This window comes from Actinoplanes derwentensis (assembly GCF_900104725.1).
Taxonomy (GTDB): Bacteria; Actinomycetota; Actinomycetes; order Mycobacteriales; family Micromonosporaceae; genus Actinoplanes; species Actinoplanes derwentensis.
Window position 1 is genome coordinate 2278747 of record NZ_LT629758.1, and the last position, 53762, is coordinate 2332508.

Consider the following 53762-nt stretch of genomic DNA (forward strand, 5'->3'; position numbering starts at 1 on the left):
CCCGGATAGCTCGCCATCGTCGGCAGGATCGTTGCCCGCCAACGGATTCTCCTCATGATCGACCATGGTCGATCAAACTACGCAACCCCAGCCATGATCACGCATCGCAGTCAAGATCATCGCTAGCGCCGTTTTCGTGGATCTTGTTAGTCACGGGCCTGATGCGCTGGACGGCTTCTTGAGTCCATTCGGCTTCCAGGTCGCGGATTTGGCCGAGGAGTTCGGCATAGGCGGCTTGAGGGCTTGTTCGGCGTTGAGGGCCCGTTCGCGCCAGGTCGCCTCGCGGGCGTCGTCCTGCTCGGCGATTCGCTGGTGTTGACAGGTGCGGGCCACAATGATCGCTGCGTTGATCATCTCTCGGGTGGCGGCGTCGCCTGCGAGGAGTTCGCCGGGATGGGCGGTGCCGGGGCCGGCGACCCAGACGTGCTGGGGCACGTCTTCCAGGTCGGATTGGGTGAGTGGACGTAATGGTCGGCCATGCGCTCTGAAACCTGGCCCAGGTATCGGCGGATGTGGGTCAGGCTCGCCCCGGCTCGTAGCACACGGGTGTCCAGCGAGTGCCGCGCCCGGTGGGGCACCCATCGGCCGATGTCGAGATTGTCGATCCATGCTTTGAAGCGCCGGTGAAACCACTGGTAGGACAGGGGCCGACGGCTGTCGCTGTCGCGCTGGTTGCTGGGGAACACGGCAGATGAGCGCCGTTCCTCCGGGTGCGGCGAAGTGGTCCCAGGCCAGGTCGCGCAGCCATCGCTGGGAGCATGCGATCTGCTCCGGCCGCCAGCCGACCAGAAGAGCCAGAACGGTTGCGGAGCAAACGCGTGACCGTGGCGTCGAAGTCCAGGGCCATCGCCTCGTCACGTCCAACCACGACTCGACACCGGTGTGACCTTCGCAGGTCGGCGAACAGCCGGCGTACTTCCCGTCGTCAGGATCGATGTAGCCGACCTCGAACGCCAAGGGATCCGAGCGCTGACCGCCCGTGACTGGATCGAAGTGCCGCGACCACCGTGGCCTCCATCGGGGCTGTCAGGGGTGCAGCGGCGTACGGCGGGGAATCACCTTGCGATACGCGATGCGCCAGCCAGCCGATTCGCGGCGTACGACGTCCTCGTAGACGACGCTGCCAACGCTGCCGGTGGCGGAGATCCCGATCCCCTTCGAGCGCACCCGCACCGTGCCGTCCGGATCCTCGGTCACGCATATGTTCGTGACGTGATGGCCGACGGGGTTCGCCTCGCCCACCGCCAGGCTGGCTTCGCTGATCGCCTCGTACCCGCGTAGCTCGCCGAGTCCGAACGCGGAGACGTCGTAGATGACGTCGGCGCAGAACAGCTCGTTCATCCGAGCGAACTCGCCGCCGTCCATCAGGTGACCGTGCAGCGAGACCAACTCATGCACCGCAAGCCTGTCTTCGACCGACAACACCACGAGCGGCTCCCCTCAACCCGAAAGACGGACAACTTCGGGGGCACATCGCCAACCCACCGACGTCGATCTTTTTATCAGGTTGGTGGGGCCGCTTATCCGACAGGTGGTCCGCGTGCCAGCTACAGCGGGACCGGGCACAGGCCCTGCCCGGACGATCTCCGATGAGTAAACAGAAATACAACAGAACTGACATTATGATGTACGTCTGATTTGTCCGCTTCAAGCCTCGTGAGGTAATTAATGGATTGCCAGTAACAGTAATACGATAATTGCGGCAAGGTTGGCTCGGGGTGGATGACTGCGAGCGGGTCGGCACGACTTTAAGCAAGAAACCTTACATATCTTTACATGTCGATGTGTGACGGTGTTGCATATGAGGTAGCGCGCGCGGCCTCTGGCAGACTTTCGACAAGGACGGACTTCCTTGTATGAGCTCCCCTGATCTTCGTAGAACCCTGCTCGCTGTTCTCCTCAGCGTGACCACCGCCGTCGGCCTGCTCGGCCTCACCGGCACGGCAGCGCACGCCGCTACCGGAACGATCACCGGGCTGGCCGGTAAGTGCATCGGCGCGGCCGGTGGCAGCACCGGTAACGGCACCGCGGTCGACCTGTACGCGTGTGTCGGCGACGCCACCCAGCAGTGGTCGCGCCCCGGTGACGGCACGATTCGTACCGCCGGTAGATGTCTGGATGTCTCCAACGCCGGCACCGCCGACGGCACGAAGGTGCAGCTCTGGGACTGCAACGGCTCGGTGGCTCAGCAGTGGGTGTTCAGCAGCGCCCGTGACCTGGTGAATCCGAACGCCAACAAGTGCCTGGATCTGACCGGCGGCTCGTCGGCCGACTTCACCGTCGTGCAGTTGTGGACCTGCAACGGTACCGGCGCCCAGAAGTGGAACGCGCCGGCCAGCGGCGGCAGCACGGGCGGGTTCGTGGTCACCGAGGCTCAGTTCAATCAGATGTTCCCGGGCCGTAACGGCTTCTACTCCTACAGTGGCCTGGTCACGGCGATCAGCGCGTACCCGGCGTTCGCCGGTGCCGGCAGTGACACGGTCCGCAAGCAGGAGGCCGCGGCGTTCCTCGCCAACGTCAACCACGAGACCGGCGGACTGGTTCACATCGTCGAGCAGAACACCGCGAACTATCCGCACTACTGTGACTGGAACCAGTCGTTCGGATGCCCGGCCGGGCAGTCCGCCTACTACGGTCGCGGCCCGATCCAGCTGTCCTGGAACTACAACTACAAGGCAGCCGGCGACGCGCTCGGCATCGATCTGCTGAACAACCCGTGGCTGGTGCAGAACGACGCCGCGGTGTCCTGGAAGACCGGCCTCTGGTTCTGGATGACCTCGACCGGGGCGGGCACGATGACCGGCCACAACGCGATGGTCAACAGTGCCGGGTTCGGGCAGACCATCCGGACCATCAACGGCAGCCTCGAATGCAACGGGGCGAATCCGGGCCAGGTGCAGAGCCGGGTCGACGCGTACCTGCGGTTCACCCAGATCCTGGGTGTCGCGGCCGGCAGCAACCTCTACTGCTGATGCGGGCCCGGATCCTGCTCGCCGTGGCGGTGCTGTTCGCGGTGCTCCTGCCGTCGGCTCCGGCGGCCGCTGTCCCGATCGGCCAGACCCAGACCGGCAAGACGACCTTCTACAACGATGCCGGGTACGGTGCGTGCGGTACCCCGATCAACGCCGCCACCGAGATGCTCGTCGCGGTGTCCTACACCTGGTGGACCACGGCGAACCCGAACCTCGACCCGATCTGCCAGGGCGTCAGTGTCGAGGTCACCTACAACGGCCGGACGATCACCGTGCCGGTGAAGGACAAATGCCCGTCCTGCGCCGCCAGCCACATCGACCTCAGTCAGGCGGCGTTCGCCCAGTTCGCCTCCACCGATCCGGCGAACACTCCGGGCGTACTCAATGTGACCTGGAAGTTCGTGAATTCCAACGGTGGTGGATCACGCACCGGGCCGATCACCGGTCTGGCCGGTAAGTGTATCGGTGCGGCCGGTGGCAACACCGCCAGCGGTACGGCGATCGACCTGTACTCGTGCGTCGGCGACACCACCCAGCAGTGGACGCTGCCGGGTGACGGGACGATCCGTACTGCGGGCAGGTGTCTTGATGTCTCCAATGCCGGGACTGTGGACGGTACGAAGGTGCAGCTCTGGGACTGCAACGGCTCGGTGGCTCAGCAGTGGGTGTTCAGCAGCGCCCGTGACCTGGTGAATCCGAACGCGAACAAGTGCCTGGATCTGAAGGGCGGCTCCTCTGCGGACTTCACGCTCGCACAGCTGTGGACCTGCACCGGCGGCCCCAACCAGAAGTGGACCATCCCCTAGCAACAGGCCGGCGGGTTCTGAGAGAAGGATTCTCCTGGGATTTGGTCAGCGGCCAAAACTAGGAATTGTGGTCTTGGTGCCCGGTATGGCGGGGCGAACAGGAGGGCGACGTTGTGGCCTCCGAAGCCGAGGGAGTTGCAGATCGTCGAGGTCAGCGCCTGTTTGCGGGGCTGCTGGTCACCACGTACAGCAGCCCCGAGGAGTCTTTGGTCTCCAGGTTTCGGGGGCCTTGTTCCGATCGTCTGAGCGCACCGTGCCGTGCCGGATGGGTCGGATCAGGCGGCGAGCCCCGAGTAAGGATGTGGCCTGCTGTCCGGTGGGTCACGCCGCGAGTCGTGTCGGCGGGGACCCGGGGAAGACGCGATGTCGGAACCGGAGCCGCCGGTGATCAGGGGGTGTCGGGCTTGCTCGATGCAGGCGTCGATCTGGTCGGCCTGAGCGATCGTGTTGAGGCGGGTGGTGTCATCGAGCAGGCCGAGGGTGTGCAGGTCACCGGCGAGGCGGTGTTGCAGGTCGGCGAGCCGTTCGCAGGCGTCGAGCAGGTCGAGCAGGTCGAGCATCTCGGTACGGCCGGGGCCGTCGATGGTGGGCATCGGGTGGGCTCCCCCGTGTCAGTAGCGGAATCGGCCGACGGCGGTCTTCAGGTTGGTGACGACGCCGGCGACGGCGTGGGTCGTCTGGGCTGCTTGTCCGGCGGCGCTGGAGATCTCGTCGGCGCTGCGGGCGACGCCGGTGATGTTCGCGGCGATCTGGTTGGCGCTGGTGGCGGCGTCATTGACGCTGCGGGCCATCTCGCTGGTGGTGGCGGTCTGTTCCTCGACGGCGGAGGCGATGGTGGTGGAGAAGTCGCTGATCCTGCCGACGATGTCGCCGATGGTAGCGATCGCGTCGACGGCGGCGATGGTGCCGGTCTGGATGGCGGCGACCCGGCCGGTGATGTCCTCGGTGGCCTTGGCCGTCTCCTGGGCCAGATCCTTGACCTCGGAGGCGACCACGGCAAACCCCTTGCCGAGTTCCCCGGCGCGGGCGGCCTCGATGGTGGCGTTCAGAGCCAGCAGGTTGGTCTGCTCGGCGATCGCGGTGATCAGCTTGACCACGTTGTCGATCTCCGCGCTCGCGGCGGAAAGTTCGTTTACTGTCTGCCGGGCGGTGGCGGCGATCCCGACGGCGGTGCCGGCCACCGAAGCGGCCTCGGAGGCGTTGACCGAGATCTCCCGGATCGAGGCGCCCATCTGTTCGCTGCCCGCCGACAGCGTCGAAACGTTACGCGACACGTCGTCAGCAGCGGTCGACACGTCAGCAGCCTGCTCACTGGTACCGGTGGCGCTGGCCGCCATCTGGGTGGTCATCGAGGTCAATGACTGCACCGAACCGTCCAGGGTCGCGGCCGCGCTCGCCATCTGCATGACGAGGTCCTGGACTCGGACGATGAACCGGTTCGCGGCCTGGGCCACATCACCGGTCTCGTCCGCGACGCTCTCGTCGAGGCGGGCGGTCAGGTCACCGTCGCCGTCGGCGATTTCACTCATCCGGTCCCGCAGCCCGAACAACGACCGGCGGATCCCCCGCACCAGAACAGCGCCGACCGCACCCAGGACAGCGACCGCCACCACCAGCACGACGATCACAATGGTCGTCACCGAGGCGGCCTTGTCGGCCGTGTCCGTGCTGGCCTGCTCGGCTTCAGCGTTCACGACCACACGGGTGTCGGCGATCTGCTGCATGATGGCCGCAGCCCGTTCGTCGTCGGCGGCGATGATCTTCTTACCGTCCGGACCCGCCGGGTCGGCCGCCTTCGCGCCGGTCATCGCCTCCTGCTCGGCACTCAGGTACTGCTCGTAGGACCCGAACAGAGCGGTCAGGGCACTGCCGACCTCCACCGGCAGGTTCAGGGCGGTGATGGCGGCGATGTCCGCGCGGGCCTTGTCCGCCGCGTCGGTGAACAACCCGTCGGCGTGCACCCGTTCCGGGTCGGTGGTCGCCAGCAGCGCCCGGTTCACCGCGATCATCGCGTTCGACTGCTGCATGTCCATGTCCGTCAGCGTGGTGTTAGCCGCCCCCAGTGCCGACTGCCGGTCAGCCAGATCCTGTAACTGCGACGCCGCGGTCATGGCGAACACTCCGAGCACCGCCAGTAACACCAGCGACACCACCACCAGCACGACGACCTTCACCGTGATCGTCAGACGAAACCCCGAAACCCGGCCCAGCGGCGAACTCTTCACCCCACCCACAACCTCTCCCTCGGTGTTGGACGTAGTCGTCCGACAAGCTCTGCACCCACACCATCGGTCCCCACCGGGCCAGACTGAGCCCATCCGGTCGCAACCTGTCGAGCACGGAAAGCCGACAGGCTGCGGGGGTGTGCGGGCTAGGCTCCAGCGGGGTGGCCGGCGACGGCGGGCTGCCAGCCGGCTCTCCAGCCGGGTCAGCACCACGCCGACGGGAGAATCCATCGATGATCTTCTTGCACCGAGAACGATCGACTCCGGCGTCACCTCCAGAATGTGGAACCGGCGGCGTCTACTTGCCGCGGTTCGCCTTGCCGTCCAGGCGCAGTTCGTTGGTGGGGTCACTGTGGGTGGTGCCGCTGTTGACGTGCTTGTCGTCGATCTTCGTCCCGTTCTTGATCACGTGGACGAGGGCCATGGCGTGACCACGGCCGAGCGCGTAGTCGTCCTTGAGCCACTGGATGATCTCGCCCGCTTTGGTGTCGGCGTGGTAGCCGCGCTCGTGAGCTTCGGCGACGAGTGCGGCGGGGATCTTGCCGGTTTTGACTTCGATCGTGTCGAGGTATGCCTGGAAGGACATGGGACGCTCCTGACGGTGAGATGAGTACGGGTTACCATGGCCCGAACACGTGTCTACACGAGACCGGCCCGGTAGGCGACGATCACCAGCTGGACACGGTCGCGGGCGGCGAGTTTGGTCATCAGCCGGCTCACGTAGCTCTTCACGGTGGGTGTGGTGATGTGCAGCTGTTCGGCGATCTCGGCATTGGTCGCGCCCTGCCCGATCAGGGTCAGCACCTCACGTTCACGGCCGGTGACGGTGCTCAGGGAAACCGCGCCGGACGGTGCCGGATTCTTGACCACCATCTCGATGAGGCGCCGGGTCACGCTCGGGGCGATCAGTGCGTCTCCGGTCGCGACCACCCGGATCGCGGTGACGATCTCTTCGAGTGCCATGTCCTTGACCAGGAATCCGGATGCTCCGGCACGCAACGCCCCGTACACGTATTCCTCGTCGTCGAAGGTGGTGAGCACCACGACACGGGGCGCGCCGGGTTCGGCGGTGATGCGACGGGTGGCTTCGATGCCGTCGAGGTCGGGCATCCGGATGTCCATCAGCACCACGTCGGGTCGCAGTTGCCCGGCCAGCCGGACGGCGGCGGCGCCGGTCTCCGCCTCACCGGCCACCTCGATGTCGTCGGCTCCGGCGAGCACCATCTGCAGGGCACTGCGGATCAGCGCATGGTCGTCGGCGAGCAACACCCGGACGGCCGTCATGCCGTCCCGTCCGGTAGCCACGCTGTCACCCGGAAGCCGCCGCCGCGCCGGGCGCCCGCGGTGATGGTGCCGTTGAGCAGGGCGACCCGCTCGCGCAGGCCGGCCAGGCCGAAACCTCCGGTGACCGGGTCGCCGCCGCGCCCGTCGTCGACCACTTCGATGGCCAGTTCGCCGGGACCGTAGTCGACCGAGATCCGGCAGGTCTCGGCTTGCGCGTGGCGTAACACGTTGGTGAGTGACTCCTGGATGATCCGGTACGCGGAGAGTTCGACGTCGGACGCGAGGATCCGCCGTTCGCCCGTGACGGTCAGGGCGACCGCCACGCCCGCGGCTGTCGCGGCGCCGACCAGCCGGTCGACGTCGGCCAGGCCGGGTGCCGGCCGTAGCGGCGCCTCCCCCACCTGCCGGAGACCGCCGAGCATCCGGCGCAGCCCGGACAGCGTGTCGCGGCTGGTGGCCTCGATCGCCCGCAGTGCCTCGCGGGCCCGCTCCGGCTGGCTGTCCATCACCCGGACCGCGGCACCGGCCTGCAACGCGATGACGCCGACACTGTGCGCGACGTGGTCGTGCAAATCCCGGAGATCCGCAGTCGCTCGGCCACCACGGCCTGCTCGGCGGCCTGTTCGCTGAGCCGCCGGGCATATTCCCTGGCCTGCCGGATCGAGAAGCCGAGCAGGCCGGCGACCAGGACCGGCAGCACCGCGAACGCCAGCCAGACGGTCCCGTTGACCTGCAGGCCGGGCTGCTGGAAGAACGCCATCAGCGCCACGCTGACCGGCAGGACCGCGAGAACCGGGATCAGTGCGACACCCCACGCCCACGGCGGCCGGGTCACGACGATGTGGGCGAGCAGCACGTCGGCGGCGAGCATGAACAGGGACAACACCTGGTCCGGAGAGTTCGCGATCCCCTCGGTGCCGACCGCGAGGACCAGCACCACCGCGGAGACGACCATCAGATGCAGGGCGATCAACGGCCGGCGGCTCGCCTGGGTGCTCGCGCCGAGACCGGTCGCGACCGCTACCGCGGCGAGGGCCCAGCGCCAGGCCGGCGGGGACGGCATCCCGGACGGCATGCCGGGCACACCGGAGAAGGCGCGCAGGGTGCTGAACGCCGCGATCGACCAGATCAGCGCCGTCCAGGCACCCAGCGGAAGGCGGCGCGGCGCGGTGGACATGCGGCGAGCCTAACCGTGGGGTCCGACAAGGACATCCGACCACGGTAGTACGACCACGGTAGGCATCCGTGACAGCCCGTGGTCGGATGACAGACCGGTCTGCGGGGCGCGACAGTGATCGGCATGATTGATGTCGACCAGTTGGTCAAACGGTACGGGTCCACCACCGCGGTGGCCGGACTGTCGTTCACCGCCCGGCCCGGCCGGGTCACCGGGTTTCTCGGCCCGAACGGCGCCGGTAAGACGACCACTTTGCGGGTGCTCCTCGGCCTCGACTCGCCGACCAGCGGTACCGCCACCATCAGTGGCGTGCCCTTTCGTTCGCGCCGGCGCGGTCTGCGGCACGCCGGTGCTCTTCTGGACGCTCAGCAGGCACATCCCGGGCTGACTGCGACCGCGCATCTGGCAGCGCTGGCGCGCAGCAACGACCTGCCGCGACGGCGGGTCGACGAGGTGCTCGCCGAGGTCGGTCTCACCGCGGTGGCGCACCGGCGGGCCGGCACCTACTCCCTGGGTATGCGGCAGCGGCTGGGCGTGGCCACCGCTCTGCTCGGCGACCCGCCGGTGCTCATCTTCGACGAGCCGGTGAACGGGATGGACCCGGAAGGGGTCCGCTGGGCGCGCGGGCTGTTCCGGCGGCTGGCGGCTGAGGGCCGCACGGTGTTCCTGTCCAGTCATCTGATCGGTGAGATGGCGGCGACCGCCGACGACATCGTCGTGATCGGGCAGGGCCGGCTGCTCGCGGCCGGCCCGGTCGGTGAGCTGACCGGTGCGGGTGGTTCGCTGGAGGACGTGTTCCTGCAGCTGACCGCGGCCAGTGTCGACTATCGGGCCGGTGGTGCGTGATGCGTGACGTGATCGCGGCCGAATGGCTCAAGGTGCGCTCGTTGCGGTCGACCCGGTGGATCGTGGCGGGGACGGTGTCGGCGGTGGTCGCCTCGGCGGCGGTGGACGCGTCCACGAAGCAGGCGGGCAGCGGGTTCGAGGTCGGTGATGCCTTCAATGTGGCGGGTTTCCTGGCGTTGATCGTGGTGGCGACGAGTTTCGGTGCGTCGATGATGCTCGGCGAGTACGGCAGTGGCCTGATCCGGGCCACATCGGTCGCCGTTCCGGCCCGTGCGGACGTGGTCCTGGCCAAGGCAGCCGTGGCCGCCGCTGTCTGGACGGCCACGGGAGTGATCATGGCGGTGGGTTCGTTCGGCGTCGCCGGAGTCGTCGTCGGGGAGGTGACGCTCAGCCGGCCGGGGACGGCTACGGCGCTGTTCGCGGCGGTGCTGATCGGGCCGGTGTGTGCGCTGACCGGTCTCGGTCTGGCGGTGCTGGTGCGCCATGCCGGCGGTGTGTACGTCTCCGGGATTCTGCTGCTGGTCCTGGCCCCGCCGCTGTTCTCCACCCGTCAGGAACTGTCGCGGGCGGTCAACCACGCCATGTTGCTTCCGGCGTGGCAGCGGCTGACCCAGGCGTACGGGACTCCGGAAGCGGTCGGCGATCTCTACGCCACCGCCACTCAGGCGTGGCTCGCGTACGCGCTGTGGCCGCTGGTCTTCCTCACGGCCGCGGTGCTGGTGCACCGGCGGCGCGACGTGTGAACCGTTGGTCCCCGTACCAGCAAAGGGTCTTGATCATCGGACTGTGTGGTGCAGGGGGAATGTCACGCCGGTGAGGTCTTCGGAGACGGTCCACAGGCGCTGCTGGGTGGCCTGGTCGTGGGAGTCGGGGCTGGAGGTGACCAGTTTCGGGTAGCCGCGGATCTCGCCGCGGTTGCCGGGGCCGTAGTACTGGCCGCCGGTGACGGCCGGGTCGGTGGCGGCGCGGACCGTGGGCAGGGCGCCCATGTCGGCGTTCTGGGTGAGCAGCGGCGCGAGCCAGGTGACGGGCAGGCGCAGCGCGGTGGGGGTGTTGCGGGCGAGTTCGGTGTTGGACACGCCCGGGTGGGCGGCGACCGCGATGGTGGTGCCGTGCGGGGCGAGGCGGCGCTGCAGTTCGTAGGTGAACATCAGGTTGGCGAGTTTGGCCTGGCCGTAGGCGGCGATGCGACTGTACGAGCGCTCCCACTGCAGGTCGTCGAAGTGGATGGCGGCCCGGATGCGGTGGCCGGTGCTGCTGACCGTCACGACGCGGGAGCCGGGGACGTCCAGCATCCGGTCCAGCAGCAGGCCGGTCAGGGCGAAGTGGCCGAGGTGGTTGGTGCCGAACTGCAGTTCGAAGCCGTCGGCGGTGGTCTGCCGCGGGGTGTACATCACGCCCGCGTTGTTGATCAGCAGGTCGATGCGGGGGTGGGCGGCGCGCAGGTCGGCGGCCCCGGCCCGGATCGAGTCCAGGGAGGTCAGGTCCAGGGCCTGGACGGTGACGTCGCCGGTGATGCGGGCGGCTGCCTGCCGGCCTTTCGCGGTGTCGCGGACGGCCAGCACGACTGTCGCTCCGCGGGCGGCGAGCATCCGGGCGGTCTCGAACCCGAGCCCGGTGTTGGCGCCGGTCACGATCGCGACCCGGCCGTGCTGGGCGGGGATGTGCTGTTCGGTCCAGTTGTCACTCATCACGCACTCCTAAAAAACCGGCGGTCTGTTATGACACCAACGTAAGAGACCGCCGGTCTTCTGTCAAGGGACCGGCGGTCTTTAAGCTAGAGTGGGGTCGTGACATTCAAGCGGGCGCGCAGCGAACAGCAGCGGGAGATCCGCCGGCAGGCGATTCTGGACACGGCGGCGGCGATGCTGCGCGAGATGCCGGTGGCCGACGTGAGCCTCAACGAACTCAGCCGGCGAGTGGGCCTGGCCAAGTCGAACGTCCTGCGCTATTTCGAGTCCCGCGAGGCGGTGCTGCTCGAACTGCTCGACGTCTTCCTGGGGACCTGGCTCGCCGATCTGGCCGCCGAACTGGCCGACGATGTCGAGCCGCTGGCCGCGCCGGAGGTGCGGGCCGGCCAGCTGGCCGAGGTCCTCAGCCGGTCACTGGCGGACCGGGTGGTGCTCTGCGACCTGTTCGGCGCGCAGGGCGGCGTCCTCGAACACAACGTCTCGGTCGAGATGGCCAAACAGCACAAGCGCTCGTCGCTCGCCAAGCTGACGGTCATGGCCGACCTGATGCGCCACCATCTGCCCGAGCTCGGCGACGGCGCGCAACTGTTCTGCCTGATGAGCCTGGTCTCGGCGGGCGCCCTGTCGTCGTACGTCCCGCCACCGCCCAGCATTCTCGCCGCCTATGCGGACGAACCCGCGCTCAGCGTGTTCCACCTGGAACTGCGCGACGCCTTGCGGATCTCCTTCACCATCGCGCTCGTGGGTGCACTGCCGCGCGCCTGACCCTATCAACAAACGATTGTTTGTATTAGGGTTGGCGCATGCTTGATGCTGCCTTCGCGGCTCTCGGGGATCCGGTTCGCCGGGCGATCGTGAGCCGTCTCGCGCACTCCGACGCGACCGTCGGGGAGCTGGCCGAGCCGTTCGACCTGACCCAGCAGGCGATCTCTCATCACGTCGCCGTGCTGCGCCGCTGCGGCCTGGTCGAACAGCGCCGCGAGGGCACCCGGCGGCCCTGCCGGCTGCGGGCCGACCAGCTGGCCCTGCTGCGATCGTGGATCGACGAGCAGCGCCGCATCTGGGACGACCGTCTCGACGCGCTCGAAGAGCACCTGCGGTGACCCCGGCCGACGAACTGATCGCCAGCCGCCGGCTGCCGTCCCCGCCCGAACGGGTCTGGGCGGCGTTCACGTCCCCGGCGGGTGTCGCGGCGTTCTGGGGCGGCTCGCACGCCGTCGTCACCGAGGAGTCGGTCGCACTCGACCTGCGACCCGGCGGCGAATTCAAGGTCGACACCCTGCGATTCGTGTACGTCAGCCTCGCCGCCCCGCACGAGCTGATCTTCGACGAGCCGCTGACCGGGATCCGCACCACCGTGTCGATCCGCGCCGACGGCAGCGGCTCCCATCTCACCGTCCACCAGCGGCGGCTCCCGCCCCGGCTGCGTACCGCCCGAGCCGCCCGGGGACTCGCCTCGATCCTGGGCGCCCTGGACCACCACCTGCAGAAGGAGAACCGGATGACCACCCAACGCGCGACCGTCGAGGAGTACTTCGACGGGTTCCGGACCAGTGACCACCCGCGCATCCTGGCCACTCTCACCGACGACGTCGAATGGATCATCCACGGGCACCGCACCACTAAGGGCAAGACCGAATTCGACGGTGAGATCGAGAACCCGGCCTTCACCGGCAGTCCGGTCCTGGACGTCGAGCGGGTTCTGCAGGACGGCCCGGTCGTCGTGGTCACCGGCGTGGGCCGGGGCACGACCGTGGAACATGGGCCGTTCCGATTCGCGTTCAACGACCTGTTCACGTTCCGCGACGCCCTGATCAGCCGGGTCGACTCCTACGTGGTCCCGCTGCCGTGAGACCGGTTCCAGAAGGCCAGCCGGTAGATCCGCGGTTCACCGGACTGGACGTCTTTCCTCGGCCACCCAGGTCGGCGCGACCTACGGCGAGTGGATCGCGGTCGGCAGACCCCTGAGACAGGACCTGAACGGAAGGTCATGAAGAGGTCCCGCGGGCGGAGAAGGACTCCCCCTCGGGAACCGGTCAATGGATCACCTCGTGTCGCCACTGGGGGCGGGGCTCGCGGTGCAGGTCCCAGTAGTGCTCGGCGATGGTGTCGGGGTCGTGGAAGGTGCCGGGCGCGACCGGGCCGGTGACGGTGACCGTGGCGACGTGCACGTCTTGCGGGCCGAACTGGCGCTGCAGCAGGTCGGCGACGGTGCGGGCGGCGGCTTTGCCGAGTGACAGCGACACATACGCCGGTTTCGGCTCGGGCATGCCACCGGTGATCAGGAACGTCTTCGTTGCCGGTAGGAGGTGCGCGGCGGTGGTGAGGATCCCGCCGACGTTGACCGCCCACGCTTCCTGCAGATCTTTCAGGGGCAGCTCACCGAGGGTGTCGGCCTGGATCAGCGCGGCGTTGTAGACGACCACCTCGGGTGGCCCGAATCTGGTCGCGGCAGTGTCGAGGGCCGCGCGCAGGGCGGACTCGTCGGTGCAGTCGGCGCTCACCACGCCGGGGCCGGGTGTGCGGGCGATCAGGGTGACGGGGAGGCCCTCGCGGGCGAAGCGTGCGGCGACCGAACGCCCGATCCCGGGGCCCGCGCCGATGACTACCAGTCCTGCCATGCCAACGACGGTAAACGTTCCCACGATGGGAAGGTCAAGCCCGGGGAGCCACCTCGGGCTTGACCTTCACGGTCAGACCGTGACTGCGGCTGGTTCGCGGCGTTTGCCGATCAGGGCGTCCAGGGAGTAGTGGCCGGCGCCGAACGCGGCGATCACCAGGAACGTCCAGGCGTAGAGGGCGGCATTGACGCCGCCGTTCTCGATCGGCAGCAGGCCGTCGGGCTGGTGCACGATGAAGTAGGCGTAGGCCATCGAGCCGGAGGCCAGGATCGCGGCCGGGCGGGTGAGCAGCCCGAGCAGCACGAGGATGCCGCAGGCCAGCTGGATGACCGCCGCGTACCAGCCGGGCCAGGTGCCGACCGGGATCGGCTCGCCGGTGCCGCGACTGCCGCCGAAGAGGCCGAACAGGCTGGCCAGTCCGTGGCAGGCGAACAGCAGGCCGACGACCACACGGAACAGTGGCCAGGTGATCTGGGCGATGCGTGGGGAGGACAATAGACTCTCCTTAGCCGAAAAAGCCGAAATGGCCGAAAGTGGTCCAACTGCCCTGCGACGTTAGTTCGTGGATGTTGCCACATTCATAGACGAACATAAATTTATTCTAAGAGCGGCCATGGAGCACGAACCCCTAGAGTGCCGGCGGTGCGTGCCGGGCGACGTATTCGGCATACGGGGCCAGGCCCACCGCGGCGCGCCGCTGCTCCATGCCGGCCGGATCGTCGCACGGCCACGGGGCGGGAGCGCCGTCGGCGACGCCGGCGATCTGGGTGCCGTACGTCTGCGGGTGCCCCTCGTTGACCCGGACCCGGTCGTGCAGCATCGCCACCTGCGTGGGGTCGGCGCCGGCCGCGGTCATCAGGGCCAGGGCGCGGCGCTGGACGTCCAGCTGGCGGTCGGCGTGCTGGGCGATCAGCCAGGCTCGGCGGGCACCTTCGGGACCGACGAGGGCGGGGGTGGGCCAGCCGTGTTCGTCGAGGATCACGGTGAGGCGATCGGCGTTGCGGACGGTCACCCGCCGGTGTGCCAACTGGGCGGCGGGGTCGTCACCGAGGGCGCCGGGTTGCAGGCGGAGGTCCTCGTCGGTCAGGTCGGTCAGTTCGCGGGCGAGCGCTTCGTTGAGCATGACGTCACGGTAGGCGGCGGCCCGGATGCTTTCGGTAACCCCTGAATAAAGATCGAAGAGTATCTATCAACAATAATTGGACTATGCCGATCAGCGAGTATCCGGTGGGCGACGGCGGTCCGTACGCGATCACGACCGGCCTCGACGGCGCGCTGTGGTTCACGCTCGTGCACAGCGGGCGCATCGGACGGCTGGTCCCCGGCGGGCAGCCCGCGTTCTTCCCACTGGATCCCGGTGGCGGACCGACCGTGATCACCGCTGGCCCGGACGGGGCTCTGTGGTTCACCGAGTTCCAGGGCCACCGGATCGGGCGGATCACCACCAGCGGCGCGGTCACCGGGTTCGCCGTGCCGGGCCGCGCGCCGTTCGGGATCGCGGCCGGCGCCGACGGGGCGTTGTGGTTCACCGCGACCGCGACCGACCGGATCGGGCGGATCACCACGGCGGGCCACCTCAGCGAGGTCGCCCTGCCCCGGGCGGGCATGTACCCGTCGGCGATCGCGGCGGCCGCGGACGGCTCACTGTGGTTCACCCTGAATCAGGCGAACGCGATCGGCCGGATCGGCGCCGACCGGACGGTCAGCGTGTTCGCACTACCGACCGCACAGGCCGGCCCGGTCGGCATCACGGCCGGCCCGGACGGGGCCCTGTGGTTCACCGAGTTCCTCGCCGGGCAGATCGGCCGGATCACCCCGCACGGGCAGATCACCGAGTTCCCCCTGCCGGACCGCGGCGCCCGCCCGCACGCCGTCACCGCCGGCCCCGACGGGCGGCTGTGGTTCACCGAGTGGGCCGGCAACCGGATCGGTTCGATCACCACCGACGGCGTGATCACCGGCCAGGACCTACCGGCCCCGGGGTCGGAACCGCACGGCATCACGGCAGGCCCGGACGGGGCACTGTGGGCGGCCCTGGAGTCCGGCGCCCTGGCCCGGATCACCCCCTGAAGCAGCACACCGCGCCCGAAACGCACCACCTTCCCCGTACCCAAAACCGCCGTTGATCTTGCGGTTTGTCTCACCGACACCGAAACCCCATTTCTGGTACGCCTCCGTAAAGCCCCGTGGCCACCCCGCGAGGTGGGCGGCCGGTACCGGCCGTCGCGCGGGCGCCGGGCGGAGGCGGCGCGGACACCCCCCGGCGTCACCGGCCGACTGGCGGGAGTGGTGGACGGGGGTGCTCCTGCACGCTGTCACCGGCGCGGACCTGCCCACGACCGGGACAAGGCCCACTGGATCGTGCGGGAGCAGATCACCGGACCCCGGGCGATCGCGTTCCTGGAACAGCACTGGGGCAAGGACCTGTCCGGGTACGACCCGGACGGCCCGCTGCCCGACATCGAACCCGCCGACGGCGAACTCGACCCGTCCCGGGGCACGCTGTCCATCGAACACCGCACCGGCAAACTCGAGCGCAGCGCCCAATGGCGCGACCGCGGGCTGTCGATCCGGGACCTCGTCGTGGACGTCCAGCCCCGGCGCAACGTGTTCGTCGGCACGGCCGGGCAGGTCGCCGCCGAATGGGCCCACTACCTGCGGTCCGGCACGGTCGACGATTTCAACATCGTGCCGCAGCTACTGCCCGGCACCATCGAGGACGTCGTCGACAAACCGGTGCCGGCGTTGCAGGACCGCGGCGTCCACCGCACCGCCTACACCGGCAACACCCTGCGCGAACATCTCGAACTGCCGTCGCGATAAGTCAGGCCGGCTGCCACGCCGGGTCCCGGCCGGTGCCCGCGATCAACCGGGCGAGCCGGTCGGCGTCCGCCGGCACCGGGACCGCCGGGCCGAACGCGCCCATCTTGCGGCCCATGTCACCCATCGTGTCCAGGAACTCGGCCACCGCCGGCAGCAGCGACACGTCGACAGGGTAGGGCTGCCCGATGGCCCGGGACAGGTCCCAGCCGTGCACCACCAAGTCCACCACCATCATCAGCCCGAGAGTGCGATGCGGCAGGCCCATCCCCGGCGACACCCCGTCCAGGACCGCCGGATCCGCCCACGCAATGATCATCTGGTGGGCCTCGGACGCGAAGTCCGCCCGCCAGTCCCCCACCAGGCTGTCCGGGGTCACACCCCAGTCGACCTCCTTACGGTCGGCCACCAGCTGAAAGTTGCGGACCACCTGGAACAGATGCGACAACAGGTCCCGCACCGTGAACTCGGCACACGGCGTCACCGCCGGCAACTGCTCGTCACGCACCCGCGCCACCAGCGCGGTCACCACCGGAACCGCCTTGCCGAGCAGATCACTGATCTCAGTAGACATGGACCCAGCCTAGAAACCCCGACACATCCCGGCCAGGTGAACCAGGCACCCGGCCGGGTGACGCCACCCGCGATCGGCTACTCCTGAACCGGCCGGGCCCGGCCCGGATCAGTCACCATCAACCGGTCGTCAGCGATCTCCGACTCCCCGTTCGCCTCCGCCTCGGTCACCCCGACCAACTGCAGAAAACGATCACCCAACTCCGGATCCGCCGTCAGAATCAGCACCGTCAACCCGGTATCCGGGCCACCGGAGAACGGGAAACCCGTGATCGGCCCCACCAGATCCACCCACTGACCCTCCTCCAGCGGCTCCGCCAGACTGTTCGCATAACCCGCCATGTGCTCCAGCGTCACGAACGGCCACTGCGGCGGATCCGTCTCCGCCCCGCGCACCAGCCGGAACGTCAACTCCACACCCCAACGCCGGCCCAGCCCGTACGTCACATAATGCCAATGCCCGTCCGCCGGATACACCGAACCGGCCTCCAGCACATGCTCACCGGCCACATACGACACATGCCACGGCTGCTCCCGCGGATACAACCGGCCCAACGCCTCGGTGACAACCTCCCACATCATCCCGGCATTCGATCATGAGTCGTGGACTCCCCAGAAGTAGCGGGGTGCCACCCACGCCGCCGCCCCCGGCCGACCACCGCCGCCACCACACCCGCCAACAACGCCAGACCCGCACCACCGGCAGCGAACAAACCCGCCCGATCCCACTCCGGACCACCCCGGCGCGCCAACGGCACCGGCGACACCGCCACCACCGCCGCCACCTTCGGACCCGCCTCCTCCGTCAGCGCCCGATACGGATTCAGCAGCCCGAACCCGTACCCGGCACTGCGCGCCCCACCCGGAGCCGGATCCACCGACCGCAACAACCGGTCCGTGATCTCCGCCGCACTGTCACGGGGAAACCGCTCCCGCAACAACGCCGCCGTCGCCGCCACGAACGGCGCCGCGAAACTCGTCCCCTGCACCACCCGATGACCCGACACCGGCGACAACACCGTCACCGCGTCACCGAACGCCGCCACATCCACATGCTCACCCGGCTGCGAGAACTGAGCCAGCGACCCGTCAGCGGCCACCGCACCCACACCGATCACCCCCGGATAACCCGCCGGGTACGCCACCCCACCATCGACACCACCGTTACCGGCAGCGGCCACCACCACCACGTCCGCAGCGACCGCCTCCGCGACCGCCGCCCGCACACCCGCATCCTGACCCGGCATCACCAGCGAAATGTTGATCACCTTCGCCCTGGCCGTGGTCACCGACCACCGGATCGCCTGCGCAAAAGCAGCCGCACTCGACGACCCCTGCCCCGCATCGTCCAGATCCGAATCCTCACTGACCCGCGCCGGCACGATCGTCGCCCCCGGCGCCAAACCCTGCACCCCGGAATCAGCCTCCGGCAGCCCCGCGATGATCCCCGCCACCGCCGTCCCGTGCCCCGGACAGTCCTGCCGCGCATCCGCCGCACCATGCAGAAAATCCCGTCCACCCAGCACCCGGCCGGTCAACTGCGGGTTCCGCGCCACCCCGGAATCGATCACCGCCACCCGGACACCGGCACCCGTGGCCAGACCCGCCAACCGGGCCGGCGCATACGCCTTCAACTCCGCCGGAACACCCGGCGACGTCACCCCCGCACCCAGACACTGCGCCGCACTCGCCGGCCCCACCACAGGCACCACCACACCCGCGACGAAACCCACCACCACCGCAACCGGCAACCGCACGAAACCCACCCCCGGTACACCCCCGACGACCGGCGTGGATGCTACCGGCCACCAGTTGTGCCGCCACCACCCCGGCCGTTAAGTTGAAGCCAGCCAATTCTGCGGCGAGTGAGGAAAACCGGTGAGACTCCGGTGCGGTCGCGCCACTGTAAGCCGAACCCCGTCACGGGCAGGCGAGTCAGGACGCTCACGCGCCGCAGGCCCCATCGATCGGGACGCGTCATCCCGAAGGAGGAACCACTCCATGCCCAAGGCACAACCCCTCGCCGTACCCACGGTCTCCACCCGGCTCCTCGCCACCGCCGCGGGATTCACCGGCATCATGCTGCTCCTGGCCTACCTCGTCGCCTTCGACCAGGGCGGCATCTCCCAAAGCGGTATGTACCTGCACGAACTCATGCACGACGGCCGCCACCTGCTCGGTGTCCCGTGCCATTGACCACCCCCGTCCCCACCTACATCCAGCTCCTGCTCCGCGGCCTACTCGCCGGCCTGATCGCGGGACTGTTCGCCGGGACCTTCGCCTACGTCGCCGGCGAACCCCACATCAACGCCGCCATCGCCATCGAAGAAGCCAACGCCCCGGCACTCGCCCCCGGTGAGGCCGACGAAGAAGCCCTCGTCGAACGCGACGTCCAGAGCACCGTCGGCCTGCTCCTGGCCACCGCCCTCTACGGCGCGGCCCTCGGCGGCATCCTCGCCACCGCCTACACCGTCCTGCGGCGCCGGCTGCGCACCGGCAGCGACACCCAGGCCGCTCTCGGCCTCGCCGCAGCCGCCCTCACCGGCATCGTTCTCGTGCCCTACCTGAAATACCCGCCCAACCCACCCGCCGTCGGCGACCCCGACACCATCGACCAGCGCACCATCGCCTACCTCGCCGTCCTCATCCTCGGCCTGGTAGCCGTCTGGGCCGCCGTCCTCGCCGCCCGCACCCAGACCCACCAATGGCGCCGTGCTACCGCCGGCACCATTGCGTTCCTGATCGTGGTCACCATCGCCTATCTGATGCTGCCCACCTTCAACGAGGTCCCCGACGACTTCCCGGCGACGCTGCTGTGGAACTTCCGGATCTCGTCACTCGGCACCCAGACCATCCTCTGGACCGCCCTCGGACTGACCTTCGCAGGACTGCTCAACCAGCTGGCCACCCGCACCGGGCAGCCCATCGCAACCCCGGAGCCCGCCACCACCGCGTGACCGGCGACGTATGAAGACAGTGAGGGCAGCGCCCTCACTGTCTTTGTATGCAACCAGTGCCTGATACCAATAGGCCCATGACCGCGCCACAACACACCATCACCGTCGACGACCTGACCGGACCCGCCATCGCCGCCCTGCTCCAGGAACACGTCGACGAAATGCGCGGCATCAGCCCACCCGAGAGCAAACACGCCCTCGACCTCGACGGCCTGCGCCGCACCGGCATCACCCTCTGGACCCTGCACGACGGCGACCACCTCCTCGGCTGCGGCGCCCTGAAACAACTCACCCCCACCACCGCCGAGATCAAATCCATGCGCACCGCCCGAACCGCCCAGCGCCGCGGCGTCGCCTCAGCCCTACTGACCCACCTGATCGCCGAAGCCCGCCACCGCGGCTACACCGACCTCTACCTCGAAACCGGCACCGACCCGTTCTTCGCCCCGGCCCGCACCCTCTACACCCGCTTCGGGTTCGTCACCTGCCCACCGTTCGCCGACTACCGCCCCGACCCCCACAGCATCCATCTCACCAAAAACCTCTGACCCGTCCGGTCAGCGCTCCTCACCACCGCCAGCAGATCGGTCACCTCGTCGTCCTCATCGTCGCCACCGCTCGCGGGACGGTCCAGTGGTACCCACAGCCGTGCCAGGACACCGCGACCGTGCGGGCCTCGTCCGAACGCCACACCCAGCCCCACCGGCAGTGACGGAAAGTGCTCCGGCGTGGGTGTCAGGTATGGGTGTCGTCCAGCAGACGCTGGACGAAGACTGCCATCTGCTGGGCGGCGTCTTCGTCGGGAATCAGGAACTGCAGACCCGCCTCGGGACGATCGCCGCTGCTGGTGTTGACGACGGTGGCATGGGTGGTGATGTGCCGGCCGTCGTGTTCGACGGTGGCGGTCACGGTGTCCCCCTCGTTGAGGGGCAGCCCAGCTGGTGGCGTACACCGCATACCCCCAGAACTGATGTTGATGAGGGCGACCGGGACGGGTGTCCGACCGGCGGCGGCGAGGGTGGCTGTACTGATCGCGGCAACCCGGTCGTGTTGGCGACGTTCCAGACGGGCGGCCAGGTCGGACATCTCTTCGACGCGGGTGAGCGCGTCGCGCATCTTCGCCGAGAGCTGGTCGACGAGGGTGTCCTGATCGGCAGCGACGGTACGCAACGAGCCGGTGGCATGACCGACGCCGCTGATGCCGTCGATCACGGTGGTGATGGTGGCGGCCATCGCAGCAGTGTCGCGTTCCAGATCGGCGATGGTGGCGAGGATCTGCTCGGTCGAGCGGCTGGTGTTGTCAGCCAACTGCTTGACCTCGTCGGCGACGACCGTGAAGCCGTCACCGAGGGTCCCGGCCCGGGCGGCCTCGATGGTGGCATTGAGAGCCAGCAGCCGGGTCTGGGCGGCGATCCCGGTAACCAGGTCAGCGGTGGCGGCGACCCGGCGCAGACTCTCCTCCAGCGAACCGATCATGGCTTCGGCGTGACGGGCCTGCACAACGACAGCGGTGGTGGCGGTGTCGGTGGTGGTGATACTCGTGTCGATGACGTCGGCAGCGACACGGATCTGGCCGACCTGGTCGGTGATCTGACGCAGTTCCGCGGCGATGACGTCGGTGGATTCGTTGATGACGGTCTGGGCGCGACGCCGGAACTGGGCCTCGCTCTGTTTCTGATGCAGGAACCCGGTGCGCAATTGCTGATCGCGGGCGGCCTGACCGGCCCGCAGATCAGCGTCCTGTTCGTGCAGCCGGTCCCGGGCGACATCCAGGGCCCGGCCGATGTCGCCGATCTCGTCGCGACTGTCGGGCAGAGGTTGCGGAGCGAGGTCACCGTCGGTGATCGCGGTGACCGCGGTCAGAGTGAGTCGCACATCGTGGGTGGTGTTCCAGACGATGGCGGCAGCGAGCCAACCGGCCAGCAGGAACCCGGCAGCGGTACCGGCCAGCGCGAGCGTACGTTCGTACTCGAAACCACCGATACGGGTGTCGAGCAGCTCGGCCAGAGTGTCGTGCAACGGGCCGGACGCGCGGCGCCCAGCCGCCGCGACCGCTTCAACGGCATCATCCGTGCCACCAGTGGTGCCGGTGTTCAGTCCTGCCGACAGCACCATGGAGAGGGCCTTGGCGGCGTCGACCACGGCGGTGACCGGTCGCAGCCGACTGGACAGGTCGGCTTGCTGAGTGTTCTGCCCGGCGGTGTCGAGGTCGCTGGTGAGGCCGTCCGCAGCGGCGGACAGGTTACCGGCGAGCACAGCCCGGTCGGCGAAGTCCTGCCGCGCATCGCCGGTCGCCGGAACAGTGGCTTGAACAGCGGCGGTCAGGATGCGAGGCAACTGCACGATCTGAGCGTCCATGACGTAGAACGAGTCAAGATCGGGATCCAGGATCAGGTTCGACGTGTTGCCCAACTGAGTGATCATCGCGGCAAGGGACTCAGCCAGCTCGTACCGGCGGACGGGGCTGCCGTCACCGAGGTCGGGCAGCGCGGCGACCTGATCGGTCAAGTCCAGATCCGGGTACGCCGTGGCGACCTGTGCGACCGCGGTCAGGTCCGGAGTGCCGTCGGCAGCGGTATCGGCCAGGGCGAGCAGGATCGGGCGCAGCGCGGCGACACCGTCGACCTCGGCGGCGCTGAACGCGATCTGCTGGTCACGGGTATAGGCGTACAACCCGGTCGCGGCGATGCCGGGCAGGACCAGCACCACCACCAGCAGCACCAGCCGGATCCCGGTCCTCAGCCGCCGGCACACCGGCAGCAGAGGTCGCAGCACCAGCGGGCCGTTCACAGCGGCTCCCGCAAATCGGTCCGGCACGCTACCACAGCCAGCACCGGGAAACCCCCCACCAGCCCATACCTGATCGACAACCGGCCAATCACGACCGTCCCCCTGCGCGGCCTCACCCCAAACCACCGCCCACCTGTACGCACCCCTGCCCAGCCTCTGCACTACTCACCGACGAAAGTCGCGGCAGCGAGTAGTGCAGAGGATTCCAGAAACCTGTGCACTCGACTTGGAAATCGACAGACGAACAAGACGTGATCGTCCAGACCGAACAACTCACCGCGCTGGGCACCAGCGGCAAGAACCGCGCCGGCCCGGCCCGGTTGGGTCGTAGACGCCCGGCAGTGGCCCGGCGAGCATCTCCAGGACCAGACCGTGCGCGACGAGGTGGTCGGCGAGGGCGGTGAGTTCGGCGGCGTCGTGGCCGAGGCGTTTCATCTCGTTGACGGTGAGGATGACCCGGCAGTGCGGGGCGTGGGCCTTGATCTCGCGGGCCGGCGCAAGGGCTGCCTCGAACTGCGGGCGGACCCGCATCCGGGTGGAGATCTTCTCGGCGAAGATTTTGTCGCGGGGGGATGCCGTGCTGAGCCGGCCGACCTTGGTGAACCGGCCGGTGTGGTAAGAGGTGGCGACCACGCCGGAGCGCGACCGGCACGGCGAGCCGGGCTGCGCCAGACAGCGTGGACAGGGGCGCCGCTCGACCGCGGCGGCGTCACGCGAGTCGGATTCGCGCATTTCTCAGAACATCGACGCGACACGCTTGCGCGAGAACGCGTCGTGAGAACAGAACCGGCCCGAAATCGCGAATCGGGGCCGGACAGCGGGCGGGTTCTCAGAATGGGACCCCGTTTCTGCGAAAACCCAGGGTCAGCTTGGTGGGGTCGCAGGGTCGCCTCCAGCGCCCTGGTGGACGTAAGCTCACCCCTGGTGAGCCGGGAAGCCTGGTCGGCGTGTCTATACACGCGCGTCCAGCAGGAGGTTCATCATGCGGGTTCTCGTTCTGACCCTTGGCACTCGTGGCGACGTGCAGCCGTTCCTGCCGCTGACCCGGGAACTGCACCGTCGTGGCCATCAGGCGGTGATCGCCGCGCCGCAGCGGTTTGCCGAGCTGGCCGCCGCGCACGCGGTACCGTTCTTCGCTCTCGACGACGGCCCGCTTCGCGTGCTAGACGCCGGCTCTGCGGTCGGCGATGTGGCCGAAGGCGGTCTCCGGGCGAAGGCGGCGTTGATGCGACGCCTTCCGGAGATGTTCAGTCAGGTGCTCGCCGACTGCTGGCAGGCCGCGTCGGACGGCGCGGACGTGATCGTGCACAACGGACAGGTGATTGCCGGGCAGCATGTGGCCGAGAAGCTCGGCGTACCGGCGGTCTTGGCGCTGCCGTTGCCGATGTATGTGCCGACCCACGAGTTCCCGTGGCCGGGGCAGGACTTCCCGGACCGGCTGCCACGAGCGTTGAACCGGGCGACTTACGCCGGGATGCGGGCGCCTGCACTGATGTTCGGCCGCACCGTCGACCGGTGGCGGGAGAAGCTGGGCCTGCCCCGCCGGCGCGGCCGGCACGATCCCACCCGCCGCCCGGACGGTGGTCCCGCACCGGTGCTGCACGCGATCAGCCCGGCGGTTCTGCCACGCCCGGCCGACTGGCCGGACACTGCCCAGGTCACCGGCTATTGGTTCGCCGAGCCCACCGCCCCCGCCGCTGGAGACGGCCTCAGCGACCACGCGCGGACGTTGCTGGACGGGCCGATGCCGCCGGTGTTCGTCGGGTTCGGCAGTATGGCCGGCCGGTTCCCGGCCGAGACGACTCGCATCGTGCTGGATGCGCTCGATCGTGCTGGACTGCCCGGCATCGTGGCCGGCGGCTGGGGCGGCCTGCAACCGTTCACCTCCGACCGGCACGCCTTCGTTTCCGGGGAGGTCGATCATGAGGCGGTGTTCGCGCGTTGCGCGGTGATCGTGCATCACGGTGGCGCCGGGACCACCGCGGCCGCCGCCCGCGCCGGCCGCCCGCAGGTGATCTGCCCGTTCGTCGGCGATCAACCGTTCTGGGGACGGCGGATGCAGCACCTCGGCGTCGCGCCCGCACCGGTCAGCCTCAAGAGCCTGGAGGTGCGTTCTCTCGCCGTCGCGGTCAGGCAGGCCGCCGATGATGCGGGCATGGCCGAGACGGCAGAACGGCTCGGTGGACGCATCCGCGTCGACGACGGCGTCACCGTCGCCGTCGACGCCTTGGAGCAGGTCGCCGCAGCCGGCCGGTGACGTGTGCCGCTGCACGTCTCTACGCGCTCGCCTTTTACTGCTGGGATCTGCGGATCTGACGCAGCCGCTAGGAAAGCAGATCGCGGCGGCGGTAGGCGGCGACGCCTAGCACGGTCAGGAGCGTGGCTATGGCGAGCACGACGGATGAGGCGGTCATGCTCGCCGGAGCGAGTGGTACGGGTGCCAGGTGAGCGAACGGGGAGATGTCGCGTATCCAGTCCGGTGCCGCGACGCTCTCGGCGATGACCAGCAGCAGGAACCCACCGACGGCGGGAACGCCGCCGAGGGGCCCGGTCCAGCGCGGGGCCCAGCCGGCCGCGAACACCGCCGCGCCGAGGCTGAGCGCTACGATCGGCAGCACGTTCCACGTGCCGCGCAGCGCGTCGAACAGGGCCAGCTCACCACCGATGGCGGTGACACCCAGCCACGTCGCCAGGCCGGCGCCGGTGACCAGGACCACCGCGGCCGCGGCGGTGACGGTGATCTCGGCGCCGATCAGCCGGATCCGGGTGATCGGCTGACTGGCGAGCAGGATCAGCCGCCGGTCGGACTCGGCCGCGACGAAGGCGGTCATCCGGGCGGTGACGAAGCCACCGACCGGCATGGCGAGGATCGCGAACAGCGTCGCGGCGAAGCCTGCGATGCTGCCCAGCCCTTCGAAGCCGGCCTGCGACGCCTCGCCAGCCATCGCAGGGTTGTCGCGCAGGAAGTCGGTGACCGACACCGCGGTCAGCCCGATCAGCAGGTAGTAGGCGCCGATGCCGACCATCCAGCCGGTCAGCGGCCGCAGCACCCGGCGTACTGCGAACGGTGCCATGCCCGCCAGCAGCAGGGTCCGCGGACGCCGTCCTCCCGCCGCCGGGGTCAGACCGTCGCGAACGTCGCGACGGCGGGCTGCGGCAAGGGTCAGCACCGTGACGAGCGCGGTCGCGGCGGCCAGCACCAGCAGCGGTAGGACACGGTTGTGAACGTACGGTCCACTCAGCGACAGCAGCCCGAACGGCGACAGCCAGTGCAGCCAGCCGAGGGCGGTGGCCCCGTCACCGATCATGCGGGCCAGTAGGCCGACGCCCAGCACCGCCACAGCCGTCCCGGTCGCCGCCGAGCGGGCGGGAAAGACCTGCGCTGCCAGCGCGGCCACCGCGACAAAGAACGCCCCGAGCAGACCAGTGCCTGCGCCGTACAGGACCGCGCCTGCCGGTTCGGTGCCCGACAGCAGCAGAACAGCCGTGATGGCGGCCGCGGTGGCGGGGACCAGGTGGCGCAGCAGGACAGCTGTGGCCGGGAGACGGCTGGACAGCAGCAGGTCCCAGCGGCCGGCGTCCTCCTCTCCGCGGGTGATCCGGGTGGTCGCCAGAATCGCCCAGGCGCCGAGCAGGACCGCGATGACCGTACCGACGCGCCACACCGCGAACCCGCCGGCGGTGTCGAGGCCGATCGGGGCGCCGAACAGCGTCCGAATCGCCGGGTTCCCGGCCAGCGCCTGCAGACCGCCGGCCGCCGCCGGGTCAGCCATCACCTGCGCGTAGGTGGCGGCGACCAGCGCGGTCATCCCGGCGGCAAGCCCGGCAACGATGAGGGCGCCGCGCCGGATCTGGCGCACGGCCAGCCACGTGACAGCCCGGCCCGGCGCGGGATGCGACATCGTCACAGGGCCGGCCGGGGCGGGTCGGATGCCGATGCTCATCGGGCCGTCTCCGTCCCGTAGTAACCGAGGAAGATCTCCTCCAGGCTGGGCTCGCGCATGCTCAGAGCGGTGACCTCGGCGGCGGCCAGGGCCCGCAGCGCGGGAGCGGGTTCCCCGGTCAGCGTGAACCGCAGGCGTCGTTCTCCGGCCGGCTCGATCGCCTCGACGCCCGGGATCACGCCCAGATCGGGTGCGCTGCCGGTGTAGGTGATCGTCACTTCAGCCCGGTGCAGACCGCGCAGGTCGCTGATCGTGGAGACGTCGGCGAGCCGGCCGGCGCGCAGGATGGCGACCCGGTCGCAGACAGCTTCGACCTCGGCGAGCTGGTGCGAGCTCAGGAAGACGGTCTGCCCGCGGTCGCGGGCGTGACGCACCGCAGTGCGGAACTCGTGTTCCATCAGCGGGTCCAGGCCGCTGGCCGGCTCGTCGAGCACCAGCAGCGGAGCCCGGGTGGCGAACGCGGCGATCAAGGCGACCTTCTGCCGGTTGCCGGTGGAGTAGGTGCGGGCCGGTTTCGACGCGTCGAGGGCGAACCGTTCGATGAGCTCATCGCGGTAGGCCGTGTCGGTGCCCGGGCCGGTGCGGGCTTGCAGGTGCAGGATCTCCGCGCCGGTCAGTTGCGGCCACAACGCCACATCTGCCGGCACGTAGGCCAGGTGCCGGTGGGCGTGGCCCACGTCGGCGGCGTCGACGCCGAACACCTCGGCGCGGCCGGCGCTCGGGCGGGCGAGGCCGAGCAGCAGGCGGATGGTGGTGGACTTGCCGGCGCCGTTGGGGCCGAGGAACCCGAACACCTCGCCCGCGACGACGTCCAGGTTCAGGGTGTCGAGGGCGGTCAGGCGGCCGTAGCGTTTCGTCAGGTCGACAGCGCGCAGCGCGGGATCGGTCATCACAGGAGGCCTTCCGGGTCGGGGCGTGGATCAATGACCGCCGACCAGACTTCCCGGCACACCTGTCGCTCACCGTACGCCCACCCCGCACGGGGCGGGAAGCCCCCGCGCTGCGATCACCGCAGCAGGCCGAAGTCCTGCCCGTGATAGACCTCAGACACTCCGCCGGCGTGCGTTGTCCGAGCTGTTGGTGAGGTCGGCACGAGGGCGGCTACCGTCCGATCTCGTGGTCAGCCTCGTACACGTCGGGGATGCCATCGTGGTCCGCGTCAACGTTCTCGATGTCGTGGATACGCCGGTACACCCGGTTACGGATTCGCAGCACGACCGTGGCCAGCAGTGCGGCGGCCAGCGATCCGGCCAGGACGGCGACCTTGACGTGGTCGTCGCGTTCGCTGCCGGAGCCGAACGCCAGTTCCCCGATGAGTAGCGAGACGGTGAAGCCGAGCCCGCCGAGCATGGCCAGACCGATCACGTCGGTCCAGCTGAGCCCTTCGTCGAGGTTGGCGCGGGTGAACCGTGCAACCAGCCACGTCGCTGCGGTGATACCGATGGTCTTACCGATCACCAGCCCGGCCATGATGCCGAGCGCGACCGAGTCGCTCAGCGACGCGCCGAGACCGCTGAGCCCGCCGATGGTCACGCCGGCCGACAGCAGCGCGAACACCGGAACGGCGAACCCGGACGACAGCGGCCGGAACCGGTGCTCGAAATGCTCCGCCAGGCCGGGTCCGGCGTCCGGGCCCCCCGCGGCGTCGCTGCGTACGACCGGCACGGTGAACGCCAGAAGCACTCCGGCGACAGTGGCGTGCACCCCCGACTCGTGCATCAGTACCCACGTCGCGGCGGCCAGCGGCAGCAGCAGCCACCACGACCGGACTCGCCGCTGCACCAGCACGCCGAACACCGCCAGCGGTATCAGCATCGCCAGCAATGGCAGCACCGACAGTTGGGCGGTGTAGAACACGGCGATGATGGCGATGGCCAGCAGATCGTCGACCACCGCAAGGGTGAGCAGGAACGTCCGTAGCCCCGCCGGCAGATGCCGCCCCACCACGGCCAGCACCGCAAGGGCGAACGCGATGTCGGTCGCGGTCGGGATCGCCCAGCCTCGCAGCGCGCCGTCACCCGTACCGAGGTTGAACGCAACGTAGATCAGCGCCGGAACGATCACGCCGCCCACGGCGGCGGCCACGGGGACCGCGGCCCGCCGCGGGTCACGCAGATCCCCGGCGACGAACTCCCGTTTGAGCTCCAAACCCGCGACGAAGAAGAAGATCGCCAGCAGGCCGTCCGCGGCCCACGTCGCCAGGCTCAGATTGAGGTGCCAGGCCGCCGGGCCAATCTTGAAGTCGCGAAGAGCCTCGTACGCCGGCGCCCACGGCGAGTTTGCCCACACCAGCGCCATCACCGCCGCAACCAGCAGCAGCGCCCCGCCGATGGTCTCCTGCCGCAGGATCTCCCCGATGCGGCGCGCCTCCGGCCAGGAACCACGCCGGAACAGAGAACTACGGGGGCTGTCACTCACGACGGTGCTCGCTTTCAGGGGTCGGGCCAACCAATTGCCGACCAGACTTCCCGGCGCACCTGATCTCACTCTATCCCACGACCCCTGCGTACCGGCCCAGCGTGTCACGCAGGCCCCCTGGCGTAGACCGTACGACGCAAGACGCCATATTCCTTGATCGCGATGGTGCTGCCGTTTAGAGGAGCACAGCTTCCCGACCACCAGCGCGGCGGTAGCGTGCCCGACCTGGGTGTCGGTACTGGTGAGATCGCCTATTTGACTGTCACAGGTTCTCCTTCGAATCCGGTTCCAGGCCCGTCTCCGATGAGGCCACGTCGGGACCGGCTCAGCTTGCAGTGGAAGCAGGGGCTGCCGCTGTGGTTGTGCTCGGCGCCAGTTGGAAGTGCCAGATGATCTGGCTCGGTGTTCCCTCCCAGGCGGCGCCGGCTGCCGCCGGGACGATGCCCAGCAGCGACCAGGGCCAGGCGTCCCACGGTCCTGTCGCAATCTCCCCGGGCATGTCCTCGCTGGTGTCGCCGGACATCCGAGGCTCCTCGCAACGCCGTGGCTGCAGGCCCAATGGCAAGGCGACACGCAGATAGTCACTGGCCCGATGGCGGAACGCAGGCAGCAGCCCGGGATCGCCTTCGGCAGAACGTACTCGCGGCACCGACCCCAATGCCACGAGCTCGTGGTGCACATCCGTGATCACCAGATGGCCGCCAGGACGCAGGACCCGGGCGAACTCGGTGATCGCCGGGCCGACATCGGAAAGGTGAGTCAGCGCCAACGCGCACACGACGACATCGACGTGGTCGTCGGGTATGGGAAGCTCGTGCAAGTTGCCCTGCCGCAGCTCGGCGTTCGGAACGCGCGTACGAGCGTGAGCCAGCATTTCCGGGGAGCTGTCGACGCCGATGACCCGGTGGCCTTGTTTGCCGAGGTACTCGGTGTATCTGCCGGTGCCGCAAGCCGCGTCCAAGGCGACGCCCGGTGGCAGGGAGCCGAGGATTTCGTGCACGATGGGTTCTTCGATGTCGAACAGCCCGTTACCTGGTTGATCGTAGGTTGCGGACCACACCTTGTAGCCGTTGACGGTGTCGACCTGCGCTGCGGTGACTCCTTCACCGTTCAGCGACGGGCTGTCCAGAAGGCGCCGGACCTCGCTGATACGCGCTTCGATGAAGTCCCGGTCGTAGTCGCCGGCGAAGGCACGCAGCAACGCCACGCCCTCCAGCCCCAGTGTGTAGGCGAGGGGGTGCTGGTATGCCACCAAGCGACCGTAGCGACGACATGCGGATCGGACTATCCAATTTCTCGCGGCTCAGCTCTGCAGAAATCGACGGATCGGGGACCCGATACAGTCGCTCCAGGATCGCCGCTACCCGCGTATCCCCTGTTCAGGGCGTCGCCTATCGGTCGGGAGCGCGACATGCGAAGTGTCGCCAGTTCGCATCCGATGCAATCGCGGCACAAGGACTGACGTTCGGGAAAGTCACGCTAAGGATGATCTTGGCGTTGGTGAGCCGGGCTGAGATCTGCCGACTTCAATCAAAATCAAGCGATAATCGTCGATGGCGACGGTTATCGATGTGGTGTGAGAAGTTTTCTTACTCCCGCCGAAGAGGCGGTCTATGGCCGGTTCACCGGCCCGCCGGAGCAGGCGGTCCTTGAGCGGTTCTTCTTCCTGGACGATGCGGAACGGGGCCTCGTCGTGGTCAAGCGTGGTGACCACAACCGGTTGGGTTTCAGTCTCCAGTTGGTGACGGTTCGTCATCTGGGCCGGTTCCTGGATGATCCCCTCGACCGGAGATCTGCGAGGTGTACGGCTACCGCCCGTATGCGGCGGTGAGGGATTCGCTGCTGGGGTGGGCGACCGGAGACGGGCCGAAGGCGTTGTTCTACTCGGCGGTGGCCCGGTTGCGCGCGGAGCGGGTGTCGCTGCCCGGGGTGACGAGGTGGCCGGTGCCCGCAAGGCGGCCGAGCTCCGGCTGTACGTGGCCCTGGCCGACGCGATCACTGCGGAGCAGGCCGATGAGCTGCGGAAGATCCTGAAAGTGCCGGAGGGCAAGCACCGGTCGTAGTTGGAGTTGTGGCGGCGTGGGCCGAAGAATCCGACCGGGCGGGGCATGGTGCGCTCGCTGGAGCGGGTGGCGGAGATCGCGGGGCTGCACATGGGTGCGGCGGGTGATCGAGCTGGCCCGGGCGGGGTTCGAGGCGAAGGCGCCGAAGCTGGCGGCGTTGAAGCAGCATCGCAAGACCGCGACCCTGTTGGCGACGGTGCGGTGGCTGGAGGTCACCGCGTAAGCGTTCCTGCTGCCCGCTACGAGTTGAACAACTTCCAGTGGCCCTCGGAGACCACTTCGATGGAGCCGTCGGCCACCTTGATGGCGGTCTGCTCGTCGATCGCGTACGCCGGTCCCGAGATTCCGGCCGCCCACCGTTCTGCTGCGGCCGTGGTGTTCTCCGGGCAATCCGGGTGATCCAGGTGCGGGAAGATCGAGAAGTCGACCACGCCGAGTGCGTTGTCGCCGCCGGTGGGCGGCTTCCAGCCGACGAAGTCCTCCCCGATGCGAGGGGTCAGCGCCAGGCTTCCGGCGCTGAGTCCCACGTAGACCGTGTCGGTCAGCGACGGCAGGAGGTCCGCCAGCCCGGACTCGCGCATCCAGTGGCACAGGTACAGGGTGTCGCCGCCGTTGACCAGCAGGACGTCCGCTTCCCGGACCCAGGAGACCCAGCGCTCTTTGTCGATGCTGGGCAGGGCCGTGAGTTCCAGCGTGCCCACCGATTTCCACCCCAGGCCGGTCATCGGACTGGGGGATTGTCCGCTGGTGAAACGCCAGGGCCCGCCCGGATCCCCGTACGGGCCCCCGTACCCCGCGGTGGGGATGCAGAGGGCGTTGGCCTCGGCGACCGGTTTACCCAGCAGGTCGACCAGCGCGTCCTGGACGCTCGCGTTCCTGATACCGGAGTCGGTGAGCAGCAGCTTCATCATGTCCTTCCCGAGGGATGTCGGCGACGTAGTCGGAAGCGATGGTCGGTCTGGTCCACCTTGGCCACCTCCGCTGGCCCCCTCACCGGTCAGCGGGGTGACTGGCGTCAGCCGGCGGACCGCGATGCGGCCAAAGGTGAGACCGATACGCCTGTCAGCGGAGACCGGCTCGCTGCAGGATCTCGACGACGATCTGCCCCTTACCGGCGACGTAGTGTGCCATCGACAAGGGATGTTCGGCGGCGGCCTCGAACTTGCGGGTTGTGTAACGGTCCCGGTCTTCTGGGTGGGTTCGTAGCCAGTCGCGGAAGATCACGTGGCGGAGGTACTCGTCGCAGTCGGGGCCGAAGACATGCAGGTTCACGCTGTGATCAGCGTTCCAGAGGCACCGGTGCTCGTACCAGTGCGGCTCCCGGGTGCGCAGGGTGTAGCCGGTCGAGGCCAGCGCCGGCACATACGCATCCTCGGCCGCCGGGTCCGCGACGATCAGGTCGATGTCGATGCGGTCCTTCGCCGCAAGGCCCGGCACGGCCGTCGACCCGACATGGTCGACAGCAAGGACGCGAGCGCCGAGAGCGGATCGGATACGGGCTTCCTCGCGGGCGTACATCGCGGGCCACTCCGGGTCGTACGGGCTGACGGTGATCGGCGACGTCACCTCCGCCGGCCGGTCTCCCACCACGCGCCGGGCCATCTGCTCCGGAGTAAGCGGCTTCGGCGGCGAGGGCAACGGCGGCAGGCGCATGGACGCGACGCTACTGCCGTAACGCAAGATCACCGCGCCCAGCCGGGAACGGACGGCGGGATTTAGGAAGAGCGGTACAGCGATTAGCGCTGAGAATGATCTTGCTCTGAGGTCTCACGTAGACGCTCGATCTACGACGAAGACCTGACGCCGCTGAACGCGCTGGATCCCGCAGCGATCCATCACGCCATCGCGCAAGTGGCACGACTGGCAGCAGACAAGCAGGTGCACGTCTTCATTTCTGCGAGTCAGGGAACGAGGACCTCATCGAGCCAGAGGCGCCGTGTGAACCCACCGCGCTGGGCGCGCTTGGCAGCAGCCGCCTCATCCACTTCGGCCTCGGTGAAACCGAGCGCGACCGTCAGGGCGGCAACCACTTCGCGGATGTCGGCGAGTTCACCCAGTCGCTCGCCCGGTTCGGCGGATGCGACCTCCTCCGCCTCCTCGTGCAGTTTCGCGATCAACGCGGGAAGCAGTTCCTGAGCCTCCAGCACCCGGACCCTCGGAGTCCGGCCATCGGCAGAGATGATCTCCGGAATACGATCACGCACCAGCTTGCCGTAAACGATCTTCTGTTCGCGAGACATCCCACCATCATCCTTGCTCGGGTGCCGACCGCCTCTGGTGCGGCCTTCCGCCGGGCGTGCTCACTCTCGCGACCAGACCGACGACTCCAAGATCACCGTATACGTTCTGTTGTTCTCGAGCGCCGTTCGCACCGGCTCGGCAGAGGGCGTGCGCGCCCGGCATACGATGCGGCGTGACGTTCACCCCTCGGGCCGCGTGGGCCGACACGCCAGAACCGGTACGGACAGCCGTCGCTGAAGCGCTCGGCACCCCGATCGTCGGTCATACCGATCTACACGGCGGCATGTCACCAGGCCCGGCCGCGGCCTTGCGGCTGGCCGACGGACGACAAATCTTCGTCAAGGCCGTGTCCGCCGAGGTCCGGGCGCACAACCACCGGATGATCCTCCAGGAATCCGCGATCCTGGACGCGCTACCCACTTCAGCGCCGGCACCTCGACGCCTCGCCACCGTCGAACACGGACCATGGATCGCCCTGGCGATCACCTGGGCCCCCGGCACCACCGAAACGTCATGGACCGACGCATCGATCTCAGCTGTCGCTCGCGCCTGCCGAACGGCGAACGGACATCACGCACCGGACGCTCTGCCGCCGGTCGCCGAACGCATCTTCGACTTCGACGGCTGGACACGTCTGCTCGAAATCGGTACCGGCGACGCCTGGGAGACCGCTCACGCGGGGCAGGCGGCCGAGGTGGTGGCCGGCTGGAAGGCCTGGACCGCCGGAGATGCGCTGGTCCACCGAGACCTCCGCCTCGACAACACGACAGTCGACACGAAGGCCGGATCGGCGGTGCTGCTCGACTGGGCGTACGCCTCCGCCGGCGCCCCGTGGATCGATCTCGCACAGATGGCGGCGGACATCGTCGGCACCGGACATGCCCTCGGCCAGCAAGCGGCGACGGATCGCGCGTACCGCCTTCTCCAGACCCTGCCGCCCGCGGCTTCACGTTTCGTCGTGGGACTGGCCGGAATGTGGTGCATCCGAGCCGCAACCATCCCAGACACGGTCATGCCCAGCATCTCCACCTGGCGCCGCGCAAGATCAGCCGCACTGCGCCCCTTGGTGACCCACCTGATCGCAGACCTTCGCGACTCGATCCCAGCAACGCACCCAAGCTGATAGCTGATGCAGGGCTAAGCCAAGACATCCTGCCTCAAGATCATCCTTAGCGTGACTTTCCCGAACGTTAGTCCCCGACCCCCGCCATGCACGCTCGCCGCGACGCGCAGCAGGTCGTCCCACATGTTCGTGATCAAGTCCAGGTTCAGCCGCCGGGTCAGCAGCGCCCCGGCGCGCGGGTACCGGAGGGCTTCTTAACAGATGCGCGACCAGGGATCAAGAAGTTGATCTAGGGCGAGTGGTCACGCCATCGACTACAGGTTCTCGACGTAGCCAGCGGCGATGTCCTCGGGATGTCCTGGTTTGCGCCACTCGACCGGGCACGCGAAGCCTGCGGCCTTTGTCTCCTCGGGACAATGGCCTCGTTGCGCCTTCGTTATAGTCGAATCCGGTTATTCGATTTCGGCTACTTGTTGATACGGAGGCGCAGTGCGCGCTCTGGACAATCCGCTGACCATGGCTGTGCTGGCCCTCCTCCGGGAGGGCCCCCGGCATCCCTACGAGATGCAGCACCTACTCCGCGAGCGCAATGTCGGCGCGGTGGTCAAGCTGCGCGGCGGCTCGCTGTACGACGCCATCGACCGGCTGGCCAGAGCCAGCCTCATCGAGCCGGTCGGGCGCAGCCGCTCCGGAGCCCGGCCGGAACGCACCGTCTACACAGTCACCCCGCTGGGTGAGGAGAAGCTCACCGCCATCGTCGGCAAGCACGTCGGGGCGGTTGCCGAGGAGTTCCCGGCGTTCACGGCAGGTCTGGCGCACATCCTCCATCTGGAGAAGGAAGCCGCGCTGCACCTGCTGCACGAGCGGCGGCGCTCCCTGACCGCCCTCGCCGAGGAGACCGACGCCGTTCTTCTTGATGCGCGGCAGGCGGGCGTGCCCCGGCTGCCGTTGCTGGAAACCGAGTACACGCAACTACTCAGGCACACCGAGATCGCCTGGCTCCACCAGGTGACGACGGCGATCGAGGAGGGGGACCTGCCATGGACGGCGCCCCCATCACCACAACAGGAGGCGTGATGTCCATTCCCCCCAAGTCCCTCAAGGTCGCCAACAAAGTGATCGTCTGGTTGCAGCGACGTGGCCTGCCCATCGGAACGATGCACCTGCTCACCGTCCGAGGACGTAAGTCGGGCGAACCTCGTACCACTCCGGTGTCGCCGCTGACCGTTGACGGCGAGCGCTACATCATCGGCGGCTACGCGAAAGGTGATTGGGTCAAGAACGTCCGGGTGGCCGGCGAGGCGGTGTTGTCCCGCGGCAAAGCTCAGGAGCGGGTCCGCCTCGTCGAACTTCCCGAGGCGGACCGCGTGCCGGTGCTGCGCGCCTTCCCCAAGGAGGTGCCGCACGGCGTCCCGATGTTCGTCAAGACTGGCGTGGTGCCGGACGCCACGCCGGACGGGTTCGCCGCCGCTGCGCCGAATGTGGCGGTCTTCCGGGTCGAACGCTACTGATCCCGCCGCCGGGCATCCGGCGGTTGAGCGGCGCGGATACGGGCCGTCCGACGCGACTCGATGCCCACAAGGTGTGCTTGAGCCGTGTGCCGCGACGAGCGGCACGCACGGTGCTGAGGGGCCGGAGCGCAGCGATGCGCTCCGGCTACCCGACGATTCCCGGGCCGGTCAATGCTGCGTATCGGTGGCGTCGAGGTGATCCCGCATCCCGGTGATGACCCTCGGCGTCCTGGGTCTACGCATCTCCGCACCGTTCAGCGGCACCTCCGGGCAGCAGCCTGATTACTCGCCTTCTGGAACCGGAGCCCGGGTCGCGGTCCCGTCCACGCCGCTCGACGCCCTGGTGTCGCTGACGGACCCGGGCGATACCTCAGCGCTCCACCGCGCAGGTTCGCACGGGTCATAGCGGTTCGAGGTCGGCTTCCTCGCCTTGGTCGTCGCCGGCGAGAAGCTGCAGGGCCTCGCGGAGCCAGCCGAGTTCGTCGGCGCCTTCGTAGTCGCCGGGCAGCCGGACCGCGATCCAGACGTCCTCGTCGAGCAGTCCGGCCGCCGCGCGGAGGCGGGCCACGGTCGGGTCCTGGGTGAGGCTGTCAGCCGCGGCCGTTGCAGCGCGGGCGGGCGCAGACTTTCGGCGGCGCCGCGGTGCTGCTCGTAGGCGGCCTACGGGTGCAGGCCGAACTGCTCGCCAAGCTGCCACCAGTCCGTCCCCACGGCGAGGGCATCGCGGGCCACGGCGTTCTGCGCGTGCTCGGCGTACTGGGCCAGCTGCTGCGCGGCGGTCGCGGCCCGGGTGAAGTCGCCGGCGGCCACCGCGGCGGCGGCCTGCTCGAGCGTGTCGGCCAACGTGGCGCCGGCCCGGTGGTGGAGATCCTCGGTGCGGGTCACGGGCAGGGCCTTCGGCATCGTCGGGTTCTTCCTCACGGGTCAATGAACGGGGTCGGCGTCGTCACCGGCCGGCGCGGCCCGGCGGGCGTCGGCGGTCAAGGTGATGCGTCGACCGAGGTCGATTTTCACCTCGCCGTACGGTGCGATGTTGGACCAGAACAGCGGGTTGAGGCCGCGCTCGTCCGGGTAGCGCCTCGTGCAGTGCGGCCAGTTCGGCCTCGTGCTCGGCGCGGACCTGCGCGACGAACTCGGTCGGATCCAGCGGTTTGGCCAGGGCGGCGTAGTGCTCGCGGCGCCGCTCGACGAAGTCGGGCTGCAGGTCCTGCTCCGGGTTGCGGAACTCCGCGGCGCCGGCCACCCAGATGCCCTTGCAGCGCAGTTGGTCACACAGCGCTTCCAGGGTGCGCAGTTCGTAGATCGCCCGGACAATCCGCTTCGAGCCGCCCTGCGCAGTGCGGTAAACGAGGGTCTCCCGGTCGCCGGCCAGGCCCTTGTGCCGGGGCACGACCTCACCCTCCGGGTAGTACGTGAACTGCGCATCGCCGGCGTAGCGTCGGACCAACTTGACCCCGTCCAGCACCGGCTGGTGAGAGTTCTCGCAGCGAAACTCGAGTACGTCGAGGAGCTCGATCAGGCCGATCCGGTAGTGCCGGGTGTAGGACTCCCGGTAGCTGGCCTGCATCTTCGTCTGGACCACCGTGCGCCCGGCCCGGAACTCCGCGGCCAGGTTACGCAGGTTGTCCGAGCCCACCAGCGGGAACACCACCTGCCGCACGGTCTCGTCCGGGCGCCGCAGCGCCGCGTCGGCGACCCTCATCAGCAGGTTCTCCTTGCCGTTGACCCGAGTGAATTCCGCGGCCAGCTGCCGGAACACCTTCTTCTCCGCACGCAACCCGATCCGGTTCACCATCGAGATCAGCAACAGCACCAGCTGATCGGTGATCTCCTGCTGCCGGGACACCAACAGCGCCGCGAGCATCGCCGCTTGCACTTCATCCGAGCGGCGCCGTACATGGCTGGGCGACTCGATGAACGCCATGTGCCTCCACTCCGCGACCACCTTCACCGCAACGTCGGCGAACAGGCCATCCGGCAGGGCGAACGCGCGGACCGCCTTAAGCTTGGCGATCTCGTTCTGCATCGTCTTCAGGCTGACGTCCCCGGCCGAGGCCTTGATCCAGCGCAACAGGTCCGGATCCACCTCCTCCTCCGCATCCTCAGACCCCACCACGTCCGAGGCAGCCACGGCGTCCTCGATCCCTCCGGCACCGGCCTCAGCGAACTCCGGGGCAATGGGCTGCACCAGCGCCAGCACCGCGGGATCGAGCCGTCCGGCGACAAGATCCGCGACCGTCTCCCCGCCGCGGGCCAGCGCGCTGGTGCAGACGGTCGATCTGGCCTGGCGTCGGCGGCTCCAACTGCCGGGTCCGACACTCGGCCAGGAAATGCTCCCGGACCAACTCAGGGCGGCGGACCCGCTGCGCATAGTCGGCGGCCAGCCAGTCGGTCAGCTTCTCGTAGTCCGCGACCGTGAACGTGCGGAACCCGAAGTGCCGACGGATCTCCGACCGGTGCCGCTTGATCGTCGGCCCGTCCCAGGCATACCGACCCAGGTCGGCCGCAGGCACCGTCACCTGCGCCGCAACGAAGTCGACCACCTCATCGCGCAACTCGCTTCGTCCACGCGGGAACCGGCCGTACCGGCCGTAGAACTTCAACAGCAGCACGAACGCGAGCTTCGTCGGGCCGTCGTGCTTACCCGCCAACAGGTCGATTTCCCCAGGCAGCAGCCTCCAGTGCTCGACCAGGTCAGCGAAGTTCTCCGGAAGGCGCGACACAGACCGAAATCATTCCGCCGCGGTCACCCCAAGACCATCCCGCGGACATTGATCAACTTTTTGATCCCTGGTCGCGCATCCGTTAAGAAACCCTACCGGTCCAGGAAATCCGCGCGGGGCCCGGTCCGGTACAGGGTGATCTTCCCTAGGTCCCGGATCCGTGGGGACAGCTGCTTGCCGACAAGGCCGATTCGTGTCGGTCGGCGAAGCCGTCCTTTCGGGTTTTGAAGGTGCGGCTTGCCGCACTACCTCTAAGGCTTCCTAGGACACTAGTTCAAAGAAGTCGGTCTGTATTCCAGGGTTACTCAGAACGGTTCTCTGGCTCGTCGGTCACGGGACTAGGGTAGCGAAGAATGCGGGGCACGAAGAACCACGAGTAACCCTTACGGGTGGTGGTGTGGGTCAGGACCAGAGGATTGATTCCCCTGGTCCTGGCTGCCGGGTGATCTGCTCGGTGGTGGTCACACCAGGGCGACGAATGTCAGGCCCTTGGCCTGGAGAGCCGGGATCACGGTCTTCAGGGAGGCCAGCGTCTGGGAGCGGTCGCCGCCGCCGTCGTGGCAGAGCAGGATCTGGCCAGGCTTGGAGGCGAGCAGGCGCTTGGTGATGTGGGCTACGCCGGGGCGGGACCAGTCGCGCGGGTCGGTGGACCAGTCCATCGGGATCACGCTGCTCTTGGAGACCGATTCTGAAAGGCCTTTGGACCAGGCGCCGCCGGGGGCGCGGAACAGGCTCGGGGCGTACCCGGTGGTGCTGTAGATCTTGTCCTGGGCTCGGGCGATCTCCTTGATCGCCCTGCGGGACGACAGTTCGGCCACGTTGAGCGGGTGGCTCCAGGTGTGGTTGGCGATGTGGTGACCGTCGGTGACTACGTCACGGGCGATGGACTCGTGACCGAGGACCTGATTGCCGATCATGCAGAACAGGGCTGGGACGTGATACTTCTCCAGCACGCGCAGGATCTGCGGGGTCCACTCCGGGTGCGGGCCGTCGTCGATGGTGAGCGCGATGGAGTCGGTGGGGAACGGATCACCCGGGACCACTGCGCGGAAGTCGCTCAGGGTGTGCACCGGGACCTTCATGACCGGGGCCGTGGGTTTCGGGGTGGTGGGCGTCGGGGACGGGACCGGCGGGGGCTCGCTGACGACCAGGTTGGGGGTCTTGGTGGCTACCGGTTCGTCGCGACCGGACAGGGCAGCGATCGTGCCGCCGACCAGGGCGGTACCGGCGACGGCCGGAATCGCCCAGAGCAGGCGGCGGCGGGTGAGAGGTTTCGCCGGCGGGGCCAGGACCGCAGGCATCCTCGGCAGGACCGGCAGAGCGACCGTCGGTTCGGAGGGCGGCGGGGTGACCGTCGGCGGGCGCGGCGTGGTCGGTGCGCGTGGCACGGGTGGCGCGGCGACGGCCGGTTTCAGGGCAGGCGTCGCGGGTTTCAGGGCGGGCGAGGACACGCGGGAGACCGGTAGAGCGACGGTCGAATCCGGGGCGGATCGCTGGGCAGGAACGGACGGCGAGGCGGCCGTCGGGATCGAGAGAGCGACCGTCGGCTCCGTGTCAGGCGTGGACACGCGGGAAGCCGGTAGGGCGACCGTCGAATCCGACTCCGGTTCGGGCCGGGCCGCCGACTTGGAGGGGATCGAGAGAGCGGCCGTGGACACCCGGGAGACCGCCGACTCCGACTCTGGCGCGGGCCGGGGCTTGGGCAGGGTGACCGTCGGCTCGGACTTGGCGGAGATCACCGTGGTCGGCTCGGACTCCTCCTCTGCCGTGGACGCGGCAGCTAGCGCCGCGGACAACGCCCCCGCCGAGAGAGCGACCGTCTCCTCGGCATCCTCCACCGCTGGAATGGCGACCGTCGCGTCAGCGATATCGGCCGCAGTCAAGGTCACCGTCGCCTCGGACTCTTCAGAATCGCCGGACTCGCCGGACTCGCCGGACTCGCCGGATTTTTGGGACTCGCCCACCTCGGGAACGGAAGCCGCAGCCGAAGTCCCCACCGCCAGGTCAGCCGTCGGCTCGGACCCCGCGCTGGCTGCCGGGGTGGACGCTGCCGAAGACGACAAATCGACGGTCGCCTCAGAAGGTTCAGCGGTCTCGGCGGCCGACAACATGACCGTCGACTCAGCGTCGTCAGAGGCACCATCGTCTCCAGAGACGATGGGAGCGCCGGAGACAATGGGGGAGCTGGAGACCCCAGCGTCACCGGAGACGCTGGGGATACTCAGAGCGACCGTCGGCTCGGCCGACTCATCGACCTTGGCAGGTTCCCCGGGCGTACTGCCCTGGGGTGCGGGGGTGGGCTTATCGGTGTTCATCGGTGGGATTCTCTCGCCCACGGTCAAATCGGTCTTCATCTGTGTCCCGGCTGTGAACCACCCCGCAACGGCGGAATCCACGCTCCTCTCCCCCGCTGCCGGACGGCCTCACCTGCGACGGAAACGGCGAGCGATCATGCGGTCACCGCCCTGACCACCCGCACCCTCGACCGCAGCCCGGATCCATCATCTTTAGTGGCGTTCGCCACACCCGTCGACAAAGGCGGCATGCGCCACCGCGTCTAGGTGTCCTAGGACAATAGGTTGACAGTTGACCGAGGGTGACCCGGTGTTCGCATACGCCCGGCGGTCGCGCCGGCAACCCCGCCCGGCTCCCTGTCGCGCGGCCGGGGCAGGGCCTTACCCGGGCGTACCAGAAAAAGGGACGGAGCGGCGGGACCACCTTGCGACCCGCCGCTCCTTCCGGTCACGCTCCGTCGAGAATCGGAATGAGAACTTGCTCCTCGTAGTCGAGGTGACGTTCCAGATCGGCCGTCAAGACATCCACCGCCTTGATCAGATCGGCGCCGGTCAGGGTCGGGTCAGACAGGGCGGTGCGCAGGTGTTTCAGCAGTTCGGCGATGATTTCGTGTTCGGCTCTGAGACGAGTCAGAGCTGGGGCGAGATCCGGCTGGAACTGTTCCAGGGCGGGGAACATGCCGTCGTCCTCACGGGTGTGGTGACCGTCCAGGTTGACACAGAGCGTGAGGCAGTTGACGCGCAGCTGAGCGCTGAGGATGGTTCCGGAGGTGGCGATCTCGGCGCGGATGAGTGCCAGCTCGCGGCGGAAGGCGTCGTGCACGATCCGGAGCATCTCCCCCGGTGTGGACGCGTTGGAGCGCGGCGGGCCCGGCACCGGGATGGGGACGAGGGCGACGACCGGGATGGTACGTCCGGAGCGGCGCTGATATCCGTCCCAGCCGGGGTCCTGTTCGACGGCCCGGGCGAACGCCTCGTCACGATCAGTCGCGGCCAACGGGGCGGCGGTAGCCTGGTAGACGAACACGCCGTCCTCCACGGTGACGACCGGCTCGGCGAGGATGTTGTGGTACCAGGCGGGATGTCTCGGGGAACCGCCGGCGGAGGCGATCACCAGGATCCGGTCGCCGTCGGGCAGATAGCCCAGAGGCACCGTGTGCGGCCGGCCGGAGCGGGCGCCGGTGGTGGTCAGCAGGAGTAGTCGGGCACCTTCGAACATCCCGCCGACCCGGCCGTGGTGGGCCCGGAACTCGTCGATGATGGCGGTGTTGAAATCGTTCGTCATTCTCGGCTTTCTGTCGTGACGTTCATCCGGAAAAGGCGGAGAAACTCACGACAGGCGGCGGCGCACGTGGCGACGGCCCGGCCCTCAAGCGTCGGCCGGGTGCCCCACTCGGTAATGGCTGGAAGCCGACCCGGCAGTCACACAGCTCACTCTAGCCGACACCCAGTATCCTCACCGCCCGTGCCCCGAACTACGAGAATCGCCGTCGCGTTCCTGCTCCTGCTCCCTGCGGCGGCCTGCACGCCGAACACCACGCCCGCTCCGGCGGTGACCGCTGTCACGTCCGCGCCGCCGGTGGACACCGGGAAGCCGATCTTCGACGAGGCCGCGGTGACCGCCCTGCTGACGCAGCTCGCCACGGACAACAACAAGGCGAACAGCACTCTGAACGCGTCGGCGGTCGGCCTGTACGAGGTCGAGGCCGCCCTGGCGATGGACCAGGCGTCGCTGAACACCACGCCGGCGGACTTCGCGATCAAACCGTTCACCTACAACGCGTTCGGTTCGCAGATCCCCGGTGAGCTGTCCGGTGCCGACTTCTTCGTGGTGGAGTCGCGGACGTCGTTCGGCGGGGCGATCTATCCGCTGGTCATGGTGAAGAGCGGCAGTGACTGGCGGCTGGGGCACTATGTGGGCCTGAACGCGGCCCTGCCGGAGATCCGGCGGGACGCCTCCGGCAACGCGGAGATCGTCGGCGACACCGACAGCGGCGGTACGCTGCTGGCCTCGCCGCGTGACGTCGCCGCGGCCCACGCCCGGCAGATCACCGACAAGCCGAGCCCGGATCCGCTGTTCGGCGGGGACACCACGACGACGGAGATCGTGAACTCGGACGCCCTCCTTACCGAGATGACGTTCGTCAACGGCAGCACGGTCGTCCCGGCCGAGTCGGTCACCTACACGTCGACGGTGTCGACGTTCCCGATCCGGGCGCTGCGGACCGCCGACGGCGGGGCGGCGGTCGCCTACTCGACGATCACCGATGTGGTCGGCACCAACGCCGGCCGGAAGGTGTTCATCCCGCAGCGGCGGCGGACACTGGGCACCAACACCGGCGGCGGCACCCAGACGATGAAGCGCCTGTCGGTGTGGTGGGCGCTGATCCCGGTCAAGGACAGCGGGCTGCCGGTGGCCGTGCTGGGCGGCAGCTCGACCATCATCGAGGTGGGCTGAGCACCCGGAACAGGAAGCCCTTGACCCAGGCGGTCGCGGCCAGCCACAGCACCCGCACGATCCCGGCGCCGGTCAGCACGGTCTCCCCCGCCACCGCCGCCACCCGGTCCATCACCAGCAGCGCCCGGGCATAATCCTCCTTGTCGTCCTGCAACTCCCACAGACGTTCGGCCTTCTCCCAGGCCAGCGCCCGGGTGGAGTAGACGAGGATCCGCTGGCTCCAGTCGTCGAGGTCGCCGACACACCTGTCGATCTGCATCTGCCAGGCGGTGGCGAACCGGCGGCGCAACGGCGGAATGTGCTGGTAGAAGATCTGATTCACGATCAGGTAATCGGGGTGCTGCGGGCCGTCGCCCGGGTAACCGAGGCGCTGCCAGGTGGCGATCAGAGCCAGCGCCAGGTCATGGTTGATGTGCGCGTTGACCCCGAGGACCGCCGCTTCCAGCGGGCTGACGCCGCTGTCGTGGGCGCGCCGGAACAGCACCTCCCAGGCGTCCGGGGTGTCGACGCCGGGAGCGGCGCCCCACGAGCCGAGGGCGGTGAAGTAGAGCCGGGCGAATTCGACGTCGAGCATCTCGAGGAAGATCGGATCAGTGACGTCCGGACCCCGCAGGTGCGCTTCGACCTGCTCGGTGATGGTCAGGTAGAGCGCGTTGAAGGCGGCCACCCGGTTGGTGCCGGGGCTCGGCGGCAGCGAGTCGAGGATCGACTGGATCAGTTTCAGGCGGGCCACCACCCCGGCGATGTCCTCCGGCAGGTCGAGCAGGACGGCGTTCATCTCCAGGTGCGCGGGCGCCCAGCCGCGTTCCGTGGTCACCGGGCCGGTGATCTGCTGCCGGCACTCGTGCAGTCGTTCGGCGCTCGTTTCCGCGCGGCCTCGATCGAACCCCACCACGATGACTCCCTCATCCGTGAGTGAAGGGTCCATGGTGGACTCTGGAATCGTTCCAGTCCGTCAGGGATCGGCCCCGGAACAGTCGGATGACCGACGTATCAGATCGTGTCGGCCCACTCGACGACGACCTGGAGCATCGGGGCCCGGCCGGTGAACATCGACACCCAGTCGCGAGTGTCGTAGCCGGCGCCGCGCGGATTGCTCCAGGCCTGTGCCAGCATCCGCGGGGCCAGCCAGAAATACTTGGCCGCGCCGGTCACCCGGATCGCCCGGTGGATCTCCTCCGGCGCGGCGACCGCCGACATGCCGCGGGCGTACCCGTCGCGCACCGCCGACAGCACGGCATCCAGCTGGGACACGTCGGCGAACCCGTCCCAGAACGTGTCGAGGGCCAGATTGGCGGCGTCCTCCCCGATCGCGCCGGGGCCCACGAACGCCCAGTCGAGCAGGACCGGCCCGGGGCCGGTTCCGATCAGGTTCATCGGCCACACGTCGTGGTGGCAGAGGGTGCGCGGCAACGCGTCGGCGGCGTCCAGGATCTCGAACCGCCGGTCCCACAGCCGCCGCAACCCGGCCCGCAACCGCGGCGGCCAGGCCTCCTCGGCCGCCGGATGATCCCAGGACAGGTCGCCGGGGATCGGCTGGGCGAGGGTGTAGTCGCGCAGGAAGTCGCGGGCCAGCCAGGCGATCGCCGGCGGGTCGCCGGCCTGGCCGAGACCGATGCGGTACGCGAGATCGCCCAGTTCAGCGGCCCCCAGCGTGGTTCCGGGCCGCCCTTCGACGTCCTCCAGCAGCATCGTGACCGATCCGTCCGGATTGTCGGTCAAGTCCAGCAGGGCCGGTGCGCTGACCCCGCCGGCCGCGAACGCCGCCGTGGTCAGCCCGGACGAGTAGGCCAGCGGTTCACGCCGCCAGTAGTTGAAGTGCCCGGGATCGTCACTCGCCGCCAGGTGGGCGGCCGCTCCCGCACGCCGCGGCGTCACGATCTTGCGGATCGCCGTGCCGCTCCCCCGGGACACCCGCCACACCCCGCCGGTGACCTCGTTGGCCGCATTGTGTGCGAGCAGTTCCGCCATCGTTCGTATTCTGCCGTACCGCGACCACGTTCACCGCCACCACGACGGCGATGCCGAGCCACTCGTGCACGGCCAGCACCTGCCCGAGAAGGATCAGCCCGGCCAGGGCCGCGAAGACCGGGTGCACGCTCATCACCACCCCGAAGTAGCGAGCCGGGACACGGCGCAGGGCGATCAGGTCGGCGGCGTACGGCACCACCGAACTGAGGACTCCGGCACCGACCGCGTACAGCAGCGCCGTTCCGGTCATCCGGCCCTGCACCAGCAGCAGCACCATGACCGGAGCGGCGAGCAGCGCGGACACCGTGGTGGCCGCGGCCGGTGCCTGCAGGCCGGGCAGCCGCTCGCCGAGCAGCCGGTTCAGCAGGATGTAGGCGGCCCAGCAGCCCGCGGCGAGCAGTCCGCAGCCGATGCCGGTCCAGTCGCTGCTGCCGGACGGCAGGACCAGCACGTACACCCCGAGGCCCGCACCGGCCGCGCACAGCAGGTCGATCCGGCCGCGGGAACCGGCCAGGGCCACCGCGAGCGGCCCGAGGAACTCCAGCGTGACGGCCAGCCCGAGACCGATCCGGTCGACGGCGGTGTAGAGCGACAGGTTCATGGTCGCGAACACCAGCCCGAGCAGCAGCGTCGGCCACCACTGCGCCCACGTGAAACGGCGCAGGTCCGGCCGGGCCACCGGCAGCAGCACCGCGGCCGCCACGAACTGCCGCACCGCCACCACCCCGGCCGGGCCGATCGCCGCGAACGCGTGCGCCCCGACCGCCGCACCGAGCTGGTTGCTGGCCGCGCTCCCCAGCATGATCACCGAACCCACCTTCATGCCAGCAGTGTGCGGGGCGCCGGGCCGCGCGGAGAAATACCCGGACCGGCGGATCTATACGCTGAGCGGATGGATCCGCAGCCGCGTCAACTACGGGCGCTCGTCGCCGTCGTCGACGCGGGCACGTTCACCGGCGCCGCCGCCGAGCTGGGCGTCTCGCAGGCGTCGGTGTCCCGGGCGATCGCGGCGCTGGAGGCCACGATGGGCGTACGGCTGCTGCAACGGACCACCCGCCACGTGGCGCTGACCGCGACCGGCCGCCAGGTCCTCGAGGGCGCCCGGCGCATCCTCGACGAGATCACCCACCTGCGCCGGATCGCCGAAAGACGGCAGGACGAACTGCGGGTCGGGTACGCGTGGGCCGCACGTCCACCTGGCGTGGTGGCGCGACGATCCACCGGCCCTGCTGGCGGATCTGATCCGCCTGAGCCGAGCCGCCTACGGCGGGTCCGGGAGTGTCGTGTAACACTGCACCGGCTCCCTTGATCGAAAGGCCGGTTCGTGTCCTCGTTCGATGACCTGTTCGCCCAGCATGTCGCCACCGGCATGGCTCGTCAGCTGGCGCTCGCCGACCTCCTCGGTGATCGCGGCTGGCAGCTCGACCTGAACGCGGGCCTGGTGACGTTCGGCAGCGACCTGCGGTACCCGGTTCAGCTGCTCGGCACCGAGAGCCACTCCGACGGGACCTGGCTGTGGGCCTGGGCGAACAGCGGCAGCAACCTCGACCCGAACCTGCTGCAACTGGCCGGCTGGCTGCGCGAACACGGCCGCCTCGAGGGTGTCCGCGAACTGACCGAACCCACCCTGCGCCTGGACCGCGCCGACGGGCACCGGCTGTCCCTGGTCGCCTCCGGGCTGACCGGCCGCTCCTACTACCGCGGCACCTACAACGGCGGCGCGATCTTCTTCCACCTGGACAACCTGCCGGCCCGGGTCCGGGGCGCGGTCCCGCCGGCGAAGACCTTCACCGTCCTCGGCCAGGTGCTGCAGGCTTTCGCCGTGGACCACCGGACCGTGGTCGTCGCCTTCCTCAAACAGCAGGGCTGGCGCGTCGACGACACCCCGAACGGCGTCGCCGGCCGCCACGGCGACGGCTCCCAGATCCGGGTGACCTTCGACCACCTGGGCCGCGTCAGCGACATGACCGGCCAGATCCAGCCCCGCTGACGGCTTATCGTGGGCGGATGAACGACCTTCCACCCATCGGCCGGCCCGCCGCCGGTGCCCTCCGCGAGGCGGGCATCACCACGCTGTCCCAGGTCGCCGCCCACCGCGAGCAAGACCTGCTCGCGATGCACGGCGTCGGCCCGAAAGCCATCCGGATCCTGTCCGAGGCCCTCGCCGCCCGCGGCCTGACCTGGAGCCGTTCACCATCCTGACGCGGCTTCAGGCGTCTTCGCCCGCTTTTCTCAGCGTGGCCACCTGTGACCGCAACCGATCACGCCAGGCACGGGCCCGGACCAGTAGGACGACGGCCACCACGGCGAGCAGCAGTCCGGGCAGCGCCGCGAACGGTCCGGCGATCACGCCGCTGAACACTGCGGTAGCGGCGCTGAACACGATCGCCAGCCATGCCCCGATCACTCGGTCAGCGGCGAACAACGGCCGGCGCACCAGGGTCCAGGCAGCGAGCCCGGCCCAGGTCAGTCCGACAACGATCAAACCCGCGAACGCCGCTTGGGTACGGGTGGGCAGGCTCCCCGGTTCGGTCGCCCAGAGCGCGCCGATGGTCGTGGCACCGGCCAGTCCCGCGATCCCGGCCGCCAGGATCCGCCGCGACACCGGCCGGATCACGTGCTCCGCGGTGAAACCCGGCTCGTCGGTCATGCGCCGTATCCCTTCTCGATCATCTGGTCGCGCAGCAGCCGCCTCGCCCGGTTGAGCCGGGACTTCACCGTGCCCGGCGGGACACCCAGGATCTGGGCGCAGTCGTCCAAGGCCAGATCCTGCAGGTAGAACAGGATCAGCACCTCGCGTTCCCGGGGCGCCAGACCGGCCAGGCCCTCGGTCACCTGAGCGCGATCCAGGACGCTGTCCGCCTCGTCCCTGATGGACGGCGACTCCTCCGGGACGTTTTTGTCGTACCCCTCCCGTAGGTTCGCGATGACCGATCGACGGGCGATCGTCAACAACCAGGGGGCGAAGCGTTCCGGCTGCCGCAGTCGCGGCAGCGCCCGTAATGCTCGCGCCCACACCTCCTGGCTGATGTCGTCCGCCCGGGCCCGGTCGCCCAGCATCACCCGCACGTAACGCCAGACCGGGAGGTGCCAGTGCCCCACCAGTTCGCTCAGCGCTCTTCGGTCCCCGAGTTGCGCCCGGACCACCAGCAGGGCGTCGCGTTCCGCATCAGTCACATCAGAACAGTGCACGGCGCGCCGATTTCGGTTCACGTCCGGCATGAGGAAGGATCTCCAAGTGCTAGCCGAGGAATTCGACACGTCCATCCTGCCCGAGCGTCTGCGCCGCATCCTGACGGTGATCCGCGACGCGGCGGTGAAACACGGTTACGCGCCCTCCACCCGCGACATCGCCGACGCGGTCGGCCTGTCCTCCTCCACGGTGAGCCGCCACCTGCGCACCCTCGAGGACCACGGTTTCCTGCGCCGCGGCAGTTCGATGGCCCGCCCGGTGGACATCCGGATGTTCCTGGAGCCCACCGGCGGCTCCGAGTCGCGTTCCGGCGACACGGTGGGTGTCCCGCTGGTCGGCACGATCGCCGCCGGCACCCCGATCCTGGCCGACGAGTCCACCGAGGAGCTGCTGAACCTCCCCCGTGACCTGGTCGGCCGCGGCACCCTGTTCAGCCTCCGCGTCCAGGGCGACTCGATGGTCGACGCCGCGATCTGCGACGGCGACATCGTGGTGGTCCGCCAGCAGTCCGAGGCGTGGAACGGCGACATCGTCGCCGCCATGATCGACGACGAGGCCACCGTGAAGGTGTTCCAGCGCCGCGCAGGCCACGTCTTCCTGGAGCCCCGGAACCCGTCCTACACTCAGATCCCCGGCGACGAAGCGGTGATCCTGGGCAAGGTCGTCTCCGTCCTGCGCCGCGTCTGACCCGCCGCGGTCACCCTACGATCAGGTCTGCAGTGCGGGGTCAGGAGCGGGTGAGGGCCGGGTATCGGTGTAGGCGGCGGCAACGACCCCCGCCGACGTGGCCAGGGTGATCGTCGCGGCGGCCACCGACCACACCCCGGGACTGCGCCGCCCCGCGGGGTCCACGGCCGCGTTCATCAGCGCACTGCACCGCGTCATCCGCGGATTCAACCGGATGCCCGGTTGACGCTCACCCGGCACCCCACCGGGAACAGCGGATCACGCCCGCATCACCAGGGCGGGTTCTCGCGGAGTGGGCGGACAGCGGCCGGGACCGGGGTGCCGGACGGGACGTACCTGGTGGTGAACGTGCCGTGGTAGCCGAAGAGGGGGCCGAGTCGGCGGTTCGTGACGGTGACCCGGATGCGGAAGCAGTCAGCGTCCGGGTCCCAGGTCTCGTGGACCTCGGCGTCGCCGGTCAGTGGGCCGGGGCAGCGGACGCCGCCGCGGAACGTCTGGGCCGTGCTGCGCAGGCGCAGGCCGCCGGTGCCGTCGGTGCTGACGTCCAGGTCGACGGCCAGGTGCTGGGTGGTGCCCAGGTAGTCGATGACCACGTTGCGGGCCGGGTCGTAGACCATGGTGGCGTCGAAACGGCGGCGGCGGTGCGGGCGGACCTGGAAGGTGCGCACGAACGTCAGGGTGGGCCGGGCGTAGGTGTCGCGGTAGGCGTAGTTCTCGATGGTGAACGGAATGCCGGTGCCGGTCTCCGGGAACAGGATGTGCCGCAATGTACCGAAATGCAGGAACGGCACCGTGAAAGCGGCTCCACGCCACACCCGGTCCATCACGCCGGTGCCGACACAGCCCTGATCCCGATCGCCGTCGACGCCGAACCGGCGTTGCAGCCGCGGGTGCAGCCGGTCGAACTCGTCCCCCATGGCCTGCTGAAACACCGAAGTCATCGCCGCTCCCCCGTCCCGGCACCCGATCGGGCAGCGATCGCCCGCAGCGAAGGCGCGGCCAGCCGAGAAGCGGTCACCCGTGGTGAACAGGCTAGCGGCGGAGGTTCGGCGGGTTGCGGGGTAGCTGGCCGCCGACGGCAGCGGCGGGCCGCGGGAGTGCGCGGGTGCGGCGGTAAGAACACCGCCAGCCCTGCGATCACAAGCGCGAACAACCAGCCGATGCCGGGGACGCCGGCACCGGAGGTGACGGTGGCGACGGCACCGGCGACGAGAATCAGCCGCAGCGTCGTCTCGGCGACGGCGTGGCGCAGTGCTCGTTCGGGGGTGACGTCGTGTTCGAGCCACAGGCGGAGCCGGTCGAAGGACCAGGCGGTGGCCCATCCGAACACCGGCCCGAACACCAGGTCGACGGCCCAGCCGACGAGTCCCCAGCGGGTGCGGTAGGCGTACCCGGTCAGGAATCGCACCCCACCGGCGACCGGAACATATCGCCAGTATCCGGTCCCGCTCTCGATCGGCGACCGCCAGTCGGACGACCCGAACCGCAACGCCGACACCGCGCCGCCCGTGTCGTCGCGCCGGTCCCCGGTGTGCACGCCGTGACCGGCGATCTCGACGCCGGGGAACACCGTGGTGGCGTAGGTGAACGCGGCGGGCTCGGTGCCCGGCACCGGATCGATGCGCCCGAACCGGGCATCCCACCGCGGATGCCGCCGAGGATCCTGGGTGAACTCCCAGATGCGTTCGAGCGGCGCGTCGATGATCGTCTCGACATGGATCCTGGCCACGGCGTTGCCTCCGACAGATTTGAGCACCTGCTCAAACTGTAGCTGACCTTGAGCGATCGCTCAAACCAATGACCACCTTCCCGTACGGCCGATCCCGCTCGTGGTAGCGAAACGCCTCCGGCGCCTGCTCGAACGCGAACACCCGGTCGATCACCGGGCGGAGCCGGCACGGCAAGGACGCCGAACTGACCGGCCCGGACCGCGAGCACCAGGAGATCTCCGCGCTCGCCCTGCACCTGCTGCAATCCTCCCTCGTTCTGATCAACACCCGGCTCGTTGACCACGTGCTGTCCGAACCCGAATGGGCCGGCCGGATGACCGACGAGGACCGGCGTGCCCTGACCCCGCTGTTCTGGTCGCACGAGGCCCTCTACGGGAGATGGATCCTGAAGATGAACGAGCGGCTCGACCACACCCGCGGGCCGGCACCCGGGCCGCAAGGTGTTCGCCTGCTGGGTCAATGCGGTGCAGGACCCGCAGGACGGCCGGGGCGCTGACAGGCGGGGACGTGACGTGGTGACCTAGGCGTCGTGTCAGGGGATGACCTGGGCGGACGTTGTTTCGCGGTTGCGCGGTTCAAGGATGTCCTTGACCGCGGTGATCAGGTCGTGATTGGTGAACGGTTTGGTGAGCATGGCCGAGGGGCGGATCTGTGTGACGTCCGGTGTGCCGGGCAGCAGACGGCCGCTGAGGATGACGACGGGGGTGTCGTGCAGGTCGGGATCGACGCTGATGGCGCGGCACAGTTCGAGCCCGGTCAGCTGGGGCTTGTCCCGGTTGACCCCTATCGAGTACGAGACCATCATGACCCCACCGGCCAGTCAGGCCGCGTGACTCGACCTGTCACCTATCGGTGCAGCAGACCCGCATGACAAACCGTGGGCTTCGCTCGGTCGGCCGCCGACGCCGTTTGCGCAGCGGCCGGCTGGTGCGCAGTCGCTTCGTCAGCTGGCGGTGCAGGCCACCCCTTCCCCCGTGGTAAAGCGCCTGGTAGATCGTCTCGTGACAGACATGCCAATACAGCCGATCAGGGTGCGTCAGACGCAGCCACCCCGCAATCTGCTCGGGACTCCACTCAAGCTCCAGCTGGGTGGCCTTCGGAATGATCGGCTCACGCTGCATCTCGGCTTGCGCCGACCGGCTCTGCCGATCGGCGCTAGCGTGTCCGGGAAAGGGTCAAGGTTCCGCCGCGGGCCGTGGCGGAACGGCATGGCAAACAAGGGTTTGTCTGACCTTAGTGCGGTCGGGGGGTACCGCATGTCCGGTTCTGATCGTGCCACGTCGGGTGTAAGTCATGCTGCTGCCGGGATACCGGGACTGGCCGACGGTGCTGTCGCGGAACTCGCCACTGATCAGCGGCTGCTGAGGCGGTCGGTGTGGCTGGTACGTGCCGTCGCGGCGGGCACGATGTTCCTGGGTGCTCTGGTGCTGGCGGGGTGGGCGTTGCGGGTGGATGCCCTGATGCGGGTGGTGCCGGGGGCGTCGTCGATGAAGCCGATGACGGCGGTGAGCTTGACGATCCTCGGGTTCGGCTTGGCCGCCGCGGGCAGCCGCTGGCGAGGCCTGCGGCTCGCGGGCTTACTGGGGTGCTCGGCTGCGGCGGCGATCGGTGTGCTGGTACTGGTCCAGTACGCGACGGGCGTGGATCTGGGGGTGGACCGGCTGCTGTTTCCCTCGATGATCGCCGGTGACTGGATCGCCACCTCGCATCCGGGGCGGATGGCGCCGAACACCGCGGCGGCGACCGTGCTGCTGGCCGCGGCGCAGATACTGACAGGAACAGTGACCACGCGCCGCCGTATCGCGGGGCTCGGCGCGCAATCGCTGTGTGCGGTCGCGGCGGCTCTGGCCATGATCGGGCTTTACAGCTACGGGCTTGGGGTTTCCCCCTTGCAGCGGTTCCTGGGCCTGACCGGGATGGCCGTGCACACCGCCGCCGCCGTGTTCATGCTGTCGGTCGCGACGTTTCTCCTGCGGCCGTTGCACGGCCCGGCGCGGCTGATGGTCACACGGGGCCCAGCCGCGATGCTGACCCGGGCGCTGCTGGCAACGGCGATCTCGGTCCCCCCTCTTCTAGGCTGGGTCCGGCTGCACGCCCAGTACCGTCTCGGCCTGTTCGACACACGGCTGGGCATAGCGTTGCTGGTCATCGGCAACGTCATCGTGTTGGCCATGATCACTCTGGTGGCCGGTGCCCGCGCCGCGCAACTGGAGGCCGAACGCGACCACTCCGAGATCCTGCTCAGCCGCCACGCCCAGTTGCAAGCCGTCATGGACAACATGCCGGCAGCCGCGTTCCTGAAAGATGCAGGCGGCCGGTACATCATGGTGAACGAACACTTCGACACCCATTTCGGCGCGGGCCGTGGCACCGCGGTCGGGCTCACCGACCACGACCTGTTCGACAGCGACACCGCCAGCCACCTCGACCAGCGCCTACAGCAGGCACTCACCGACGGCGCCACCGTGCGGTTCGAACATGTCATCGCCCTGTCCGGTGAGCCGCACACCTATCTGTCGGCGCTACTCGCCCTGCGCCAGGTAGCCGGTCAGGCCTACGCGGTGGCGGGCGTCAGCACCGACATCACCGATCGCAAGAAGGCCGAGACGAAACTCACCGAGACCGCCGAAGCCTTACGATCCGAACTGGTCCACCGGGAGACGATCGAGGCCGAACTACGCGCCCGGCAAGCCGACCTAAAAGC

Annotated in this window: 64 protein-coding genes, 5 pseudogenes and 1 riboswitch (2 of these 70 only partly in view); of the genes and pseudogenes, 25 read left to right on the forward strand and 44 right to left on the reverse strand. The window is 68.9% G+C overall.

Annotation, left to right across the window (positions count from 1 at the left end):
- The 4 genes and pseudogenes from BLU81_RS10540 to BLU81_RS10550 form a co-directional block, all read right to left on the reverse strand.
- Positions 1-42: the beginning of a DUF4158 domain-containing protein gene (locus BLU81_RS10540; protein ID WP_157751455.1), read on the reverse strand. It extends 1221 nt beyond the left edge of the window; 42 of the gene's 1263 nt are visible here — the first part of the coding sequence; it begins with the start codon at positions 40-42; its stop codon lies off the left edge, out of view.
- 108 nt (positions 43-150) lie between these two features.
- Positions 151-435, reverse strand: coding sequence for a hypothetical protein (locus BLU81_RS49550; protein WP_197686492.1), 285 nt, complete (start codon positions 433-435; stop codon positions 151-153).
- Positions 351-695 (reverse strand): annotated as a pseudogene (locus tag BLU81_RS52020) (tyrosine-type recombinase/integrase); the annotation flags it as partial. The pseudogene BLU81_RS52020 and the gene BLU81_RS49550, both read right to left, overlap by 85 nt.
- A gap of 331 nt (positions 696-1026) precedes the next feature.
- Positions 1027-1428 carry a nuclear transport factor 2 family protein gene (locus BLU81_RS10550; RefSeq protein ID WP_092543864.1) on the reverse strand — a complete coding sequence of 134 codons (402 nt, stop codon included), beginning with the start codon at positions 1426-1428 and terminating at the stop codon, positions 1027-1029.
- Between the two features lie 428 nt (positions 1429-1856).
- Between BLU81_RS10550 and BLU81_RS10555 the strand changes: the two genes are divergently transcribed.
- Positions 1857-2972, forward strand: a complete 1116-nt coding sequence (locus BLU81_RS10555; protein WP_092543866.1) for a chitinase — start codon at positions 1857-1859, stop codon at positions 2970-2972.
- Positions 2972-3778, forward strand: a complete 807-nt coding sequence (locus BLU81_RS10560) for a cysteine/serine endopeptidase inhibitor (protein ID WP_092543868.1) — start codon at positions 2972-2974, stop codon at positions 3776-3778. The genes BLU81_RS10555 and BLU81_RS10560 overlap by 1 nt, the downstream gene beginning before the upstream one ends.
- 275 nt (positions 3779-4053) lie before the next feature.
- Here BLU81_RS10560 and BLU81_RS10565 read toward each other — a convergent pair whose 3' ends face one another.
- The 6 genes from BLU81_RS10565 to BLU81_RS49555 form a co-directional block, all read right to left on the reverse strand.
- On the reverse strand, positions 4054-4371 hold the full coding sequence (locus BLU81_RS10565) for a hypothetical protein (RefSeq protein ID WP_092543870.1): 318 nt from the start codon (positions 4369-4371) through the stop codon (positions 4054-4056).
- A gap of 18 nt (positions 4372-4389) precedes the next feature.
- On the reverse strand, positions 4390-6012 hold the full coding sequence (locus BLU81_RS51480; RefSeq protein WP_172890521.1) for a methyl-accepting chemotaxis protein: 1623 nt from the start codon (positions 6010-6012) through the stop codon (positions 4390-4392).
- Between the two features lie 289 nt (positions 6013-6301).
- Complete coding sequence (locus BLU81_RS10575) at positions 6302-6589, reverse strand: DUF4287 domain-containing protein (protein ID WP_092543874.1); 288 nt, start codon at positions 6587-6589, stop codon at positions 6302-6304.
- 53 nt (positions 6590-6642) lie between these two features.
- On the reverse strand, positions 6643-7287 hold the full coding sequence (locus BLU81_RS10580; RefSeq protein WP_092543876.1) for a response regulator: 645 nt from the start codon (positions 7285-7287) through the stop codon (positions 6643-6645).
- Positions 7284-7859: a sensor histidine kinase gene (locus BLU81_RS10585; protein ID WP_197686178.1), complete on the reverse strand. Its 576-nt coding sequence runs from the start codon at positions 7857-7859 to the stop codon at positions 7284-7286. Before BLU81_RS10585 ends, BLU81_RS10580 begins: the two co-directional genes overlap by 4 nt.
- Positions 7793-8464, reverse strand: coding sequence for a hypothetical protein (locus BLU81_RS49555; RefSeq protein ID WP_197686179.1), 672 nt, complete (start codon positions 8462-8464; stop codon positions 7793-7795). The genes BLU81_RS10585 and BLU81_RS49555 overlap by 67 nt, the downstream gene beginning before the upstream one ends.
- A 123-nt stretch (positions 8465-8587) precedes the next feature.
- On the opposite strand from BLU81_RS49555, the pseudogene BLU81_RS10590 reads away from it, so the two are divergent.
- Both BLU81_RS10590 and BLU81_RS10595 read left to right on the forward strand, forming a co-directional pair.
- A pseudogene (locus BLU81_RS10590) lies at positions 8588-9241 on the forward strand (ABC transporter ATP-binding protein); the annotation flags it as partial.
- Positions 9242-9309: 68 nt separating this feature from the next.
- Positions 9310-10053 carry a hypothetical protein gene (locus BLU81_RS10595; RefSeq protein ID WP_092543880.1) on the forward strand — a complete coding sequence of 248 codons (744 nt, stop codon included), beginning with the start codon at positions 9310-9312 and terminating at the stop codon, positions 10051-10053.
- A 33-nt stretch (positions 10054-10086) separates the two neighbouring features.
- Here the strand turns inward: BLU81_RS10595 and BLU81_RS10600 are convergent, their stop codons facing one another.
- On the reverse strand, positions 10087-11001 hold the full coding sequence (locus tag BLU81_RS10600; RefSeq protein WP_092543882.1) for an SDR family NAD(P)-dependent oxidoreductase: 915 nt from the start codon (positions 10999-11001) through the stop codon (positions 10087-10089).
- A gap of 99 nt (positions 11002-11100) precedes the next feature.
- Between BLU81_RS10600 and BLU81_RS10605 the strand changes: the two genes are divergently transcribed.
- The 3 genes from BLU81_RS10605 to BLU81_RS50435 are packed head-to-tail and all read left to right on the forward strand — an operon-like array spanning position 11101 to position 12853.
- Complete coding sequence (locus tag BLU81_RS10605; protein ID WP_092543884.1) at positions 11101-11766, forward strand: TetR/AcrR family transcriptional regulator; 666 nt, start codon at positions 11101-11103, stop codon at positions 11764-11766.
- A 38-nt stretch (positions 11767-11804) separates the two neighbouring features.
- Positions 11805-12104, forward strand: coding sequence for an ArsR/SmtB family transcription factor (locus BLU81_RS10610; protein ID WP_092543886.1), 300 nt, complete (start codon positions 11805-11807; stop codon positions 12102-12104).
- On the forward strand, positions 12101-12853 hold the full coding sequence (locus BLU81_RS50435) for an SRPBCC domain-containing protein (protein ID WP_231954389.1): 753 nt from the start codon (positions 12101-12103) through the stop codon (positions 12851-12853). The genes BLU81_RS10610 and BLU81_RS50435 overlap by 4 nt, the downstream gene beginning before the upstream one ends.
- 184 nt (positions 12854-13037) lie before the next feature.
- Here the strand turns inward: BLU81_RS50435 and BLU81_RS10625 are convergent, their stop codons facing one another.
- The 3 genes from BLU81_RS10625 to BLU81_RS10635 form a co-directional block, all read right to left on the reverse strand.
- Complete coding sequence (locus BLU81_RS10625) at positions 13038-13622, reverse strand: SDR family NAD(P)-dependent oxidoreductase (RefSeq protein ID WP_092543888.1); 585 nt, start codon at positions 13620-13622, stop codon at positions 13038-13040.
- 72 nt (positions 13623-13694) lie between these two features.
- Complete coding sequence (locus BLU81_RS10630) at positions 13695-14117, reverse strand: DoxX family protein (protein WP_092543890.1); 423 nt, start codon at positions 14115-14117, stop codon at positions 13695-13697.
- Positions 14118-14250: 133 nt separating this feature from the next.
- Positions 14251-14745 (reverse strand): DUF6624 domain-containing protein, encoded by a 495-nt coding sequence (locus BLU81_RS10635; RefSeq protein WP_092543892.1) that lies wholly within the window; start codon positions 14743-14745, stop codon positions 14251-14253.
- Positions 14746-14828: 83 nt separating this feature from the next.
- Here BLU81_RS10635 and BLU81_RS10640 point away from each other — a divergent pair, with 83 nt between their 5' ends.
- Together BLU81_RS10640 and BLU81_RS10645 are read left to right on the forward strand one after the other, a co-directional pair.
- Positions 14829-15692: a Vgb family protein gene (locus tag BLU81_RS10640; RefSeq protein ID WP_092543894.1), complete on the forward strand. Its 864-nt coding sequence runs from the start codon at positions 14829-14831 to the stop codon at positions 15690-15692.
- A 291-nt stretch (positions 15693-15983) separates the two neighbouring features.
- Positions 15984-16445 carry an LLM class oxidoreductase gene (locus BLU81_RS10645; protein WP_197686180.1) on the forward strand — a complete coding sequence of 154 codons (462 nt, stop codon included), beginning with the start codon at positions 15984-15986 and terminating at the stop codon, positions 16443-16445.
- Position 16446: 1 nt separating this feature from the next.
- Here the strand turns inward: BLU81_RS10645 and BLU81_RS10650 are convergent, their stop codons facing one another.
- The 3 genes from BLU81_RS10650 to BLU81_RS51485 form a co-directional block, all read right to left on the reverse strand.
- Complete coding sequence (locus BLU81_RS10650) at positions 16447-17016, reverse strand: TIGR03086 family metal-binding protein (RefSeq protein WP_092543896.1); 570 nt, start codon at positions 17014-17016, stop codon at positions 16447-16449.
- Positions 17017-17093: 77 nt separating this feature from the next.
- Positions 17094-17597, reverse strand: coding sequence for a suppressor of fused domain protein (locus tag BLU81_RS10655; protein WP_092543898.1), 504 nt, complete (start codon positions 17595-17597; stop codon positions 17094-17096).
- A complete protein-coding gene (locus tag BLU81_RS51485) occupies positions 17594-18772 on the reverse strand; it encodes a S8 family serine peptidase (protein ID WP_269461029.1) in 1179 nt (392 codons plus the stop codon). Before BLU81_RS51485 ends, BLU81_RS10655 begins: the two co-directional genes overlap by 4 nt.
- An 89-nt stretch (positions 18773-18861) precedes the next feature.
- Positions 18862-18981, forward strand: a riboswitch (cobalamin riboswitch).
- Positions 18982-19016: 35 nt separating this feature from the next.
- Here BLU81_RS51485 and BLU81_RS10665 point away from each other — a divergent pair.
- From BLU81_RS10665 to BLU81_RS10675, 3 genes are all read left to right on the forward strand, one after another.
- Positions 19017-19211: a CbtB domain-containing protein gene (locus BLU81_RS10665; RefSeq protein ID WP_092543903.1), complete on the forward strand. Its 195-nt coding sequence runs from the start codon at positions 19017-19019 to the stop codon at positions 19209-19211.
- Positions 19202-19972 carry a CbtA family protein gene (locus BLU81_RS10670; RefSeq protein WP_092543905.1) on the forward strand — a complete coding sequence of 257 codons (771 nt, stop codon included), beginning with the start codon at positions 19202-19204 and terminating at the stop codon, positions 19970-19972. The genes BLU81_RS10665 and BLU81_RS10670 overlap by 10 nt, the downstream gene beginning before the upstream one ends.
- A gap of 77 nt (positions 19973-20049) precedes the next feature.
- Positions 20050-20520 (forward strand): GNAT family N-acetyltransferase, encoded by a 471-nt coding sequence (locus tag BLU81_RS10675; protein WP_092543907.1) that lies wholly within the window; start codon positions 20050-20052, stop codon positions 20518-20520.
- Positions 20521-20707: 187 nt separating this feature from the next.
- Here the strand turns inward: BLU81_RS10675 and BLU81_RS10680 are convergent, their stop codons facing one another.
- Complete coding sequence (locus BLU81_RS10680) at positions 20708-22762, reverse strand: methyl-accepting chemotaxis protein (RefSeq protein ID WP_092543909.1); 2055 nt, start codon at positions 22760-22762, stop codon at positions 20708-20710.
- Between the two features lie 273 nt (positions 22763-23035).
- Positions 23036-23494 carry a zinc finger domain-containing protein gene (locus tag BLU81_RS10685; RefSeq protein WP_231954390.1) on the reverse strand — a complete coding sequence of 153 codons (459 nt, stop codon included), beginning with the start codon at positions 23492-23494 and terminating at the stop codon, positions 23036-23038.
- Between the two features lie 250 nt (positions 23495-23744).
- On the opposite strand from BLU81_RS10685, the gene BLU81_RS10690 reads away from it, so the two are divergent.
- On the forward strand, positions 23745-25019 hold the full coding sequence (locus BLU81_RS10690; protein ID WP_092543911.1) for a glycosyltransferase: 1275 nt from the start codon (positions 23745-23747) through the stop codon (positions 25017-25019).
- 67 nt (positions 25020-25086) lie between these two features.
- Here BLU81_RS10690 and BLU81_RS10695 read toward each other — a convergent pair whose 3' ends face one another.
- From BLU81_RS10695 to BLU81_RS10710, 4 genes are all read right to left on the reverse strand, one after another.
- Positions 25087-26706 carry a hypothetical protein gene (locus BLU81_RS10695; protein WP_092543913.1) on the reverse strand — a complete coding sequence of 540 codons (1620 nt, stop codon included), beginning with the start codon at positions 26704-26706 and terminating at the stop codon, positions 25087-25089.
- Positions 26703-27596 carry an ABC transporter ATP-binding protein gene (locus BLU81_RS10700; protein WP_092543915.1) on the reverse strand — a complete coding sequence of 298 codons (894 nt, stop codon included), beginning with the start codon at positions 27594-27596 and terminating at the stop codon, positions 26703-26705. The genes BLU81_RS10695 and BLU81_RS10700 overlap by 4 nt, the downstream gene beginning before the upstream one ends.
- Positions 27597-27807: 211 nt before the next feature.
- Positions 27808-29124 carry a Na+/H+ antiporter NhaA gene (gene nhaA / locus BLU81_RS10705; RefSeq protein ID WP_092543917.1) on the reverse strand — a complete coding sequence of 439 codons (1317 nt, stop codon included), beginning with the start codon at positions 29122-29124 and terminating at the stop codon, positions 27808-27810.
- A gap of 325 nt (positions 29125-29449) precedes the next feature.
- Positions 29450-30376 (reverse strand): class I SAM-dependent methyltransferase, encoded by a 927-nt coding sequence (locus tag BLU81_RS10710; RefSeq protein WP_092543919.1) that lies wholly within the window; start codon positions 30374-30376, stop codon positions 29450-29452.
- Positions 30377-30700: 324 nt separating this feature from the next.
- On the opposite strand from BLU81_RS10710, the gene BLU81_RS47830 reads away from it, so the two are divergent.
- Positions 30701-30955 (forward strand): DUF4158 domain-containing protein, encoded by a 255-nt coding sequence (locus BLU81_RS47830; protein ID WP_157751456.1) that lies wholly within the window; start codon positions 30701-30703, stop codon positions 30953-30955.
- Between the two features lie 16 nt (positions 30956-30971).
- Positions 30972-31187: a hypothetical protein gene (locus BLU81_RS50455; RefSeq protein ID WP_231954392.1), complete on the forward strand. Its 216-nt coding sequence runs from the start codon at positions 30972-30974 to the stop codon at positions 31185-31187.
- Between the two features lie 239 nt (positions 31188-31426).
- Here the strand turns inward: BLU81_RS50455 and BLU81_RS10725 are convergent, their stop codons facing one another.
- From BLU81_RS10725 to BLU81_RS10735, 3 genes are all read right to left on the reverse strand, one after another.
- On the reverse strand, positions 31427-32095 hold the full coding sequence (locus BLU81_RS10725) for a Type 1 glutamine amidotransferase-like domain-containing protein (protein ID WP_092556889.1): 669 nt from the start codon (positions 32093-32095) through the stop codon (positions 31427-31429).
- A 154-nt stretch (positions 32096-32249) separates the two neighbouring features.
- Positions 32250-32840 carry a GrpB family protein gene (locus BLU81_RS10730; protein WP_197686181.1) on the reverse strand — a complete coding sequence of 197 codons (591 nt, stop codon included), beginning with the start codon at positions 32838-32840 and terminating at the stop codon, positions 32250-32252.
- A 248-nt stretch (positions 32841-33088) separates the two neighbouring features.
- Complete coding sequence (locus BLU81_RS10735) at positions 33089-33427, reverse strand: nucleoside triphosphate pyrophosphohydrolase (RefSeq protein ID WP_092543923.1); 339 nt, start codon at positions 33425-33427, stop codon at positions 33089-33091.
- 173 nt (positions 33428-33600) lie between these two features.
- On the opposite strand from BLU81_RS10735, the gene BLU81_RS10740 reads away from it, so the two are divergent.
- The gene (locus BLU81_RS10740) at positions 33601-34551 is read left to right on the forward strand and encodes a phosphotransferase family protein (RefSeq protein ID WP_092543925.1); all 951 of its coding nucleotides are present in this window, start codon (positions 33601-33603) and stop codon (positions 34549-34551) included.
- Between the two features lie 80 nt (positions 34552-34631).
- On the opposite strand, the pseudogene BLU81_RS52025 reads toward BLU81_RS10740, so the two are convergent.
- Positions 34632-34736 (reverse strand): annotated as a pseudogene (locus tag BLU81_RS52025) (Tn3 family transposase); the annotation flags it as partial.
- A gap of 244 nt (positions 34737-34980) precedes the next feature.
- On the opposite strand from BLU81_RS52025, the gene BLU81_RS10745 reads away from it, so the two are divergent.
- Positions 34981-35568: a PadR family transcriptional regulator gene (locus tag BLU81_RS10745; protein WP_092543927.1), complete on the forward strand. Its 588-nt coding sequence runs from the start codon at positions 34981-34983 to the stop codon at positions 35566-35568.
- Entirely contained in the window at positions 35532-36002 is a 471-nt protein-coding gene (locus BLU81_RS10750) for a nitroreductase/quinone reductase family protein (RefSeq protein WP_231954395.1), read from the forward strand. Before BLU81_RS10745 ends, BLU81_RS10750 begins: the two co-directional genes overlap by 37 nt.
- A gap of 400 nt (positions 36003-36402) precedes the next feature.
- On the opposite strand, the gene BLU81_RS50460 is transcribed toward BLU81_RS10750, so the two are convergent.
- The 6 genes and pseudogenes from BLU81_RS50460 to BLU81_RS10780 form a co-directional block, all read right to left on the reverse strand.
- Positions 36403-36570 (reverse strand): hypothetical protein, encoded by a 168-nt coding sequence (locus BLU81_RS50460; RefSeq protein WP_157751457.1) that lies wholly within the window; start codon positions 36568-36570, stop codon positions 36403-36405.
- A gap of 92 nt (positions 36571-36662) precedes the next feature.
- The gene (locus tag BLU81_RS50465; RefSeq protein ID WP_157751458.1) at positions 36663-36923 is read right to left on the reverse strand and encodes a hypothetical protein; all 261 of its coding nucleotides are present in this window, start codon (positions 36921-36923) and stop codon (positions 36663-36665) included.
- Positions 36924-37068: 145 nt separating this feature from the next.
- Positions 37069-38103: pseudogene (locus BLU81_RS10760) on the reverse strand (Tn3 family transposase); the annotation flags it as partial.
- Positions 38104-38161: 58 nt separating this feature from the next.
- Entirely contained in the window at positions 38162-38725 is a 564-nt protein-coding gene (locus BLU81_RS10765; protein ID WP_092543933.1) for a DUF4158 domain-containing protein, read from the reverse strand.
- 461 nt (positions 38726-39186) lie between these two features.
- A complete protein-coding gene (locus tag BLU81_RS47850) occupies positions 39187-41040 on the reverse strand; it encodes a polysaccharide deacetylase family protein (RefSeq protein WP_157751460.1) in 1854 nt (617 codons plus the stop codon).
- 427 nt (positions 41041-41467) lie between these two features.
- Positions 41468-42304, reverse strand: a complete 837-nt coding sequence (locus tag BLU81_RS10780; protein WP_092543939.1) for a nitroreductase/quinone reductase family protein — start codon at positions 42302-42304, stop codon at positions 41468-41470.
- Between the two features lie 180 nt (positions 42305-42484).
- On the opposite strand from BLU81_RS10780, the gene BLU81_RS10785 reads away from it, so the two are divergent.
- A complete protein-coding gene (locus tag BLU81_RS10785) occupies positions 42485-43477 on the forward strand; it encodes a hypothetical protein (protein ID WP_157751461.1) in 993 nt (330 codons plus the stop codon).
- Here BLU81_RS10785 and BLU81_RS10790 read toward each other — a convergent pair.
- The 3 genes from BLU81_RS10790 to BLU81_RS10800 all read right to left on the reverse strand — a co-directional run bounded on the left by BLU81_RS10790 (position 43461) and on the right by BLU81_RS10800 (position 46271).
- Positions 43461-44372, reverse strand: a complete 912-nt coding sequence (locus tag BLU81_RS10790; RefSeq protein ID WP_231954397.1) for a DUF5995 family protein — start codon at positions 44370-44372, stop codon at positions 43461-43463. The genes BLU81_RS10785 and BLU81_RS10790 overlap by 17 nt on opposite strands.
- 98 nt (positions 44373-44470) lie before the next feature.
- Positions 44471-45400, reverse strand: coding sequence for a phosphotransferase (locus tag BLU81_RS10795; RefSeq protein ID WP_231954755.1), 930 nt, complete (start codon positions 45398-45400; stop codon positions 44471-44473).
- Entirely contained in the window at positions 45309-46271 is a 963-nt protein-coding gene (locus BLU81_RS10800; protein WP_231954399.1) for an EamA family transporter, read from the reverse strand. Before BLU81_RS10800 ends, BLU81_RS10795 begins: the two co-directional genes overlap by 92 nt.
- 69 nt (positions 46272-46340) lie before the next feature.
- Here BLU81_RS10800 and BLU81_RS10805 point away from each other — a divergent pair, with 69 nt between their 5' ends.
- Genes BLU81_RS10805 through BLU81_RS10815 form a run of 3 tightly spaced genes read left to right on the forward strand, consistent with a single transcriptional unit; the run spans position 46341 to position 47650 of the window.
- Positions 46341-46757: a LysR family transcriptional regulator gene (locus tag BLU81_RS10805; RefSeq protein WP_092543945.1), complete on the forward strand. Its 417-nt coding sequence runs from the start codon at positions 46341-46343 to the stop codon at positions 46755-46757.
- 15 nt (positions 46758-46772) lie between these two features.
- Complete coding sequence (locus tag BLU81_RS10810; protein WP_092543947.1) at positions 46773-47438, forward strand: DUF6882 domain-containing protein; 666 nt, start codon at positions 46773-46775, stop codon at positions 47436-47438.
- A gap of 17 nt (positions 47439-47455) precedes the next feature.
- Positions 47456-47650: a helix-hairpin-helix domain-containing protein gene (locus BLU81_RS10815; RefSeq protein ID WP_092543949.1), complete on the forward strand. Its 195-nt coding sequence runs from the start codon at positions 47456-47458 to the stop codon at positions 47648-47650.
- Positions 47651-47657: 7 nt separating this feature from the next.
- Here the strand turns inward: BLU81_RS10815 and BLU81_RS10820 are convergent, their stop codons facing one another.
- Positions 47658-48098, reverse strand: a complete 441-nt coding sequence (locus BLU81_RS10820) for a hypothetical protein (RefSeq protein WP_092543951.1) — start codon at positions 48096-48098, stop codon at positions 47658-47660.
- The gene (locus BLU81_RS10825) at positions 48095-48625 is read right to left on the reverse strand and encodes an RNA polymerase sigma factor (RefSeq protein WP_231954401.1); all 531 of its coding nucleotides are present in this window, start codon (positions 48623-48625) and stop codon (positions 48095-48097) included. The genes BLU81_RS10820 and BLU81_RS10825 overlap by 4 nt, the downstream gene beginning before the upstream one ends.
- 43 nt (positions 48626-48668) lie before the next feature.
- Here BLU81_RS10825 and lexA point away from each other — a divergent pair, with 43 nt between their 5' ends.
- Positions 48669-49328, forward strand: coding sequence for a transcriptional repressor LexA (gene lexA / locus BLU81_RS10830; protein WP_092543955.1), 660 nt, complete (start codon positions 48669-48671; stop codon positions 49326-49328).
- 21 nt (positions 49329-49349) lie between these two features.
- On the opposite strand, the gene BLU81_RS47855 is transcribed toward lexA, so the two are convergent.
- The 4 genes from BLU81_RS47855 to BLU81_RS52030 all read right to left on the reverse strand — a co-directional run bounded on the left by BLU81_RS47855 (position 49350) and on the right by BLU81_RS52030 (position 51211).
- Positions 49350-49505, reverse strand: coding sequence for a hypothetical protein (locus tag BLU81_RS47855; protein ID WP_172890523.1), 156 nt, complete (start codon positions 49503-49505; stop codon positions 49350-49352).
- A 92-nt stretch (positions 49506-49597) separates the two neighbouring features.
- Positions 49598-50269, reverse strand: a complete 672-nt coding sequence (locus BLU81_RS10835) for a DUF4166 domain-containing protein (protein ID WP_092543957.1) — start codon at positions 50267-50269, stop codon at positions 49598-49600.
- A complete protein-coding gene (locus tag BLU81_RS10840) occupies positions 50266-51084 on the reverse strand; it encodes an SRPBCC family protein (protein ID WP_231954402.1) in 819 nt (272 codons plus the stop codon). The genes BLU81_RS10835 and BLU81_RS10840 overlap by 4 nt, the downstream gene beginning before the upstream one ends.
- A 4-nt stretch (positions 51085-51088) precedes the next feature.
- Entirely contained in the window at positions 51089-51211 is a 123-nt protein-coding gene (locus BLU81_RS52030; protein ID WP_197686182.1) for a zinc-binding dehydrogenase, read from the reverse strand.
- Between BLU81_RS52030 and BLU81_RS50470 the strand changes: the two genes are divergently transcribed.
- Positions 51207-51554 carry a Tn3 family transposase gene (locus tag BLU81_RS50470; RefSeq protein WP_092543959.1) on the forward strand — a complete coding sequence of 116 codons (348 nt, stop codon included), beginning with the start codon at positions 51207-51209 and terminating at the stop codon, positions 51552-51554. The genes BLU81_RS52030 and BLU81_RS50470 overlap by 5 nt on opposite strands.
- Before the next feature lie 36 nt (positions 51555-51590).
- On the opposite strand, the gene BLU81_RS10855 is transcribed toward BLU81_RS50470, so the two are convergent.
- Positions 51591-51863: a response regulator gene (locus BLU81_RS10855; protein WP_092543961.1), complete on the reverse strand. Its 273-nt coding sequence runs from the start codon at positions 51861-51863 to the stop codon at positions 51591-51593.
- Between the two features lie 64 nt (positions 51864-51927).
- Positions 51928-52146, reverse strand: a pseudogene (locus tag BLU81_RS52250) (IS30 family transposase); the annotation flags it as partial.
- 168 nt (positions 52147-52314) lie between these two features.
- Between BLU81_RS52250 and BLU81_RS10865 the strand changes: the two are divergent.
- Positions 52315-53762: the 5' portion of a sensor histidine kinase gene (locus BLU81_RS10865; protein WP_172890524.1), read on the forward strand. It continues 766 nt past the right edge of the window; 1448 of the gene's 2214 nt are visible here — the first part of the coding sequence; its start codon is at positions 52315-52317; the stop codon falls past the right edge of the window.

What these genes read in the sequence shown, in the direction of transcription:
- BLU81_RS10555 (WP_092543866.1), top strand. Translation starts at nt 1,857, where the DNA reads ATGAGCTCCCCTGATCTTCGTAGAACCCTGCTCGCTGTTCTCCTCAGC.
- BLU81_RS10560 (WP_092543868.1), top strand. Translation starts at nt 2,972, where the DNA reads ATGCGGGCCCGGATCCTGCTCGCCGTGGCGGTGCTGTTCGCGGTGCTC.
- BLU81_RS10565 (WP_092543870.1), bottom strand. Translation starts at nt 4,371, where the DNA reads ATGCCCACCATCGACGGCCCCGGCCGTACCGAGATGCTCGACCTGCTC.
- BLU81_RS10575 (WP_092543874.1), bottom strand. Translation starts at nt 6,589, where the DNA reads ATGTCCTTCCAGGCATACCTCGACACGATCGAAGTCAAAACCGGCAAG.
- BLU81_RS10580 (WP_092543876.1), bottom strand. Translation starts at nt 7,287, where the DNA reads ATGACGGCCGTCCGGGTGTTGCTCGCCGACGACCATGCGCTGATCCGC.
- BLU81_RS49555 (WP_197686179.1), bottom strand. Translation starts at nt 8,464, where the DNA reads ATGTCCACCGCGCCGCGCCGCCTTCCGCTGGGTGCCTGGACGGCGCTG.
- BLU81_RS10595 (WP_092543880.1), top strand. Translation starts at nt 9,310, where the DNA reads ATGCGTGACGTGATCGCGGCCGAATGGCTCAAGGTGCGCTCGTTGCGG.
- BLU81_RS10600 (WP_092543882.1), bottom strand. Translation starts at nt 11,001, where the DNA reads ATGAGTGACAACTGGACCGAACAGCACATCCCCGCCCAGCACGGCCGG.
- BLU81_RS10610 (WP_092543886.1), top strand. Translation starts at nt 11,805, where the DNA reads ATGCTTGATGCTGCCTTCGCGGCTCTCGGGGATCCGGTTCGCCGGGCG.
- BLU81_RS10625 (WP_092543888.1), bottom strand. Translation starts at nt 13,622, where the DNA reads ATGGCAGGACTGGTAGTCATCGGCGCGGGCCCCGGGATCGGGCGTTCG.
- BLU81_RS10635 (WP_092543892.1), bottom strand. Translation starts at nt 14,745, where the DNA reads ATGCTCAACGAAGCGCTCGCCCGCGAACTGACCGACCTGACCGACGAG.
- BLU81_RS10640 (WP_092543894.1), top strand. Translation starts at nt 14,829, where the DNA reads ATGCCGATCAGCGAGTATCCGGTGGGCGACGGCGGTCCGTACGCGATC.
- BLU81_RS10650 (WP_092543896.1), bottom strand. Translation starts at nt 17,016, where the DNA reads ATGTCTACTGAGATCAGTGATCTGCTCGGCAAGGCGGTTCCGGTGGTG.
- BLU81_RS10655 (WP_092543898.1), bottom strand. Translation starts at nt 17,597, where the DNA reads ATGATGTGGGAGGTTGTCACCGAGGCGTTGGGCCGGTTGTATCCGCGG.
- BLU81_RS10665 (WP_092543903.1), top strand. Translation starts at nt 19,017, where the DNA reads ATGCCCAAGGCACAACCCCTCGCCGTACCCACGGTCTCCACCCGGCTC.
- BLU81_RS10675 (WP_092543907.1), top strand. Translation starts at nt 20,050, where the DNA reads ATGACCGCGCCACAACACACCATCACCGTCGACGACCTGACCGGACCC.
- BLU81_RS10685 (WP_231954390.1), bottom strand. Translation starts at nt 23,494, where the DNA reads ATGCGCGAATCCGACTCGCGTGACGCCGCCGCGGTCGAGCGGCGCCCC.
- BLU81_RS10690 (WP_092543911.1), top strand. Translation starts at nt 23,745, where the DNA reads ATGCGGGTTCTCGTTCTGACCCTTGGCACTCGTGGCGACGTGCAGCCG.
- BLU81_RS10695 (WP_092543913.1), bottom strand. Translation starts at nt 26,706, where the DNA reads ATGAGCATCGGCATCCGACCCGCCCCGGCCGGCCCTGTGACGATGTCG.
- BLU81_RS10700 (WP_092543915.1), bottom strand. Translation starts at nt 27,596, where the DNA reads ATGACCGATCCCGCGCTGCGCGCTGTCGACCTGACGAAACGCTACGGC.
- BLU81_RS10725 (WP_092556889.1), bottom strand. Translation starts at nt 32,095, where the DNA reads ATGAAGCTGCTGCTCACCGACTCCGGTATCAGGAACGCGAGCGTCCAG.
- BLU81_RS10730 (WP_197686181.1), bottom strand. Translation starts at nt 32,840, where the DNA reads ATGCGCCTGCCGCCGTTGCCCTCGCCGCCGAAGCCGCTTACTCCGGAG.
- BLU81_RS10735 (WP_092543923.1), bottom strand. Translation starts at nt 33,427, where the DNA reads ATGTCTCGCGAACAGAAGATCGTTTACGGCAAGCTGGTGCGTGATCGT.
- BLU81_RS10750 (WP_231954395.1), top strand. Translation starts at nt 35,532, where the DNA reads ATGGACGGCGCCCCCATCACCACAACAGGAGGCGTGATGTCCATTCCC.
- BLU81_RS47850 (WP_157751460.1), bottom strand. Translation starts at nt 41,040, where the DNA reads ATGAACACCGATAAGCCCACCCCCGCACCCCAGGGCAGTACGCCCGGG.
- BLU81_RS10780 (WP_092543939.1), bottom strand. Translation starts at nt 42,304, where the DNA reads ATGACGAACGATTTCAACACCGCCATCATCGACGAGTTCCGGGCCCAC.
- BLU81_RS10800 (WP_231954399.1), bottom strand. Translation starts at nt 46,271, where the DNA reads ATGAAGGTGGGTTCGGTGATCATGCTGGGGAGCGCGGCCAGCAACCAG.
- BLU81_RS10805 (WP_092543945.1), top strand. Translation starts at nt 46,341, where the DNA reads ATGGATCCGCAGCCGCGTCAACTACGGGCGCTCGTCGCCGTCGTCGAC.
- BLU81_RS10815 (WP_092543949.1), top strand. Translation starts at nt 47,456, where the DNA reads ATGAACGACCTTCCACCCATCGGCCGGCCCGCCGCCGGTGCCCTCCGC.
- BLU81_RS10820 (WP_092543951.1), bottom strand. Translation starts at nt 48,098, where the DNA reads ATGACCGACGAGCCGGGTTTCACCGCGGAGCACGTGATCCGGCCGGTG.
- lexA (WP_092543955.1), top strand. Translation starts at nt 48,669, where the DNA reads ATGAGGAAGGATCTCCAAGTGCTAGCCGAGGAATTCGACACGTCCATC.
- BLU81_RS47855 (WP_172890523.1), bottom strand. Translation starts at nt 49,505, where the DNA reads ATGAACGCGGCCGTGGACCCCGCGGGGCGGCGCAGTCCCGGGGTGTGG.
- BLU81_RS10835 (WP_092543957.1), bottom strand. Translation starts at nt 50,269, where the DNA reads ATGACTTCGGTGTTTCAGCAGGCCATGGGGGACGAGTTCGACCGGCTG.
- BLU81_RS10855 (WP_092543961.1), bottom strand. Translation starts at nt 51,863, where the DNA reads ATGATGGTCTCGTACTCGATAGGGGTCAACCGGGACAAGCCCCAGCTG.